The sequence below is a fragment of the Mycolicibacterium fluoranthenivorans genome (genome assembly GCF_011758805.1).
GTDB classification, from domain to species: Bacteria; Actinomycetota; Actinomycetes; order Mycobacteriales; family Mycobacteriaceae; genus Mycobacterium; species Mycobacterium fluoranthenivorans.
This window is the reverse complement of the sequence record NZ_JAANOW010000003.1, coordinates 391,093-448,570: the sequence shown is the minus strand read 5'-3', so window position 1 is coordinate 448,570 and position 57,478 is coordinate 391,093. Positions and strand designations below refer to the sequence as shown.

Genomic DNA, 57,478 nt, shown 5'->3' with positions numbered 1-57,478 from the left:
CCAGTGTCGGCAGGCCCTGCGCGCTGTGCTGGGTGAGGTCGTTGAATAGCTGGCCCCCGGGCACGAAGATCTCGGCCTGCGTGGGCAGGTCCGCCCCGCCCGACTCGACGACGTTGATGATGGGCAGCCGGTTCTCGCGGGCGACTGCCATGCCCCGGAACACTTTTCGGAAGGTGTAGGGGTTCGAGGCTCCGCCGCGCACGGTCGGGTCGTGCGCGATGATCATCGACTCGACGCCTTCGACGATGCCGATGCCGACCACAACGCTGCCGCCCACCGGAAACTTCGTGCCCCACGCCGCGAACGGACAGAGTTCCAGGAAGGCCGTGTCGGGGTCGATGAGCAGCTCGACGCGCTCCCGAGCCAGCATCTTGCCGCGGCTACGGTGCCGGGCGACGTACTTCTCGCCGCCGCCACCGTTGGCCAGCGCCAGCTGTTCGGCGAGCGCATGGAGCTGCGCGATGAGTCCCTCGCGATTCTCGAGGTATACCGGCGCGCGGGTGTCGACCCGGTCGGGCAGGACGTCAATCAACTTTCCTCCAGGTGACATCAACGTCGATCTCCTGACACGCTACGTTATCGGTCATTAACATTCGACGACAATGGGGTCGACGTGGCAATCGTGCCGTCCCCGAGTGATCACAGCAGGAGCAACTCACATGAAACAGCCGGATCAGCGGGAAGCGGAGGCGGCCGCAGCCGACCCGTGGATGACGCCCGAGCGCATCTCGTTGCGCAACCTCGCCATGTCGTTCACCCAGAAGGAGATCGTTCCTCACCTGCAAGACTGGGAGGACGCCGGAGAACTCCCTAGAGAACTCCACCGCCGCGCAGCCGCAGCGGGGTTGCTGGGCATCGGGTTCGCGGAAGAGATCGGTGGCTCCGGCGGTGACCTGCGCGACCTGGTGCTGCTCACCGAGGCCGTGATGGAGGCCGGCGGCTCCTCGGGCTTGCTGGCCAGCCTACTTACGCATCACATCGCAGTGCCCCATATGGCCGCGCAGGGCGATCCCGAGCAGATCCGCAGCTTCGTGGTGCCGACCCTGGCCGGGGAGAAGATCGGCAGCCTCGGCATCACCGAACCCGACACCGGTTCTGACGTCGCCGGCATCCGTACTACCGCACGGCGCGACGGCGACCATTACGTGGTCAACGGTGCGAAGCTGTTCATCACCTCGGGTGTCCGCGCCGATTTCGTGACCACCGCCGTGCGTACCGGCGGCCCGGGCCCGTCGGGGATTTCACTGCTCGTGGTGGAGCGTGGCGCCGCGGGTTTCGCGGTCTCGCGGACACTGAAGAAGATGGGCTGGCTGTGCTCCGACACCGCTGAACTCGGATTCAGCGACGTGCGCGTGCCGGTGGTCAATCTGGTTGGCCCCGAAGGCAGCGGATTCCTGCAGATCATGCAACAGTTCCAAGTCGAACGTGCTTTCATCGCCGTCCAGTGCTACGCCACGGCCCAGCGCTGCCTCGACCTGACGCTGGAGTGGGTCAAGCAGCGCGAAACCTTCGGTCGACCGCTATCCACCCGACAGGTGGTGCGGCACAAGATCGTCGACATGGCCACGGCCGTAGACGTTGCCCGTACCTATACCCGCGCCGCCGTGGACCGCATCATCGCGGGTGACACCGACGTGCGGATGGTCTCGATGGCGAAGAACCAGGCCGTGGAAGCCTGTGCGCTTGCCGTCGACACCGCCGTGCAGCTCTACGGTGGCATGGGCTATCTGCGCGAGACCGAGGTCGAACGGCACTATCGCGATTCGCGCATCCTGGGTATCGGGGGCGGCACCACCGAAATCATGAAGGAGATCATCGCCAAGCAGATTGGCCTCTGAGTGAAGCCGCCATTCGACAGCAGGAGCGTCGGCTTGGCAGGTCGACGAGACGGACCTTCCACCGTTTCTAAGGTAAGTCAACGGTGTGTCACGCCCCCTGCGGCCAATGCAGCCTTCGCCACCGGGAAATTGCATCCCGAGTACCAGCTAGCGAGACGTATCAACCACGTAGCGGCGAGCCAGTGTTTCAGCAAGTCTGCTCGTATGTTCGACGATGTCGACTTGACTTACGTCGACGAGTAGTCCTGCGTGCCAGGCGCTGATCAGTTCGACGAAGCCGCCGACCGCTACAAACGTGTCCATGCGCAAGGCCATTTCGTCTGCGTCAGGCTTCAGATGCGGCTTGCTGGCGGCCATGACGAGCTGGGTGGCTTCCTGCAAGGCCACCGCACGACGATCTTGCAATGTTGAACTGCCGACGTGTTGCGTCAGCAGAATCTGGGCTCGGCCGGCATCTTGCGAAATGCGGAGGACGACGATCGAGATCGCGGCGCGAATGGTCTCGACAGGTGGTTGACCGACGCGTTCGGCAAACGTTGCTGAAACCTCGCCGAGCATCTGGTTTCGGACACCGTCCCACGCTGCTACGAGCAACTCATCGCGGGTCTTGAACTCCTCATAGTAATAGCGGTCGTTCAGCGCGGCTCTGGAGCAGACCCCACGCATGGTAACCGCTGCCCATCCGCTTTCCGTCCAGATATCTGTTGCGGCGGCGACTAGGCGCTGCCTCCGGTCAGCCCGTCGTTCGGCGCCTGTACGCCCGCCCCACCTTGCTGCCTTTGTCCGCACGCATACATCTTGACAAAGACATAGCACCCCCGCCAAACTGGTGGCATGCGACCACAATTGTGTTCACTGCCACCAAGCGGCAGCAGATTGGCTTGGTTCACCGGATCAGCATGCTCCGATCTGCCAAGGACTCGGTACTGATGGATTTCTTGTGGTGGGGCAAGTCGCCTCGCAGAAGTGACCGCGCGAACGCGGTTGTTACAGGGGCTGGCAGTGGAATTGGTCGCGCTTTTGCGGTAGAGCTCGCCCGCAGAGGCGGGCGGGTGGTATGCGCCGACATCGATCCCGTGCGTGCCAAGGAGACGGTCGGTCTCGTCGTCCAAGCGGGCGGTGATGGCCTCGACATCGTGTGCGATGTCTCCGATGAAGAACAGGTCCGCGAACTCGCCCACAGCGCTGAAGAGTGGTTTGGGGAGTCGCCCAGCCTGGTGATCAACAACGCGGGCATCGGAGTCGGTGGCAATGTCATCGGCGCGACGGCTAAACGCGACTGGGAGACGACGCTCTCAATCAACTTGTGGGGAGTGATCTACGGCTGCGAGATCTTCGTACCGCGGCTTCGCGCGAGGGGCAGCGGCGGAATTATCAACGTCGCGTCGGCTGCAAGTTTCGGAGCGGCGCCTCGGATGGCTGCCTACAACGTCAGCAAGGCCGGAGTGCTCTCGCTATCCGAGACTTTGGCGGCCGAGCTGAGTGGTACTGGTGTGGCGGTGACTGTACTGTGCCCGACATTTGTCAAGACCAACATCGTCGATAACCCTGGTATTGAGGAGTCGGCCGCCAAGCTGGCAACGAATTTGATGAAGTGGACCGGCGTGTCGGCGGAATCGGTGGCGCGCAAAACGTTGGACGCGAACGATCGCGGTCAGTTGCACGTCCTACCCCAAGTCGACGCGAAGATTCTCTGGTTATTTAAGCGGGCAGTGCCTGCCACGTATACCCGTGCGCTCGGTTTGGTTGAGCGAATCGCGCGCTAAGTCATTCCAGACAAAGACAAAGGAGACTCCAATGGCATTCAAATACAGCGATATGCTCGAGACGATCAAGAATCGGCAGTGGGCGCTGGCCGACATCGATTGGGATGCGCCGGGCGCCGATAAAATCACTGATGAGCAGCGGCCCGAACTGAAGCAGTTCATGGCTGACGTGGTGTGGATAGAACACGTCGGTGCACGCGCGTTCGCCGCCATGGCGCCGAAAGCGCCGTTCGAGGCTCTAGGTGACATCTACCGGTATTTCCATGCCGAGGAGCAGCGGCACGCCAACGCGGAGCTGGCGCTCATGCAGCGGTGGGGGATGCTCGAGGAAGGGGAAATCCCGGTGCCGAACAAGAATATTCGACTGGTCATCGAGTGGATCGACCGATACGCCGAGGCCCTCCCGCTGACGGTGATCGGAGCGGCGATCCCAGCCTTGGAGACTGCGCTCGACGGAGCATTGCTCAAGTTCCTTCTCGACGAGGTGCAGGATCCGCTCTGCGCCGAGGTCTTCAACAAGGTCAACAACGACGAATCGCGGCACTTGGCAGTGGGATTCCAGGTTCTGAACGACCTCGGCGCCAGCCCCATGCGCATTCATGCGACTCAGACGATGGGGGCGCTCATCGACCCGAGAATCCTTCTCGGCGGCGTCCTCTACGTGCCGTTGCTCACCAGGATGTTGACCAATCTCAACGCCATGGGATTGTCGGAGGAGAAGCTCTACAACGCGGTGATGCGGTACGAGAACGTCGGAGATCGTAGTGAGTTCACGCGCCGCGTTCCGGGCTACCACATCTTGAAGGCTCACATGTCCGCCAGCATCAAGCGTTCTCAGCCATTGCATTTCATTTCGCAGCGGCTGGGTACCGCGATCGACCACTTCCCCACCGAGGTGCTCGGTAAGTCACCGACGTGGACAGAAGAGCTGACCTACGAACCGGTGGCCAGATGAGCGACACCACGACCGTCTTGATCGTCGGTGCGGGTTTCGCCGGCCTGGGAACCGCAATCCGGTTGCTACAACAGGGTATCGACGATTTCGTTGTCCTTGAACGTGCCGACGAGGTGGGTGGTACCTGGCGGGACAACACCTATCCCGGCGCGGCGTGCGACATCCCGTCGCTGCTCTATTCCTACGGGTTCGAGCAAAATCCGGACTGGTCCCGCGCGTATTCGGGCAGCGCCGAGATCCTCGGCTACATCAAGACGATGGTGGACAAGTACTCGCTGTCGCGTTTCATCCGGTTCGGAGTGAACGTCACCGGTCTGGAGTTCGACGAGGAAAGCGCACTGTGGACGGCGCAGACAGCTGACGGCTCGCAGTTCACGGCGCGCACCGCAGTGATGGCCAGTGGGCCGCTGGCGAATGCGAGCCTGCCGGACATCCGCGGACTGGACACCTTCGATGGTCACAAGATCCACAGTGCGCGTTGGGATCACGACTACGACATGAGCGACAAACGTGTCGCCGTGATCGGCACCGGAGCCAGCGCTGTTCAGATCATTCCCGAACTGGTGAAGACTGCGCGGTCGGTGAAGGTCTTCCAACGCACCCCCGGCTGGGTCCTCCCTCGGCCCGACTTCTCCCATCCGCAGTGGGCGCGCACGGCGTTTCGTCGAGCGCCTCTCGTGCAGAAAGCCGCACGGCAGGCGTGGTTCTGGGTGCACGAGCTCATGGCCGTCGGCATGGTCTGGGATACCCCGGTCACCACCGGCATCCAGCTGGTGGCGAAGGCGAATTTACGGAGGCAGGTATCGGATACTTGGCTCAGGCGCCAGCTGACGCCGAACTTCCGCGCCGGCTGCAAACGGATGCTGATGAGCAGCGATTACTACCCCGCTCTTCAACGCGACAACTGCAAGCTCATCTCATGGCCGATCGCGACCCTGTCGCCGAATGGCATACGGACCGCAGATGGCATCGAACACGAAGTGGACTGCATCGTCTTTGCCACCGGCTTCGATGTATGCAAGGCCGGCACGCCTTTTCCCATCTGCGCAGCTGGTCGTGAGCTCTCCGACGAGTGGTCCCAGGGCGCCTATGCGTACCGGAGCGTCACCGTTGCGGGCTATCCCAATCTGTTCTTCACCTTCGGTCCGAATTCAGGGCCCGGCCATAACTCGGCCCTCGTGTACATGGAGGCCGAGATCAACTACATCGTCAAAGCCATCGGCGCGATCATCGCGAATGATCTCAGTACGCTCGAGGTCCGCGAAGATCGGCAAAATAATTACCACGGCGAGGTACAGCAGCGGTTGGGAAGTACGACTTGGAATTCGGGTTGCAAGAGCTGGTACCTCACGAATGACGGATACAACGGCACCATGTACCCCGGTTTCGCCACCCAGTTCGTGCGCGCACTGTCCAAGGTCGACATGGGTGATTATGTAACGACCCCGACAACCGCACGAACTGAGCACCACCCAACCGAACACGCCCAAAACGGCTCGAATGTGGCCAAGGTTGCCCAGGGCCGCAAGGCCAAGGTAACCCAGGGCCGAAAAAGCGCAGGCGCCCTGCCAACGCGGTCTGACGTCAAAGCCGACATCCTGGACGTGGGCGTCGGGAAAGTACCGCCTAAGCGCGCAGCCTCGAGAGTGAGGAAAGACGCTTGAGTGTCCATGTCGCGGGCGACGAGAATGCCCCCACCTCCGGAGCCTCTACGTACGAGGTCCCCACCCACGAGGTCCCCACCCACGAGGTCCCCACCCACGAGGTCCCCACCCACGAGATATTGGTCATCGGAGCTGGATTCTCCGGGATCGGGGTGGGCATCAAGCTGCTGAAGGAAGGTTTCTCAGACTTCCTCATCGTTGATGAGGCCCAAGGGGTGGGTGGAACCTGGTACTGGAATACCTACCCGGGGATTGCAGTAGACATTCCGTCATATAGTTACCAATTCTCCTTTGAGAAACGCCCGTCGTGGTCACGTACCTATGCGCCGGGGATCGAACTGAAGAACTACGCGAAGCATTGCGTGGAAAAATATGGCCTCGCGTCGCGCATCCGCTTCGGAGTCACGGTTGTGAGGGCTGAGTTCGACGAAGAATCGACATTGTGGCGTTTGTTCACCTCGACAGATGAGGAACTGACAGCCAGGTTCGTCATCAATGCCTCCGGGGTTCTCACGCGACCAAAAACGCCGGACATACCGGGGGTCGGGGACTTCGGCGGGGTCACGATGCACACGTCGCGCTGGGACCACCAGCAGACCCTCACCGGAAAGAGGGTCGCCGTCATCGGGACGGGCGCCTCGGCGGTGCAACTGATCCCCTCGATAGCCAAGGACGTGGACACACTCACCGTCTTTCAGCGCACCCCGATATGGTGTCTACCGAAATTCGACTTCGCGGTGCCCCGCCCGCTGAGTGCTCTTCTCCGGCTCGCACCCGGAGCGCAGATCGCCGCGCGGGCAGCCAGCCAGGCGTTTGTCGAACTCACCTTTCCCGTCGCAGCGCACTTCCATACCGCCATACCGCTGGCGTCGGCGATCGAGCGTGCAGCGATCAGCTACATGCGTCGGCAGGTCACAGACCCGGTCGTTCGGGATAAGCTGACACCGCGCTACGCGCTGGGCTGCAAGCGGCCAAGCTTTCACAACGAATATCTCAAGACGTTCAACCGCGGCAACGTCCATCTTGAAACCAACCCCATCACCCGGGTGGATGAAACCGCGGTAATTACGGCCGATGGCGCCAGACACGAGATCGACGTGCTCGTGCTGGCAACGGGATTCAAGGTCATGGAATCGGACAGCATGCCCACCTACTCGCTCAGAGGTGTCGCCGGCCGAGACCAGGCACAGTGGTGGGACGAGAACCGACTCCAGGCATATGAGGGCGTCAGCGTGCCAGGATTCCCGAACCATTTCTCAGTGTTTGGCCCGTACGGATACAACGGCTCGTCCTACTTCGCACTCATCGAGGCACAGGCGGGTCACATTCTCCGTTGCCTCCGGCAGGCCAGGACGGCCGGCTCGAACTACGTCGAGGTACGCGAGGAGGCGAATCAACGCTTCTTCGCGGAGATGCTGGCACGGCGGCATACGCAGGTCTTCTGGCAGGACAGCTGCGCGGGCGCGAACAGCTATTACTTCGACAAGCATGGGGACGTGCCTCTGCGTCCGACGACGACGGTCGAGTCGATCTGGCGCAGTCGACGATTCGACCTGGCCGACTACCGTTTCGAACGACGACCGGCGAAAAAGGCGGACACTGCCCCACAGAAGGTGGTCACCGCCGGATGAGTTCACCTGCCAGGCCGAATCCGAGCATGGCGAGCCACCTGGTCGCGGCAACGGCGCGACGCGTTCTTCGACCTCTCACGCAGGTGATTCCGGCCAACGAGCATGGCTTCGCGGTCATGGACCGCGTGCTACGGGGAACACTCGTGGTGTCGCGGCCAAGGCGCGCAATCAGTGTCGAGAAGGTAGACACGCCCTTCGCCGGTGAACGTGTGCGAGGCGACTGGGTCAAGGCGGCCAACGTGGCCTCGGATGCTCCGCCGATTCTTTATATACACGGCGGCGCATTTTCTATGTGCTCTCCCGAGACCCACCGTGGCCTCATCAGCGAACTGTCCGCGGCCGCCCGCAGGCCGGTATTTGCCGTGCGCTATCGATTGGTCCCGAAATATCCCTTCCCGGCGGCCGCAGATGATGCACTGATCGCTTATCGATGGTTGACAGAGGGAAGCGCGATCACCGCGTCTTCTGGCACGGTGGCGCTCGCCGGAGATTCCGCAGGCGGCCAGCTTGCTGCGGCGACGGCGCTTGGCGCTCGGGAACATCGACTGCCGACGCCGGATGCCATGCTGCTGATGTCGCCGGTGCTGGATTTGACATGTCAACTTGCGATGGACCGTGATCTGCGCAGACGGGACCCCTTTGCGTCCGCCATCTCTGCGTCGAGAACAATGGGTCTGTACGTGGCGGGCGCCGATCCAGCCGACCCGAGGATAAGCGTGCTCGACGCTGATCTCACGGACATGCCACCAACTTTGATTCAGGTCGGCGGACGAGAGATGTTGCTCGACGACTCCAGAGTCTTTGCCAAACGTCTGCAGACTGCAGGGGTCTCCTCGCAGTTGCAAGTTTTCCGCGGCCAGATCCATGTCTTCCAGGCGATGTTTCGCCTATTGCCCGAAGCGCGTGAGGCCCTCAGGCTCGGTGGCGAGTTCTTGGCTACTTCGGCCACCGTCCGTTGACAGCGTCCCTGCGCACGCCTTGACCACGAGGCGCCCCAGCACGAAGGTTGTATGAGCTAACGATGAAACCCGTGAAACGTGAACAAACCCAGGACAATCCCCCTGGTAACCCCTCGATCGTCATCATCGGCGCCGGCTTCGCCGGAATTACCCTGGCACTCCGCCTCACACGCGCGGGGTTCGACAGGGTCCTCATCGTCGAAAAGGGCGATGGTGTCGGGGGAGTCTGGCGGGAGAACACCTACCCGGGGGCTGCCTGTGATGTCCCGTCGCAGCTGTACTCGATCTCCTCGGCGCCGAATCCCACGTGGGGCCGGCGTTACGCGGAACAACGCGACATCCTCGCCTACCTTCGCCGCGTCGTCGACGAAAGTGGATTGCTGCCCCTCCTTCGGACGAAGACCGAAGTCGCCAAGGCAGCCTTCGATGAGCGCTCGAACACATGGCGTCTGACCACGACTTCCAACGAAGAATTGGAGTGTGATGTCGTCATTTCGGCCGTGGGACAGCTGTCGCGCCCTTCGATCCCGAACATTCCTGGAATGTCGGGGTTCGCGGGCCCGTCGTTTCATTCCGCCAATTGGGACCACGATCTGAATCTCAGCGGCAAGCGCATTGCGGTCGTCGGCACTGGCGCAAGTGCGGTGCAATTCGTCCCGGTGGTCGCTGCATGCGCCGCGCACTTGGATGTTTTCCAACGGTCAGCCCCATGGGTGCTGCCCAAATTCGATCGTCAGTACGGTGGGCGGCATCACCAACTGCTGCGCAAGTTACCCATTCTGCGGCTCAGCGAACGTCTGATGATCTGGACGATATTCGAGTTCTTGGCGTTGGCACTCGTCGATGCGAAGCCAGTGGCGCGAGTCCTTGGCGGCGTCGCCCTCAGGCACCTAGGTCGCCAGGTGCACGACGCGCGGCTGCGTTCCCAACTGACACCGGACTATGCGCCCGGATGCAAGAGGATCCTGTTCTCCAGCGACTACTACCCCGCACTCGCCCGTCCCAACGTCGCACTGGTGACCGACGATATTGAGGCAGTAGAACCCGGCGGAATTCGCACGGTGGACGGCGAATTCCATGCCGCCGACGTCATCATCTACGGCACCGGCTTTAGTGCCACCGAGTTTCTTTCCCCGATGGAGGTCCACGGCCGTTCGGACCGAACATTGTCGGACGTGTGGGCAGATGGCGCGCACGCCTACTACGGCCTGTCGGTGCCAGATTTCCCGAATTTCCTCATGATGTACGGGCCGAACACCAACGTGGGATCCGGGTCGATTGTCTACATGCTCGAGTCGCAGGCCCGACACATCGTCAGGTTGATGAAGGTTCTCCGTGCCCATCCGCGAAGTGTCATCGAGGTGCGTGCCGACGTGGAGAAGCGCTTCAACGACCGGTTGGGTCGCCGCCTGGACAAATCCGTGTGGACTATGTGCACGAGCTGGTATCGCTCGGCGCGCGGTTCGATATCCACCAACTGGCCCAGCCCGACCTTCCTGTATCGCCTTCGTGCGCGCAGGCCGAAGCGGCGCGCTTACGTCCTGTCGCGTCCCGCGCCCGCGAACTCGTCGCGCAGGGGGACACCCGAGCCGGCCAACACCCATCTGGCCGACATGCCCTATGCCCCCAGCGGGGCCGATAGCGTCGACTAGTGGCGGCTCTGTTCAGTGACGGGTATCCGAGGACGGCGGGGAGTCGCTGACATTCGAGCGGCAACTGTGATCGCCGTTGACAGGGTGGTCACCGGTGTAAACGATGGGTGAAATCCTTCCGATAATGCGAGAAACAACATCAAGGGGGCACTCGATGACCAAATCGCCGTCCGGTTCGGCAAGCAAGTCCCGTGACCGTCTGTCGTCGGTACTACTGAATCCCCTCCCGCAGCGCGTCGAGCGCGCTATCCAGGAGGTGAGTCGACGATGGCCGGTTCGCGAACTTGCCGCGCCGCCGACAGGTAGCGGATTGAAGCCAGTTATCGGCGATCAGGGATTGCCTCTCGTTGGCCACACACTGGACTACATTCGCTTCGGCTCTGACCTCAGTAGAGAGCGGTACGAGAGATTTGGTTCGGTCTCGTGGATGGGGGCGTTTGGCACCAAGATGGTCGTCATTGCGGGACCGCAGGCAACTCAAGAAGCACTCACCACCAAAGCCAAGGCTTTCTCGCAAGATGGTTGGGGTTTTCTCATCGATGCGTTCTTTCATCGGGGGCTGATGCTGATGAGCTTCGATGAGCATCTGATGCATCGGCGAATCATGCAGGAGGCGTTCACACGTCCGCGACTAACCGGTTATGTCAAGCAGGTCGGGCCATCGGTTCGTTCTAGCGTACCGAAGTGGCCGACCGGTTCGGGTGTCCGCTTGTATCCCCTGTTGAAGGATTTGACGCTCAACGTGGCAACCGATGTGTTCATGGGCGGCCGCGGGAAAGAGGACAGCCGTTCAGTAAATCGAGCCTTTGTAGCAACCGTCCGCGCTGCCAGTGCGATCGTGCGTGCTCCTCTGCCCGGGACGCGGTACCGCGCCGGAGTGCGCGGTCGCCGGTTGCTGGAGGCGTACTTCGCCCGGCACTTACCGGCGGCACGCTCGGGGCAGAATGATGATTTATTCGCCGCGCTATGTGAGGCGCGCGCCGAGGACGGCGAACGCTTCACTGATGCGGACATCATAAATCACATGATCTTTCTGATGATGGCCGCTCATGACACGTCAACGATCACCACTGCCGCTGTGGCGTACTTCTTGGCGAAGAATCCTGAATGGCAGGATCGACTTCGTGCTGAGTCTGACCGTCTAGGCGACGATCTGCCGGACATTGAGGACCTGGAGGGGCTCACGGCGATGGACTTGGTCATCAAGGAGTCGCTCAGACTAGTTGCACCGGTACCGTTGGTTATGCGTAAGACGGTGACCGACACCGCAATTGATGGCTACTACGTCCCCTCCGGAGTGCTTGTCGCCATCACGCCTGCGGTCAACCACTTTGCGCCCACAGTGTGGACCGAGCCGGACCGGTTTGACCCAACGCGATTCGAGCCGCCACGGCGCGAGGATCACGCCCACCGCTTCGCCTGGCTTCCGTTCGGAGGAGGCGCGCACAAGTGCATCGGGATGCACTTCGGCACCTTGGAGGTGAAGGCAATACTGCACGAGATGCTGCGGGAATTCACCTGGAGTCTGGATGACGGCTACCGCGTTCGGTGGGACAATACGTCCCTGCCTGTCCCTGTCGACGGCCTACCTATTACGTTGTGTCGCCGATGATATCTAGGTCATTCCACGAGACTTTTGAGTGCTTGGCCGAGCACATCGCCCTCACAGGGCGCCGGCAGAATCGACGCAGTCCTCCAAGTGGCCTCGGAGATCCTCAACAAACCCCGGCGAACCGTAGTCGGCAAACCTACGCAAACTGCCGGAAAGGATGGTCATGCTAGAACCATCAACAGCCGTCGTCACAGGAGCAGGTCGAGGGATTGGTCTGGAGATCGCGAGACAACTCGCCGCTGCCGGTCACAAGGTTTTGCTCACGGATGTCGATGGCGACGCGGCGGAGCGCGCTGCCACCGAGGTCGGCGGTGGCGCTTGGAGCGCCACGCACGACGTACGAGATCCGTCGGGTCATCGGGAAGTCGCTGCTCAGGCTTTAGCCGCTGGCCCTCTGGCGGTGTGGGTAAACAACGCTGGGATCCTAATCGCGGGTAACAGCTGGAGTCACAGCGATGCCGAGATTGCGTCGATCCTCGATGTAAATGTACGAGGTGTCGTTGCCGGGTCACACGCGGCAGTTGCCGCCATGGGCGCAGGTGGGGGTGCGATCCTCAACATCGCGTCGCTCTCGGCTCTGGCCCCCATCCCTGGACTCGCGATGTACGCAGCCACTAAAGCCGCCGTATTGTCGTTCACCACATCGCTGCAAGGCGATCTTGACCATGCGGGATTGCAAATCCGTGCCCGGGCGCTATGCCCCGACGTGGTGAGTACGAAAATGGTCACCGACCGAGTCGCCGACCCTGGGGCGGCGCTACTGTTCGCCGGACCTCGTCCAATGGATGCGGCGGCCGTGGCCCGCGCAGGACTCGAGTTGCTGGAGAGTCGCCAGATATTCCGGGTAGTTCCTCGGTGGCGCGGCGTAGTTGCGCGCACTAGCGATGCTGCGCCGTCGCTCGGGTTGAGAGCTTTCGCGTTGATGCGCGGCGTTGGTGAGCGGCGCCAACGCAATCATCGTTGATGGCGGTGTCTAAGACGGAGGGTTTAGCGTCCTGAGTTAGGACATTTCGCTTAGTGCCCCGGTTCGGGGATGCCGAGGCTGGCCATGATTTTTCGTTGCGGCGCTGGGACCTCGGGTGGGAATGTCTCGGTGGCGCCGTTGATGACGATGGTCGCCGACCGTAGTGGCCGTAGTTGCTTGATGACGTTGGCGATGGCCAGGCCGGTGCGTTCCTGGATGGCGTGGGAGACGGCCAGGGCGGTGAACACGATGCTCAGGTGGGCTTCGATGGCGTCGCGGGTGCGGTGAAACATCGGGCGGGCGCGAAGGTCGCTCTTGGACATCCGAAATGAGCGTTCGACGTGCCATAGGTCGTGGTACTTGCCGATCACCTCGCTCGCGGCCATCTCCGTGGTGGGGATGTTGGTGACGTAGCCCTTGAGTCCGACCAGTGATTGCGCGCGGGCCAGGCTGGCCTCGTCGAGGATGCGGTCCCCGGCACGGGTCTTGACGAAGCGGGTGGCTTTGGCGACGCGTTCGCCGGCGATGACCGCGCGGGCGCGGGCCTCTTGGGCGTAGAGCGTCTTCTGATCGCGGCGCGCTCGTTTGGCCGAATACGCCCAGATCGCCCGCCACGCCCCGACGTGATCGTCGGGATTCCACACCGGTTCGGCCCGGTGTGCGAGGTCGTTGACAGTGCTCTTGGCGTGCCGAGGGGTGACGGTGTCGATGATCTGCCCATCGGCGAAAACATCACCGTTCCAATGGAAATGGCTGGCGAGGTCGATTGGCGCCTTCACCGCCCGGGAGCCTACGATGAAGCCCAACCCGGCCTCATCGAGTGCGGCCAGGTTCGACGCTGAGAGCATGCCCGCGTCCGCGGCCACCACCATCGGTGTACCGGTCAGGTCGTGACGGTCGGCGAAGGCGGTGATGATCGGCACCAGGGTGGTGGTCTCGGCGGTGTTGCCTTCGAAACAGCCGATCTCCAACGGGAACCCGGTGCGATCAACCAGCACACCGACGACGATCTGCGGGTCAACGCGGCGTTCCTTCGAGTAGCCGACCTTGCGCAGGTCGTCTTCATTCTCGGCCTCGAAATACAGTGTCGTGACGTCGTAGAGCAGCAGACTCAACCCACCCCGGTCCGCGGCATGGGTGAAGCACATCCCGGCGATGGCGTCACGGTACTTTCCGGTGTTGACCTTCACCAGGTGACGTTGAATCGTCCTGTACGACACCGTGTCTGCGCCCAGATCAGTCAGCACCCGCGCCGCGCCAGCTTTGCTGGTGGGCTCGACGATTCGGGCGATCACCAGATCCCGAAACACCGCGTCGTCGACAGCGTCGAAACCAAGCCAGTCATACACCGCGCCGAGCACCTCGTAGAGCAACCTCGAATGCGTCGCGGTGGTACGTCCCGGCCGAACCGGGACACCCCTGGGGACGCCCGGAGACAACGGTAAGATTCCGGTTCGCCAGTCGGCGATCCCATCAACGGATTGAGTCCGCGCCGGGACCTCGATATCGAGAACACCTTGATCCTCGGCAGCGATCTGACGGGCTCGTTCAAGCAGAATCCCGAGCTGGGCATCGGTATGCGCAGACCCGACGTGGGCCAGAATGGTCCGCTTACCTCGATGTTTACGCACAACCTGCACCGCTACCGCACCCGAGGCCGTGCGCACCTTCCGCACGTACGTCACCGCCAGAACCTACCCGTTTAGTGCCCCAAACAGGGCACTAAACCCAGAGGAGCCGCAGGTCAAAGAACTGCCACCACAGAATTCAACCGACCATGTCCTAAGTCAGGTCTAAGACGGAGGGTTTAGCGTGGGGAGGCTCGAGTTGTACCTGATGAGGTTTTCGGTTCGCAGAGAGGTAAGTGGGGATCAAGCTGGAATCCCAGTTCCTGCAGCCTGTCATTGATTATCAACCAGGTTTGCCGTGTCAATCGAATGACGAGTTCGTCACGAGTGGAGTCGCGATGGTCCAGCCACCATAGGACCGAAGCGTCCATCAGGCCCATGATGGCGGCGACATTGCGGTCTGCCGCCTCTGAGTCCTCGCCGTAGCGAGGAAAGTAACGGGCACCCGCGACGGCGAGTTCGGAGGCGAATGCACTGGTGCCGGGCGAGGTTTTCTCGGTGCTGCGCCGATAGTGTCGGTTCACCAAGAACCGATAGAGGTTGGGGTGTTCGTCAGCCCACATGACGTGCTGTGTGACCGGCGCGCGAATCACGTCTAGCGGTGATCCCTGCACATCCAGAGTTAGGCGAATCTTTGCAGTGAGTTCGCGGTGGACGTGGCGGGCGACGGCTAGATCGAGTTCTTCTTTACTTGCGAAGTGGCGGTAAAAGTGCGTGCGGACTAAACCGGCCTTGTCTGCGATCTGGCCGGTGAGTGCGTGGGGTCCGTTCTCTTCGATTGCGCTGAGCGCTGCTTCGATGATCTGTTCACGACGTAGTTCGCGGCCTGGCAACTTACTGGTTGCACGGCGTCCCGCTGTGGTGTCCGCCCATTGCTTTCGCTCCACGATGCTCACCGTAACGCCCCGCGCTCTGGAAAGTTCTGGGTACGTGTTGTACCCAGTGTCCGTTTCGTGGTACACCATGTACCCATAAGCGTGTAGCGAGACCCATTGCGGGATCGGTGCGCAAGTAATAACAGTGAGGACTCTCTAATGGCAGCCAATCGCTCTAGCTGGATGGACGACGACCTCGATGCACTCCGCGATTTGGCGCGCACGTTCTGTGAGAAGGAGATCGCGCCGCACAGTGCCCGCTTCATCGAGCAGCACCACGTGGATCGAGACCTGTGGACCCGGGCGGGTGATCTGGGGTTGCTGTGCATGTCAATCCCCGAACAGTACGGCGGAGGTGGTGGAACATTCGCCCATGAGGCGGTCTTGATCGAGGAACAGGCCCGCATCGGTGATTCAGCATGGGGTGCGGCGCTGCATAGCGGAATCGTCGCCCACTACCTGCTCGAGTATGGCACCGACGAGCAGAAGGAACGTTTTCTGCCCCGACTGGCAACTGGTGAGATGGTTGGCGCGATTGCGATGACGGAGCCAGGCACGGGCTCCGATCTCCAATCTGTTACGACCAAGGCACTGCGCGTTGGAGACGAATACGTTGTCAACGGTTCCAAGACATTCATCACCAATGGCGCTCAGGCCGACTTGATCATCGTCGTCGCCAAGACCGACCCGACTGCCGGAGCGAACGGAATCTCGTTGGTTTTGGTCGAAGGCGATCGACCGGGCTTTCGGCGGGGTCGGGTGTTGGACAAGGTCGGTCAGCGCGGACAGGACACCTCCGAGCTCTATTTCGAAGATGTGCACATTCCGGTTGAGAACCTCCTGGGTACGACTGAAGGCCAGGGGTTCATTCAGTTGATGCAGCAACTTCCCCAAGAGCGATTGATCCTTGCGCTTGGTGCAGTGACAGTACTAGAAACAGCGCTCGAGTTCACTGTGGAATACACCAAAGATCGGCATGCCTTCGGCAAGCCCGTCTTCGCCTTCCAAAACACCAAGTTCAAGCTCGCCGAGGTCGCCACCGACGCCCACATCAGCCGCGTTTTCATCGACGACTGCGTCGCCCGCCATCTGCGCGGTGAACTCGACATCCCCACCGTCGCGATGGCGAAATGGTGGACTACTGAGCGTGCGATGGTCGCCCTTGATGACTGCTTGCAGCTCCACGGCGGCTACGGCTATATGACCGAGTATCCCATCGGCAGGATGTGGGCCGATGCTCGCGTTCAGAAGATCTACGGTGGGACAAACGAGATTATGAAGGAGATCATTGCTCGGTCGCTTTAGATCGAATTCGACCGCTAGATTGGTTACGAGGGGCCGCGATAGCGAGGTGGCGTTCGCTTATCAAGTCGGTGGTGACTGTTCATTAGGCGGTCACTGTTCACTAGGCGGATACCCGGCGAGCTCGCTTCAAACGGGGGCCTTACTCGGCCGGCCTGGGCGCGCCGCGCCCGAGACAGGTTGACCTTGCTGCTGACGCCCTTCAGACGATATGCGCCGGCGGACGACCACCGGAGGCCTGCGTCGTCGACGATCACCCGCGTGGAGTCCCACCAACACTGCGCCTGGCCGCGCCGCCGCGCTCACTCGGCTGGCCAGGTTCACGGGGTTGCCGAACCAGTCGCCCGCGCGCGAGACCGCTGACCCGGACGCCACGCCAATCCTCAAGGAAGGCAGGTCATTTGCTGACGCGCTGTCGATCAGGTCCAGCATCGTCGTCACCAGCGGCGTCGGTCGTGATGAGACCAGCATGACCGCGCCCCGAGGGTTTCACGAATCTCAACCGGTGGGTTGGCAGCCTCGCGCGCAGCAGTCGCGAGTCGATTCGCGAGCCTCTCCAAATCGTCGGGCTGAAGCTTTCAACATGTTCAGCGCGCGAAGCCACGCATCATCTCCGTGGCCTGCCCGATGCCTTCCGTGAGGGCCCGCAATATGGCGACTGTTTCGTCTGGATTCCGGTTTCCGTGCTCAGCTCGCGCAGAGAGACGTACCGTCCCTCATCACCCAGTACGCGGCTTGTAGGAAGAAGGAGAGGGGTTGGGGCCACCAGTCGGCTTTGATCAATCGTGAAGCCCTGGGCATGCAGCCAGGCAATTAGATGAGTCCTTTCCTGGCGGCTGTCGCCCTCAAGACCGTCGTGCAGACATACTGAGCGAGGTCGTCTTCGTGTGTTGCTGACACCCTGGACCTGCTTAGTGCTGCGGCGTACCGGGACGCGGACAGGATGGTTCAGTGTTCACGCCGCGCACCTGGTGACTCGACGCGGGGACGCCGAGCACGGCGTGACCCATCGCAACGAGCAGCGCAGAGGTCTGTTCGGGAGCCAGGCCAGTGCCGCGGTAGTGCAAGATCGATTGAATGGCTCCGATCGCTCCATGAACCATCGCCCGAAGTTCAATCTCATCGACCGCGGGCCGCAATTCTCCGACGAGGTGTACCCACTCTTCTAGATAGAGTCGCTGCTTTCGGCGCAACCGGCTCTGGTGCTGATCCGACAGATTGTGCACTTCGCGGTAATACACCATTGCCAGCTCGCGTTGATCCATTACCAAGGCGACTTGGTCTGACACCAGCAGGGTCAGCGCCTCCGCCTCGTCGCGGGACTGCTCGACGATCGCCGTCGCACGCTTAAGGAGTTTGTCCACCACTCGCTCGAAGAGGGCCGCCAGTAGATCGCTCTTACTGTTGAAATGGCGATAGATGGCCGGCCCGACAACCCCTGATGCAACGCCGATGTCGGCCATGGAGACAGCGTGGTAGCCCCGCTCGGCAATCAACTCGGTGGCAGAGGCGAGAATCCGTTCCCGACGTTCGCCGCCGACCCGGGTACGTCCGGCAACGACCACCTTGTTCACTACTACCTTCCTTCGCTCGCAACCAGGGCTCGCGCAGCACTGCAGCGCCGGGAGCTACACTACGAACGTTAACACCTGCTCACAATCCCAGGTTGAGTTGAAATGTAGACGCCCAGTGGCAGGTGGCTGGCGCCTGCGCGTGTGATCCCCATTCGTGGATGTGCCCGCTCATTGGCCAAGATCGGCAACCGCGTGGGCAGATCGCTGCGCCCTCTTTGGATGTCCAGTTCGGCAAGGAACTGGACAAAGCCATCTCTCCGTCTGCCGGACGCTGTTGGCGTCATCCGATCGTCATCACATCGTTCGGCAACACGGCTTTGGCAAAGGGGCTACGTCAAGCAGCAGGCAGAGGACGGCGACTTGATTGGCGATACGTCGACAGAGTGGCCCGGCTACTCCAAATTCGGGATTTGTCAGGTCGCGCCGACAAGGGATTGCGGTATGTCCACGATGCGGGAGCGCAGGTACTCGCACAAGCCCTTCGCCTGGGCATCCGGCCGGGTCGAGGATGCCACGCCTTCCCCCAGCAGCCCGTGCACCACAACGTTGAGCGCACGCAGGTTGGGCAGCTCGAATCGCTCTATGCGCAGCTGCGCAGCCTCCGGGCCGAGCAGCCCGCGCAGTCGCTCGACGGTTAAGTGCTCGCGCACCCAGGCATAGCCGGCGTCGTCGCGGGCCCAGAGACCAATATTGGCGTTGCCGCCCTTGTCGCCGGACCGCGCGCCCAGAACCGCGCCCAGCGGCGCGCGGCATGTCGGCTCGGTCGGCGGCGCGGCTGCCGCGCTGCCCCGGACCTTCGCGGCCGGCACGCTACCGGTCGGCGGATCGGCGATCCTCCGGCGCTCACCGTTGGGCAGCACCACGACCTGCGTCACGCTCGACCGGGGCACGGTCGCTGGGCGATACACGCCGAACACTGACTCCGACGTGGGTGGCGTGGTGGTGTGGAAGCCGGCATACCCGGCCAGAGCGATCTCCATGATTGCGCTCGAGAACGCCCGGCCGACCTTGCGCGGGTCGGTGTCCTTGACCGTGATCCGCAAGTGCGCGCACGCCTGGTCGTTGGTGGGGGCATCCGGTGTGTCGAAACGCAGAAACCGGACGTCGACCTCGGCGAAGGATCCCCGGCCGCCGAGGATGTCGAACAGCTGCTGCTGCGCGAACGCGGCTTTCGCCTCCAGGTCCAAGCCGGTGAGCACCATCGTCATGGTGTTCCGGTAGCCCCCGACCTCGTTCAGCGCCACCTTGAGCGTCTCCGGTGGCGGGCTGCCGGTGACACCCGTGATCGCCACCCGGTGCTCGGCCTGCTGGGCCAGCGAGATCGTGTCGAAGTGAGTCACCACGTCGGGCCCCAGATAGGCCGGCTCGGCGATCTCGTAGAGCAGCTGGGCGGTGACCGTACCGACCGACACCAGCCCCCCGGTGTCGGCGTGCTTGGTGATCACCGACGAGCCGTCGGCCGCCACCTCCGCGATCGGGAAGCCCGGGTAGCGACGGTCGGTGATCTCGTCGAGGAAGGCGTAGTTGCCGCCCGTGGCCTGTGGTCCGCATTCGATGACGTGGCCGGCCACGACGGCACCGGCGAGCCGGTCCCAGTCGGTGCGCTCCCACCCGTGCCACCAGGCGGCCGGGCCGACGACCAGCGAGGCGTCTGTCACCCGTCCGGTGACGACGACGTCGGCGCCCGCACCCAGCGCTTCGGCGATACCCCAACCCCCGAGGTAGGCGTTGGCCGAGACCGGCTTGACCTCACCGACCGCAGGGGTGATCGCGGAGAGGTTCCCGCGCAAGTCGTCACCTTCGATGTGGGCGATCCGGACGGTGATACCGAGCCGGTCCGCAAGCTCGCGCAATCTGACGGCCAGCCCGGCCGGGTTGAGCCCACCGGCGTTGGCCACGATCTTGATACCGCGGTCGGAACAGGTGCCCAACACCTGCTCCATCTGGGTCAGGAACGTGCGCGCGTAACCGCCCGCCGGATCCTTCGCCTGGGCCTTCGCCAGGATGAGCATCGTCAGTTCAGCGAGGTAGTCCCCGCACAGCACGTCGATGCTCTGCTCGCCCGTCCCGCCCTCGACCATCTCCCGCGCCGCGGCGATCCGGTCGCCGTAGAAGCCCGAGCAATTTCCGATGCGTACCGGGTCCCTCACGACACACCTCCGTCGAACTGTCCTGCGGTGCGCCCGCCACCGGGAGGTCCGGCGAAGGCCTGCGCGATGGAGAGCCACTGGTCGGCGAGCGGACCGGTGACGTGCAGTGCGGTGTCGTCGCGATGCCTGCGCTGGGTGACGAGCAGGCAGAAGTCGTGCGCAGTGCCGGTGACCCGGTTGGGCACGCCGTCGGGGCCCCAGGTCCACAGCGTGCCCCCCGGTGCGGTGAGCTCGACACGGACGGGTTCCTCGGGCACCTCCAGGCCGTTGGCCATGTAGCTGAACGCCCGCGCTCCCACGCCGATGTGGGCGACGTGGCGCAACCGGGCCGAGGGCACACGGGTCACTCCCAGCGCGTCGGCGATGTCCTGACCGTGCGCCCAGGTCTCCATGATCCGCGCGGTCAGCGAGGAAGCCGCGCTCATAGGGAGGCCGAACCACGGCACCCGCATCGAGGGGTCGATCGCTGCGAAGGCAGCGACGAGGGCGCGGCGCGCGCCGTCGAACCAGGACAGCAGCTCCGCTGTCGGCATCGGCCGGTAGCGCTCGGCGATGGTGTCCGGGGAGATCCGGCCGTCGGCGAGCATGGGCAGCACCTCGGCCGTGAACCCTTCGGGGTCGGTGGCTGAGCGCACCGCGGCGTCGTCGAAGAACGCAAGATGGCTGATCTGATCGCGGACCGCCCAGCCTGCCGCGGGGGTGGGCGCGTCCCACCCGGCTTGCCCCTCGGGCAGCTCGGCGATCAGTGACCACAGCTCGGCCGTTTCCGCCCCGATGTCGGTGATCAAGGACTCCATCGGCACGGCCACGTCTAACGTCCCTTCCAAACCGGTGTGCGCTTCTCGCGGAACGCGGCGGGACCCTCTAGCGCGTCGGCGCTGAGGTACACCGGCTCCCATATCTGGTCGGCGTGGGCGTAGGCCTCCGTCAGGTGGTGCGCTGCGGAGAGGTATACGGTCTTTTTTGCCGCGAGTACGGACAGCGGTGCGTTGGAAGCGATCCGCAGGGCGATCTCCTGAACTCGTACCCGCAGCTCCGCTGCGGGCACGACCTCGTTCACCATGCCTACCTCGCGGGCGCGCTCGGCAGTGATCGGGTCGCCGGTCATCAAAATCTGCAGCGCAATCCGCGGCGGCAGCAGCCACGACAGCGGGACAGCCCATGGCGAGCCGCGGCCTACCTTGACCTCGCTGACCGCGAACCTGGCGTGCTCGGCTGCGATGACGAGGTCGCACTGCTGGGCCAGTAGGAATCCGCCGGCGAAGGCGACGCCGTTCACCGCGGCGATGGTCGGCTTGGCGACCTGGATGTTGCGCCCGAATTGCGGCGCGAAGTCTGGCGGCGGAACCGTGAGCGCCGTCTCCGCCATCTCTTTAAGGTCCCCTCCGGCGCAGAACGCCTTATCGCCTGCCCCGGTCAGCACCAGAACCTTGGCGGAGTCGTCGGCGTTGAAGCGGTGAACGCTGTGGAACAGTCCCTGCCGGACCGCCCCGTTGAGCGCGTTCCGTGCCTCGGGGCGATTGATCGTCAACCAGGCCACCCCGTCGACGACCTCGTAGGTGATCGCTTCCTCGCTCATCAATCCCCGTCCTGATCGGCACCCGCCCTCCCGATGTGAGGGCTCGTTCACTCGCAGTACGTTACCCGGCAGAATGTCGCGAGGACCAGTTGGTGAGCGAACGCGTTGCGTCCGGCGGCGCAACCCGACCGGCGTGGCCAGCTCCGTAAATGTTGGGTTCGCCACCTCGTCGGCCGCATTCGGTTCGAGCGATTGACGAGATCGGATCCCAAGGCCGCAACACGGGGTTGCATTCGTACGTCAAGTCCTCGGCAAGAATGTGGCCCTCTTCGGCCTTTTGGGATTGGCACGCCGGAGGTGCTCCTTGCCACCGTTTCACCCTTGGCTCCCAGAAACAATCGGTGCCAAATGCTGTGAACGCATGCGTCGCCGCGGGGAACCGCTCGTCAGCGTCCGAGGACTTGAAAACCTTCCCATGCTTTCCGGCGGTCGGCGTGGGGGTCGTTGTCCACTCGCGAAGCGCGATCGAAGACGAGGACCGGACGGGCGTCGCTGGTGTAGCGCGGCCAGCCGTCTCCTGGAACTCCGGTGCGTGCGAAAGCATCCCAGCGCCCTTGCATGTCGTCGCTCACGCGTAGGGCCGAGCGGCGATCGGCTCCGGCGCTGAGTAGCCGACCGAGCGGCGTGCGGTAGGCGTCGAACACCGCAAGAAGCTCCGTCGCATGGGTGGCACCCAGCCCGGCCCATTGCAGAGTTCGCGGGGCGAAGTCATAGCGGTACAGATATGTGGGGGCGTGCCGACTGTGGGAATCCGCGAGCTGCCACAGTGTCGATCCGAATGTGAAGTCGGCCCCCAGTCGGATACAGGCATCGGGGGCCGGATATTCGGGATAGGCAGCAGTAATTCGCTCGCGACAGGTGGGTTCCGCTCCCGCTAGTAACGCTTCGATCTTGGCTTCGTTCGTCGGGAGGAGTTTGAGGAAGCGAGTGAACAACCGGCCCTCGTCGGCGTTCGTACCGACGATCAGCGGCACACGGTACGCCTTGCCGTCGCGCATCGCTTGAATGGGCTCGGACGGTAGATAGTCGGTTCCGAATGTGCATCCCACCGGGTAACCGCCAGCAAGGTCCGATGCACTCGTGGTGAGCAAGCGATCGAATGCATTCACCAGTTGAGCCGGACGCGCCGCCAACAGGAGGCGGGCGGGCTCCCGCTCGTCGGCGCAGAGAATGGATGCGAACTTGGCGGCGAACTCCGCGGCCAGCTCCTGGGAGCGGGATAGCGCGCCGGCCGGACTTTGTGAGATAGCCTGTGCGAAAAGCCCTTTAGCCGCTGGCACGGCCAGCAAAGTGGTAACGGCGTGCGCGCCCGCGCTCTCTCCGAAGATCGTCACGTTATCGGGATCGCCGCCGAATGCCGCGATGTTCTCGCGTACCCACCTGAGCGCCGACACGAGGTCACGCAAGTAGAGGTTGTCGTCAATATGGATGTCTGCGGTGGACAGCGACGACAGGTCGACAGCCCCTAGCGCGCCGAGGCGGTAGTTTGTCGATACGTACACGCAACCGCTGCGGGCAAGCGACGCGCCATCATAGATCGGTGTCGCGGAACTGCCCAGGAAGTACGCCCCGCCGTGAATGAAGAACATCACGGGCAGAGGTCGGTCCGAGCCGCCGTCGGGTGCAACGACATTGAGGGTGAGGCAGTCCTCGCTCATGGGCTGGAACTTGCCCGGACCGACGATGGTGTATCGGCGGGGCTGTGGAGCGCAGTAGCGGAATCGGTGGCAGGGTCGGACGCCGTCCCACGCTTCGACCGGCTGGGGAGCCTTGAACCGCAGCGCGCCGACTGGTGGCTTGGCGTAGGGAATGGAACGCCAGCGATTGACGCCGTCCCGCGTGAATCCTTCGATGGCGCCCGAGGTGAGTTCGGTGCGGACTGTCTTCGCTGGCATGTATCGACAATAGCGAATGACTATTCACACCAGCGCCCGGCTCTGCCGTTCAGTCGCCGTGTCGGGCACGGTTTGGCCTGCTACTGATGACTCACTCGACTTCGGTCAGCGGCCTCCACGGCCGTTCGGTGACGTCGTGGCTGATTCTTAAGCACCGGTTACATCTTTTCAGAAGAAGAAGCTACCCATGACCGGCTATCTCCGGGCGTGCGGGGACATCCTCAGCGTTGTGAGCGTCGGTACTCGCTCGGAGAGCGGCCGGTCCATCGCTTGAAGGCGTGTGAGAAGTTAGCAAGATCGCCGTATCCGAGCTCGGTCGCGATCTGGCTTGCCGACATTGATCGGGTGATTAACAGCATCATCGCGCTCTCCCGCAGACACGACTGGCGCAACTCGCGAAAGGTGGTGCCCTCTTCGGCGAGCCGGCGTTTGAGTGTGCTGGTGGATACCGAGAGTTCGTCTGCGACCCGCTGGCAACTTCGCTGTCCGGGATCCTCGTCCAACAACCGTCTCACCTTCTTGGAGAAGGACGTGGCTCCGCTCTGCTCGTCGAGGGTCCGCCTCAGCTCGGCGACGGCGAGTCGATACGCAAGGGGATCGGAGAACCGGCACACTTCATTGAGCGCGTTGACGGGAACATGAAGGTAGGACATCGGTGCGTCAAAGAACAGGCGCCCGGCTAGTACCATCTCTGCCGCGAGTTTGTTCAGGGAGACCGGCGCTGACCAACTCAAGTGGAGCGTGACGGTCAGCGCGTCACTGACGAGCATGTCCAGCAGTCGTAACAACGCCGAGCCGGTATATGTGACTGCTAAGCAGTCCAGGGCCCGATCGCCTGTGTGCCCCCAGAGCCCGACGGTGAGACCTTGGTCGTTTGGACGGAATTGTGCATTGATCGCCGTGGTGATCAACGGTAGATAGGTGAGCAGCTCGACGATCTCGGCTACCGAGCCTGCGCTGACCAGCGGGACGCTCAACGGGCCGAAAGATGTCAACTGTGCCTGTCCTGCAAACGAGAAGCCGAGCAGGGTTGCCCGGTCGACGTCTAGATCGGGGTACAGATCGCGAAACCACCGCAGTGGCGCCTGGACATCGTGCTGCATCAGCGTCGCCTCGTCGGTTCCCTCGCGCGCCATGATGGTGCGAAGCCGCGCGACGGCGTCCGGGTCGAGTGCCTGGCTCTCCAGCATTTGCACGAACGCGACCGGAGGCACACCGGCGTTGCTGAACTTCACCGATCGTGCCCCCTGAGCCCAATCCACAAGTTCCTGATCCGCGCAAACATAGCGGAAGCGCTCGGATTGGACAATCCTGTTAACAAGTATTCACATTCAGGGCAACTTAAGAGGAGTCGGTAATGGCCGTTGTCACTTTTGTCTCCCACGACGGCGACAAGCACCAGGTGCCTCTCGATGAAGGCCAGTCACTGATGCAGGTCGCGACCAACAATGCGGTACCCGGCATCGACGGCGACTGCGGAGGCGAAGCCGCGTGCGGCACCTGCCATGTGATCGTCGATCCGCAATGGACCGACAAGGTCGGCCTCTCCGGCCCCGCTGAAGAAGAGATGCTCGCGATGAACCCGGAGCGTCACCCGACCTCCCGGCTGTCCTGTCAGATGCCGGTCTCCGAGGAGTGGGACGGCTTGATCGTCCAACTGCCCGAGTTCCAGATGTAATGACGAGCGAAAAGGAATAAGACGTAATGAAGGTTTCTGAAGCAATCACCGAGAAAGTTCAGGCGACCATCCCGATCGACCTGCAGATTCAAGGTGCACACCTGTATGACAAGACCCGGCGTTTGGTGACCGGAACGAACGGCAAGAAGATCTTCGTCGAGAGCCCCCTCCCGCCGGTCGAGGACGTCGAACTCGCCGACATCGACCTCAGCAACCCTTTCCTCTATCGTCAGGGGCTCTGGCAGTCGTACTACGAGCGCCTGCGCAACGAAGCTCCGGTCCACTACCAGCCCAACAGTCCGTTCGGTCCGTTCTGGTCGGTCACGCGGCATGCCGACATCGTGACCGTCGAGAAGAACCATGAGGTCTTCTCCTCCGAGCCGTTCATCGTCATCGGGTCCCCCCCTCGTTTCCTGGATGTCGCGATGTTCATCGCGATGGATCCGCCACGCCACGACAGGCAGCGGGCCGCCGTCCAAGGGGTGGTCGCGCCCAAGAACCTGCGTGAGATGGAGGGGCTGATCCGCTCGCGCGTCCAGGAGGTGCTGGACGATCTGCCCCTGGATCAGCCGTTCGACTGGGTGCAGAATGTCTCGATCGAGCTGACCGCTCGGATGCTTGCGACCCTCCTGGACTTCCCGTACGAGCAGCGTCGCAAGCTCGTCGAGTGGTCAGATCTGGCAACCTCGATGGAGCAGGCCAATGGCGGTCCCTCGGACCTTGACGAGACGTTCGCAGGCATGCGCGATATGGCGCGGGGTCTCAGCGAGCACTGGCACGACAAGGCGGCCCGGACCGCTGCCGGGGAGGAACCCGGCTTCGATCTGATCACCATGTTGCAGAGCAACGAGAGCACCAAGGATCTGATCAAACGACCGATGGAGTTCTTGGGCAACCTCGTGCTGCTGATCGTCGGAGGCAACGACACCACCCGGAACTCGATGAGCGGCGGTGTTCTCGCGTTGAACCGGTACCCGGACCAGTTCGAGAAGCTGAAGGCCAACCCCGACCTGATCCCCAACATGAACTCGGAGATCATTCGGTGGCAGACGCCGCTGGCCTATATGCGCCGGATCGCCACGGCCGACACCATGCTCAACGGGCAGTTCATTCGCAAGGGCGACAAGGTGGTGATGTGGTACGCCTCGGGCAACCGCGACGAGCGCGTATTCGATCAGCCCGACGACTTCATCATCGACCGGGCCAACGCCCGCAACCACATCTCCTTCGGCTTCGGTGTCCACCGTTGCATGGGCAACCGGCTGGCCGAGCTGCAGCTGCGGATTCTCTGGGAGGAGCTGCTTCCTCGCTTCGAGAACATCGAGGTCGTCGGCGAACCCGAGTACGTGCAGTCCAACTTCGTGAGGGGTATCAGCAAGCTGATGGTCCGCCTCACCCCGAAATCCGACGCATGACATTGGAGCGGGCGCTCATCGTCGGGGCCAGCCATGCCGGGGCCCAACTCTCGGCCAGTCTGCGCCAGGAAGGGTGGACCGGTGAGATCGTCCTCGTCGGCGACGAGTCGGCGCTGCCCTACCAACGCCCTCCGCTGTCGAAGGCATACCTGGCCGGCAAGTGCACCCTCGAGGAGCTCGCGATCCGCAGCGCCGAGTTCTACACCAAGCAGCGAATCCAACTCCTGGATGCGACGGTGGAGGCGGTCGACCGTGCGGCGGGCCACCTCTCGCTGAGCACCGGCGAGTCGCTGCCCTACGACAGGCTCGCGCTGTGCACGGGCGCCCGCCCTCGTCGGCTCCCCACCCCGGGAGCCGACCTGGCCGGAGTCTTCTACCTACGCACCGCGGCGGACGTCGAGAAGATCCGAGACGCCACCAGACCGGGGCGTCGAGCCGTGATCGTCGGCGGCGGCTACATCGGACTGGAGACGGCCGCCTCGTTGCGTGCGTTGGGCCTGGAGGTCACCGTGCTCGAGGCGACCGAGCGTGTCCTCGAACGGGTCACCGCCCCGGAGGTATCGGCGTTCTTCGACCGGATCCACCGGGAGGAGGGCGTCAACATCCGGACGGGTGCGCTGGTCGAGGCTCTGTCCGGCGACGGCAGGGTCCGCGAAGTAGTCCTGGCCGGTGGTGAATCGATTCCCGCCGACCTCGTCATCGTCGGCATCGGCGTCGAGCCGAACACTGAGCTCGCCGCCGCCGCGGGCTTGGTCGTCGACAACGGCGTCGTGATCGACGACCAGGCCCGGACCAGCGACCCCGCGATCGTGGCCGCCGGGGACTGCGTCAGCCACGACATGGCCCGTTACGGGCGCCGCATACGCCTGGAGTCCGTGCCCAGCGCGGCCGAGCAGGCCAAAGTCGCCGCGGCGACCATCTGCGGGAAGTCCAAGACGATAGCGGCGCTGCCCTGGTTCTGGTCAGATCAATACGACCTCAAGCTCCAGATCGCCGGTCTTAACACCGGCTACGACGAGGTCGTCCTCAGCGGCGACCCGACCCGGGACCGCGACTTCACCTGCTTCTACCTGCGCGCCGGCGAGCTCATCGCCGCCGACTGCGTCAACCGCCCCCGCGACTTCATGTTCAGCAAGCGGGTCATCACGCAGCAGGTCCCCGTCGACCGGGCCGAACTGGTGCTCGCCGGCTCGGCCTGAGGCGAAGACCCCGCCGCTGCGCGGCCGCCCCGCCTCGTGCGGACCCCGGTCGTACGCCCGCGTTCTGGGCGGCGTCCGGCATGAGGACCGAGTGGGGTTTGCGAAGCGGTGTGACGGTTTACTATCCAGTGAGGGCATCGTGATGGAGTCGATGCTCGCGATATTTTAATGCTGACAACGAGATTGGTGGAGGTTGACGATGGCGGTTTTCAAGGATGAGGACGAGGTCTATACCTTTCTGGCTGGAATCTTTCGGCGGGGCCTGGAGAAGGAAGGGCTGGCCGATAAGCTCGTGAGTTCGGGTGTGGTGTTGCGGGTGCACTACACCGATCCGGACGCAGTGGTGACAGTGGACATGGCGAACAAGGTGGTGGAGACGGGTGCGGACAGCACCGCGGTGCCCAATGTCGAGCTGTTCATGTCGGCAGACACCGGGAACAAGTTCTGGTTGGGCAAGGTGAACCTGACGATGGCGATGGCCAGGGGAACGGTGCGCGCAAAGGGCCCGGCGGCGAAGCTGATCAAAATGATCCCGCAGGCCAAGAACCTGTTCCCGGAGTACCGGTTGCTGTTGCAGAACGAGAATCGGCAGGACCTCATCGATGCGTGAACGACGCTTCACCGCGGGCTGCAGGACGGGCGTGCGATGAAGAGCACCATGCAGGATGTTCCGTTGACGGTGGCCGGGATCGTGCGCCACGCCTCGACGATCCACGGCGATCGCGATGTGCTGACGGCGCGAGGGCCCGGACAGATCTCTCGGGTGTCCTACCGCGAGGTGGGGGAGCGCGCGGCACGGCTGGCGAATGCGTTGCGCGAGATCGGCATTCGTGGAGACGAGCGTGTCGCGACGCTGCAGTGGAGCAACCAGGAGCATCTGGATGCCTACGCGGCGGTGCCGTCGATGGGCGCGGTGCTGCACACGTTGAACCTGCGGCTGCCGCCGGACCAGCTGACGTGGATCGCCAATCACGCCGATGATCGGGTGATCATCGTCGACGGTACGGTGCTGGGCCTGTTGGCGACGGCGTTGCCGTCGATGACCTCGGTCCGCACGGTGCTGGTGACCGGCACGGGTGACCTCGCCGCGGTCCAGGGGTGCGGCAAGGACGTCCTTCGGTACGACGACGTGGTGGCCGACCAGCCGAGCACGTTCGACTGGCCCGACGTCGACGAGCAGTCGGCCGCCGCGATGTGCTACACCAGCGGTACCACCGGGCACCCGAAGGGCGTTGTCTACAGTCATCGTTCGACGTGGTTGCACTCTCAGGCGGCGTGCACCACGAATGCCTTGGGCATCGGTCCTGACGACACGGTGTTGGCGATCGTTCCGATGTTCCACGCCAACGCGTGGGGGCTCCCGTACGCGGCGATGATGGCGGGCGCGCAGCTTCTGCTGCCCGACCGTTTCCTGCAGGCGGCGCCCTTGGTGGAGATGATCGAGGCCGCGCGCCCGACGATGGCGGGCGCTGTGCCGACGATCTGGACCGACGTTCTGCACTATCTTCGCGACAATCCCGGCCACGACGTGAGTTCGCTGAAGATGGTGGCCTGCGGTGGTTCGGCGGTTCCGCGGTCGTTGATGACCGCCTATGACGAGCTGGGCGTCCGCATTGTGCAGGCCTGGGGGATGACCGAGACGTCCCCGCTGGCCGCGGTCGCATTGCCGCGGAACAGCGACACCCCGGAGAGGTCCCTTTACCTGCGCGGAACCCAGGGCCGAGTGGTGGCCGGTGTGCAAGCCCGCATCGTCGACGACGCCGGCGCCGAGCAGCCCTGGGACGGAAAGTCGGTGGGGGAGATTCAGATCCGCGGCCCGTGGATCACCGGGTCGTATTACGAGCATGACACTTCGGCGGTGTCGCCGGACGGGTGGTTGCGCACCGGAGACGTCGGGACGATCAGCCCGGATGCGTTCATCACGCTGACCGACCGTTCCAAGGACGTCATCAAGTCCGGGGGCGAATGGATCTCCTCGGTGGAGCTGGAGAACGATTTGGCCGCTCACCCTGCGGTGCGCACCGCCACCGTGATCGGGGTTCCCGATGACAAGTGGCAGGAACGACCGCTGGCGGTGGTCGTCCTGGCTGCCGACCGCACCGCCACCGCCGCGGAATTGACCGAGTTCCTCCGTCCGCGGGTGGCCAAGTGGTGGCTACCGGAACGGTGGGCGTTCGTCACCGACATTCCGCTGACCTCGACCGGCAAGTTCGACAAGAAGAAGCTGCGCCGCCAGTACGCCGACGGTGATCTCACCGTCGAGACACTGGCGTGAATCATCAATCCACTGCGACCGAAACATCGATGTTAAGGAGACACATATGAAGACACGCGCTGCAGTGCTCTGGGGCCTGGGAGAGAAGTGGGAGGTCGAGGAGGTCGAGTTGGATCCGCCCGGCCCCGATGAGGTGCTGGTCCGGTTGACCGCGACCGGGTTGTGCCATTCAGATGAGCACCTCGTGACCGGTGACCTGCCCATTCCGCTGCCCGTCGTCGGTGGCCACGAGGGTGCCGGCACCGTGGTCGAAGTGGGTGCGGGTGTCGAGAACGTCGCCGAGGGCGATTCGGTGATCCTGACGTTCCTGCCGTCGTGTGGGCACTGTTCCTATTGCGCGCGGGGGATGGGCAACATGTGCGACTTGGGTGCGGCGCTCATGATGGGACCCCAGATCGACGGGACGTACCGTTTCCATGCCCGCGGTGAGGACGTCGGCCAGATGTGCCTGCTGGGCACGTTCTCGGAATACACCGTGGTCCCCAAGGCGTCTCTGGTCAAAATCGACCAGGGGACACCGCTGGACAAGGCGGCGTTGATCGGGTGTGGTGTGACGACCGGGTACGGGTCGGCGGTGCGCACCGGTGAGGTGCGTGCCGGGGACACCGTGGTGGTGATCGGAGCCGGTGGCATCGGTATGAATGCGATTCAGGGTGCCCGCATCGCGGGCGCGTTGAACATCGTGGCTGTCGATCCGGTGGCGTTCAAGCGTGAACAAGCCGGTGGTTTCGGTGCGACGCATGCCGTTGGCACGGTCGACGAGGCCTGGTCACTGATCAGTGACATCACCCGCGGCAAACTCGCCGATGTCTGCGTGTTGACCACCGATGTCGCCGAAGGGTCCTACATCGGTGAGGCGCTGTCCTTGGTCGGTAAACGCGGTCGTGTGGTCGTTACCGCGATCGGGCACCCCGAAGACACATCGATGTCGGGTTCACTGCTGGAATTAACGCTGTATGAAAAGCAGATCCGCGGCGCCCTCTACGGCTCGTCCAACGCCGCCCACGACATCCCGCGGCTCGTCGAACTCTACAACTCCGGACACCTCAAACTCGACGAGCTGATCACCCGTGAGTACACCCTCGATCAGATCAACGAGGGCTACGACGACATGCGGTCAGGCCGCAACATCCGAGGACTCATCCGATTCTGACAGAGCACCCAAAGCAGGGAAGCGCAAAACGGCACCAAGCGAGCTCAGTACAACGATGGCGATGCTGCGGGTCAGGGGCTCTCACCGTTGACGCTTCGATGCGGGATAGCGATCGAAAGCAATGTTTCCCATAGTCATAGGCGCTCGAGCTGCGCGGGTGAGATTGGCTGCGGTCGAACAGTTCTGGCACCTACCGCCAGCCGGGACGCCTTGATGGTATGTAGCTTTCGATGAGTGTTAACAGTGCTATTGGATAAGAGAGGAAGCGGCGATGGCGAGGATTGAAATTCCCTATCTCCATAGGAGAGGAGGGCACTGTGGTTCCGGTGCGCTGCGTGACCTTACTGAATGGGCACAACTAGGATGGGGGACAGAAACACTCAGTGAAGGATTGGTCTTCACCCTCGGCGGAGCCTTGGACTTCTCGTACGTCCGCTCTACGCAATTGTTTCCCCAGATCTACCTGGTAGGACGAGGAAGCGACCTGGAAAAAGACTACCTCTCCCGAGTTGGTGCAAACTGCGTCGTGCGATCGACCGATGACGCAGACGTGGGATGGTCATTTGTTACCGACGAAGTCGACAAGGGCCGACCCGTCATGGTCTGGGCTGACATCGGCGAACTTCCTTACCTGCGCGTCCGATTGCACATGAGCCGTCACGACATCGTCATCACCGGATATGATGACGAACAAGGGGTTGCCTATGTGGTCGATAATGACCGCGAGACCACCCAAACGGTGGCTTATGATGACCTGCGCCGGGCGCGGTCCTCGGTAGGGTTCCCTACACCGACCCGGCACACCACATATCACGTCGACTGGCCGGAGCGAGTGCCCGACCTTGGGCCGATTGCCGCCACTGCATTAGCCGCGAGCGCAGCTTTCATGCGCGGCGGTGCCGTAGGTGCGCCGCTACTGCGCATCGAGGCAGCTGAAGTCGAGGCTTCCGGTTTGAAGGGTGTGCAGGAGTTCGCCGATGACGTACGGCATTGGCCAACGGTGTTTGATGACGACGCCCTGACCGCGGCATTGTTCGGGCTCGGGGCGTTCATCGAGAAAGCCGGAACCGGTGGCGGGCTCTTTCGTATGCTGCAAGCACAAGGTTGCCAGAATATCGCCGATCTCCTCGGGGACGCCGCCGCAGCCGAAGCGGCGGCCGCGGCCCGACACGCTTCCCAAGCGTGGTCTGAGCTTGCGGCCGCAGCCACCGATGCCGGCACATCGCTACGGAGTCGTAGTCTCGCTGCGGCCAAAATCGCCGCGACGATCCCGGACTCCGAAACACGCCTCGTCGAAGCCCTCGAAACGGCCAGTCGATCCGTTGGCACTGTCGATACCGGCCTCGAGGCTTATCTGAAAGGCTATCTGTGAGCGACACTTCAAACGAATCGAGTTTCCTGGAGACAACTGGGTTCCTCGATTGGCAGCACGACGATGTACAGCGCTTCACCGAGGACGCGGTCGGTGACGTTCGTGACCCTGTGCAGAAGGCGAGGTTGATCTTCACCGCTGTGCGGGACAGGATTTGGTACGATCCCTATAGCACCGACGACGATCCCGAGCATTATCGGGCGAGCTATGTAGCGACAGCGTCGAGGGCGTATTGCATACCGAAGGCGGTGCTGCTGACCGCGGCAGCTCGTGCGGCGGGCATTCCGGCCCGGCTCGGATTCGCGGACGTGCGCAACCATCTGCAGACCACCACATTGCGTGCCCGGATGGGAGGTACCGACGTGTTCGTCTACCACGGATATAGCGAATTACAACTCAACAACCGCTGGGTGAAGGCCACTCCGGCGTTCAATGCCGAGCTCTGCGCGCGATTCGGTGTACCTCCGATCGACTTCGACGGCCACACCGATGCGCTCCTCCATGCCTACGACGGTGGGGGAAGCCAACACATGGAGTACCTCAACGACCGCGGTTGGTACCACGATCTCCCCTTCACCGACATCGTTACAGAGTTGCATCACCGGTACGGCCCGCTCATGGCTGGCGCTGGAGCCCAGCGTGACGCCTTCTCCCAGGAGTTGTGAGGCGCTGCGGACTGTGTGCCAGTTCATTGTGACGCGATCTGGCCGGCTATGAATACACTGCAGTCCAAGGGATTACGGGCAGGACCAGATAGCCGACAGTGTCCTAATCGGAAGGTGTGTCGCAGCGATGATCTCGGCGGGCTAACGAGTCCTACATACATATCTACCGGCGATCAGCCCAGTCGACGCCGGCGCAATTCTTCAGTCGTGTGGTGAACCACGCGCTACGAGGGTCTATTTAGGAGGGTTTCGTCATCGAAGAGCAAGCGGAAGAAGATTCGGCCATCGCATGGTGGCATAGCTTTCAGAATCGTGCTGTCGCCGCCGACGGCGACTACCTTGATGCGCACCACCCGTGGTGCCTTGGTTGCGGCACAGACAATCCGCACGGTCATCGCCTGCGAGCGCGTCGGCATGGCGACGGGGTGGGTGCCAGGCATATCTTCGACGGCAGACATCGCGGCGCACCCGGTATCGCACATGGCGGCGCAGTCATGACCGTACTCGACGACATGGTGGGCATGTTGCTGTACGTCGTCGGTGAGATGGCCGTCACCCGCAAGTTCGATACCGAGTTCTACGCGCCGGTGTTGCTGGGGGTCCCCTACGAGGTCAGCGCCGAGCTGGTGTCCAAGACCGGCCGGAAACTCGAAGTCCGGACAGAATTGCGCGAGGAGACTACCGGTCAGCTAGTCGCGTCCGCCTCAGGGTTATTCGTCGTCGTCACGATGGCGCACTTCACTAGTTCCATACAGAAGGCTACTTCGACACCCTGCATTGTGCGGTCACCCAGGGAGGGAAGATGCTGAGCACCAGCCTTGGAGGTGGCGCACGGCTGGCCGCGCGCGTTCCACGTCTCTTACCCCGCTCGACGCAAACACCATCAACGCACTCATGTACCTGGTCGCCGAGGATCACCTCCACCAGACGGCGGCCACGGGTCAGCACCGTCATATTCGACGGGCCGCGCCCGCGCACAGGAGACCGGTCATGAGCACCTACGGCCTGTCGGTTCTCGGCGCGGATTTGAAGTCACTGGCCCAGACCGCACAGGCCGCCGACGCGGCCGGGTTCGACGCCGTATGGGCCTCGGAGTTCTACTCCCGGTCGGGATCAATCTCCATGGCCGCGATGGCCAACCGCACACAGAACTGCCGGATCGGTTCCTCCATTCTCTATGGCGTCGGCCGAAGTCCCCTGGTGCTGGCCACCGAGGCGCGCGACCTCGACGAACTCTCCAACGGACGACTGGTGCTGGGCATCGGCAACGGCACCAAACGGATGATGAGCGACTGGCACGGCGTGCCCGACACCTCCGCACCCGCACTGCGGATGGAAGAACTCGTGATGCTGCTGCGCCGGATATGGAACCTGCATCAAGGCCCGATCCATCACGAGGGCCGTTTCTACAGAATGAATCTCACCCCGACCGGCGACGTGGGACCCTCCAGCCGGGCGATCCCGATCGTCACTGCCGGTGTTCGGCCCCGGATGTGCGAGGCGGCCGGGCGGGTGGCCGACGGCCTGGCCGGACATCCCCTGTTCACGACCACCTACGTAGAGGAGATCGTCCGGCCCGCTATCGCCCGGGGTGCCGCGCACACGGGCCGCGACCCCAATGACGTGGAAATCATTTCCATGGTGATGTGCGCCATTCACGACGACGCCGAGGTTGCGAGGCGCGAACTGGCGCAGCAGATTGCGTTCTACTCCTCGGTCAAATCGTACGAGACGGTACTCGATGTAAACGGCTTCGCCAGCGAAGGCCGAACCATCCGGGAAGCATTCGCCCAGCGCGATTTCCCGGCGATGTTCGCCGCGGTGTCGGAGGAGATGATCGACACCATGGGTGTCGCCGGGACGGCAGACGAGGTCCGTGAACAACTGAGCCGCTACGACGGCGTCCTGGACCACATCATGCTGTATTCACCATCGGTTGGCATCGCTCCCGAGCGCGTGCAGCAAAACCTCGACAGCATCATTCGGGAATGCTCGCCCGCCTCGATGTCGCCAGGGCAGTCCGGTCCACGTTCAATCTGATCCACGCATTGCCGCCGAAGTTGACCCGTCCCCGTCCGCGGTCGCATTTAGTGCGTCTGTCGCGCCGACCCCGCCGACAGTTGTGCGGCGTTGTTGACGATGTTGGCGTCGTCGCTGTCGGGGAGGTCGTGGCGAACCACGCGTACCCGCCCCCGGGGTAGGCATGCCATGTAGCCGTGGCGCTTGCCGTACAACTCCCATGCCGTTTCCTCGGAATCGGGGTCGACGTCGATGCTGTGTCCACGCGAGAACCTCAGGTGTAGCCCTCCATCGTCGCCGGACCAGGCTTGAGTGCACACCGCGCCGGCGAGGTTCAACAACGGGCGTTCGTCTGTCGCGATCTTGAGTGGATCGATGCGCACCGCTTCTACGGGATACCGGTCGAACGCAGGCAGTGTCAGCAGCAAGGGACACGAGATGACAATCTCGTTGTAGTCGTCCAGGTCCAGGACCAGGCCGTCGCGCACGGAGACGCGTTGCACGACACAATTTTCGATCCATTGGGTATACATGGCACTCTCCTTCGCCGCGTCATCGAGCCTCGCCCTAAGGGTACTTTAGGTAGCGCTGCGATACTACTAGTATCGTTATGCGGTTTCCGCGGGTCGTGCGCGGCTGGTCACCACGCGCCGAGTGGCCAGGTCGATGCGTTCGCGGGTAGCGGCGGCCGACGCTCGGTGGCCACTGAAGGCCACGAGGTTGGCCAGCCACACGTCGGAGATGATCGCGGCGATGTGTAAATCGGCGGGAGTCGGTTCGCCGCCCCTGAGCGTGCGGGCCAGCAGGTTCTGAATCTCGGCGGCGGCGCTGTCTAGTTCTGCGGCTGCCCGGGTGTCTGCAACGGCGAAGGCTCGTGTCATGGCTGATGTCAGCCAGGGGTCGCGCTGCCAGCGGTCATGTAGGTGTGTGGTGAGACGTTCGAGCCGTTCCAGTGGCGTGCCGTCACCGCTAGCCCAGTCGTCAGCCGAGTTGAGTCGGCGAAACTCGCGCGTCAGCGCCGCCACCAACAAGTTGGTTTTCGCCGGGAAGTGGCGGTAGAGCGTGCCGACGGCGATACCGGCCCGCTCGGCGACCGACCGCATCTGAACCGCCTCATAGCCACCTGACGTGGCCACGAGCAGGGCCGCGTCCAGAATCGCTTCCCGGCGCTGGGTGGATGAATGCGAGGCGGGCGCTACAGCGGTCCGCGTCCGGCCGCCGGCTGAATTTGCCTCCAGCGGTCGGGTTTTGCCATGGCTGCGAGAAAGGGGGAGCGTCATGATCGCCCGTCGTCGAGGCCGCCGTGGCGTGAGAACTGTTCGAGAAGGCCGCCAAAAGCACTGACGTCGCCGTGCGCAGCGAAGTGATCCGTGCTGACCGCGACAAATACCGCAGTGGCGGTGAAGCGGTTGGCCCCATCGGAATCAGTGCCCGTCGCCATGACGTGCAGAGCCCGTCCTTCGCGGGACCGGATGTGGGCGGTGATCCTGTGGGGTTGATGCAGAGGTACCGGCCGCAGATACTCCACTGTCAGGCTGCGAGTCACCGCTGGTGTGCCGGCGATCCACAATGTGAATCCCAAGACGTCATCGCACGCCGCCGCAACTGCTCCGCCATGGGCCAGCCCAGGAGCCCCAATGTGGCGCTCGTCGAAAATCACGTCGGAGTACACCGCGTCGCCGCTGCGGTGCACCACCAACTGCAGTCCGTGGGGATTGTCCGGGCCGCAACCCATGCACGTTGTCGTGTGCGAAGGTAACCGCTTCGGCAGCGACGCGCTTTCCGGCACAATCACGCTCCAATACTATCGGTTTCGCTTCGATACCGTTAGTACCACAATGCTAGACTGACAGGACAGCATCGCGTGAAATCGACCGCCGAGGTGAATTGAGTGAGCGACAGTCAGCCAGCGCCGGTCCCTGACGATGACGTGGACCCGCGGCGAATCCGGTCCCGAAATCGACTGCTGGATGCAGCCGCGACCCTTCTGAGCACTGGCGGCGTGGAAGCCGTCACGATCGATGCCGTCACCAAAGCGTCCAAAGTGGCCAGAACCACGCTTTACCGCCATTTCCAAAGTTCGTCCCATCTGCTCGCAGCCACGTTCGAGCGACTGCTTCCACAGGTGGCAACTCCAACACCGACCAGCGGCCCTCTGCGTAACCAGCTGATCGAATTGCTAAGCCGCCAAGCCGCTCTTTTCAACGACGCGCCACTGCATGTCACGACCCTGGCATGGCTGTCCCTTGGTCCCACCGGCCCGACGAACGAAGCCGATGATCGACACACATCCGGCGCGTTGCGGGCCCGAGTCGTCGACCAGTACCGGCAACCGTTCGACGCCATACTCTCTAGCCCGAAGGCACAAGCCGAGTTGGAGAACTTCGACCGAGAACTGGCGCTGTGCCAACTGGTCGGCCCACTCGCCTTCGCCCGGATGACCGGGATCCGCACCATCACTCACGACGACTGCGTGAACCTCGTCGACGACTTTCTCGCCGCCCACTGCAAGAGCGACGATGGCGAGACCAAGCGCGTGAAGGCCGCCAGTCTGCATGCAGGGCGACCGCTCGCATAGCCCTCTAGCACAACGAGTTTCACTGCGCCCAGTCTGGCTGGTCTTCGAACTTTCCTCTGCACTCCAGTCACGTCGGCGATGGCACCGGCGAAATGTTCGCCGTCACTCGCTAGGGGCCGTGCACGCAGATCGCAGGCATGCCCACGACGACTATGTCGGGCCAGGCGACGTGAACCGCCTCAGCGTTCGCAGTGCGGTTGCTCGCGTTGAGACCCCGTAGCACTTTCGTCAATGGCATTGCGGATGGATGCGTGTTTATCGTCCGACGAAAAGTGATCGTGCTGGCCCCAGAGTGCAAGAGGTGTGTCGGAATTGGAGGAACTGGCTGGCAGGGATGGCTTGGTGGCAAGCGGGGCGGGTTACTCGGCAGTGACGACAGCGGCCGGGGCGCGCCATCGGAAGTGACGCTGAGCGACGCGCGGAACTGAGACGAATGTGGCTGTGGTCGTGGACCAAACCTCGTGTTGCTTCGTAGGTTGTCGACATGACTGCTGTGTCGAAACTGGAGGCGCGTCGTCGCGCCGTCGAGGCGCAACGCCGAGCGAACGAAGTGCGAGCGCAGCAGGACCGTGCCAACGCCGATGACGCGACCGCCGTTCGGGCGTTGATCGGACGCCTGCAGGATGTGGACGAATGGCAGGCCCGTCGCGTCGCGCAGTCTCGCCAGCAAGCGGAGGCGGAGGCGCAGCGCAGGCGCAGCCGCTATTACGCGGAAGCCTGTGCATCGATCAAGGACATGCGGGAACGTGGCGCGACGTTGGCGGCTATCGCCGAGCTGGTCGGTGTTGATGTCAGAGAGATACGCGCGCTGCTGCGCAGCAAGGCGGCGAAAACCGTTAAGAAGCAACCGGCTGCGCGCGCTGATGCATGGCGCGACGCTCGTGTGGACACGGAGTGGCCGCGGTGCGTGCGATGCGATGTGTTGATGATGGATCCTGAAGACAGGCCACGTCGCGGACGCCGCCGGCTCTACTGCTCGGACACGTGTCGGCGCGACTCATCTGCTGCACGCATGGCTGCCGAGCGCCACGGAACGCCGATCCGCGTCGTCGAGGTGCCGAGGGCCGGTTCCGCGACCGACCTCGCCCTGACGCCTGAAGATTCACCGGCTCCTGTCCCTGTCAGCGCGCTCGACGCCGCAGACATTGCCTCCCGGGACGAGCGGGCGCTGTGCACGCTGCTAGCGAGGCTCACGGAACGGGCACGGCACAAGGACCTCGACCGAGCGACTCTGACGGCGGCGCGTGATCTCGCCAAAGCTGTTTATCCGTATCGCGCCTGAACGGCTCAGCAACCGTATCGATCATCTGGTCGTCAACGCCCGTTGTGCCCGCGTGATGCGCGCTGCGTAACCTGGGTCACGTGGCAGATAACCCGCCAGGCAATCGATGTGCGTCCTGCGCAACATCGGCATCGGCGTTGCCGAGCGCCCTAGGGCGGATCCGTCGCCAGTGAGCGCAGTCGCTCGTAACCTGCCTTCTGACTCCGCGATCCGGCCGGGAGCGGACCGCGGCGTGCTTCGATAGGTACGTGGGGCCACCCTGTCCGAAATCAGCTGTGCGATTGGTGAGGCGGACACCCCGAGTGGGTCTATGCAAACCGTCCGCGCTCGAGAGTCGGCGCTTCGATGGGTACCGACGCGCGATAGAGTCGCACGGGGCATTTGTCGACCGTGAGGAAATGGATTGGTTCCCAAGTAATCCCGGCGGCGTTCAATGACTTCCGATGGGACTTCCATTCGTCGCGAAGCGGTTTCTTCTCCGACGGTCCGAAGCGGACGTCTGTCAGCACGAGTAGTCGCACACGCTTCGGATACAGTGTGGTCCCCTCGACGATCTCCAAACGAAGCTGTTCGACGTCATCGCACCAGTCCTGCGACTTCTTCGCCTTCGAAATGAGTTTGCGCAGAGCTTCGAATACCGGACCGGCAAGCGCATCGTGCACAGCAGGCCGGCCAAGTTTGCTGGCAAGGCGCTGTCCGAGAATGAGCTCGTCCTCAATCGAGGCGAACCCCACGACCGGTTCCTGCGCAGCGAGCAAACCCTTGCTGACCGGAACGATCGCGCGCAGGTCCACGGCCCAAACCGCTCCAGGAACCGGAGGCTCACTTAGCCAGACGTAGTCGGAGAGCTGATGGTCTTTGATCTGCTGGACCTTCTCCGTCGAAAAGACTGAGATGTCGCGTACCGGGCATGCCTGCACCAGCGGATGCCGCATCCCGGGACCGCCCGCAATGTCGCAGGTCTGTGACACCACCGCGGCATACCCGCTGTCGCTCAATGGTGCTGACCGAGCACGCACCTCACCCAACGCTCCATCGGCAGCGGGTTCTCCGGTTACAGGGTCATCTACCCACGCTGGGACGATCCATGCGCCGCGATCCATCGGGAGAAGATGCCCTTGCCGCCACCGCTCCAGAGCGAGAAGCGTGTGCGGGGGCCATCGCTCCGGCAGGAGTCGATCAATAGTCACCGGGCGAATCCGTCCTCGACGTTCTCGGTCACCACCGGACCACCGGTTCGAATGATCGGTGTCTCGACGTGTTCGGCGATCCCCTCGTATACCGAAGTGCCGATCTCTCGCCGAGGGAACGGCGTCCGATCCACAGCCAGGTCAACGAGGTCGTCGAACCGGCCGTCGAGTAGTGCGGAGGCTCGCTTCTTGTCGGCACGCAGCCACCTGTTCATCGGCTGGTCCAGTGTGCTGCGGAGGTCGTCGACGGCGTCCGCCAACTCCCACAGTCCACCCAAGCTGGCTACACGGGGCCGGCTGGCGGGGGGCTTTGCCGCCCACGAGTGGAACGTGCGCTTGTTGATGCCGGTGGCCTTGAACATCTCCTTCTGCGTTAGGCCCAGTTCGGCTCGGATTCGTTCGAAGGCATCAAGAACGTCGACCGTCTCGTCGACCTGTTGCTCGTCGGACAGCACCGTATCGATGAATGTATACGGCATCGTCAACCACAGCGCCGAGCCCGGAAGGTTCATCTGCCCGTCGAGACTCTTGAAAACTTCGACGCGAACCTGATCCCATCCGCACGGGTCGAGGGCTCCAGAGAAATGCGCGACGACATCCCGCAACCCCGGCGATGAACTCATCTCCACGAACGTGCTGGACCAGAGTCCGTCCTCGCAAGGGGCCGGGTACAGGCCCTTTTGTGCTCGGGCCCAGGAAGGTGACCGGAGCACGCGGGAGCCGGTCGGCTGCTGCTCCATGATCGTCATTTCGCGCTCCCTTCTCGAAGCTCTTTCAGGTAGGTATCGGTAACCGACGCCTGAAAAAGTGACAACGAAGTGCGGTTCAGCCGCTCCGCTGAGATGACGACCTCTCGCACGTCGAACGTGAATGAGGAGTGGCGGAACACGTCCGTATCGAGTAGATACTGCACGCACTTGCCCGAATCATCGCGAACTGGTCCATGCCGCAGCAACGCGCCGTGATGATCATCAAGCCGGATCTCCACCTGCTGTTGAGCACCTCGAACACTGCCGCCGAACACTGGGTTAAGCACAGGGCCCAGAAGGGTGTCGTCGATCCGGCCACGCCAAGCCTCTGCAGAGTTGAACCCACTGTCATGGAAGCGGTCGACGTACCGCAGACCGATGCGGTGCACCAACGATGGCTTGACTAACCGTCCGAGAGATTCGACCAGAACGGTTAGCGGAGCCTTCATGCTGGTACGCCACCGCTCGTAGCGGTTGACCTGCATGATCAGGATGTCGGGCATGAGCGTGACGTGTGCTCCGTCCGCGGAAGCAATTTGCCACCCACTGGACTCCGCTGCCACCTGGGCAACGCCGTTGGCCCCGAAGTCGATCCTCATCTGCTGTTGAACGGTGGGTTGAATGCTCGGGAAGTCCACCCCCGTGTTCTCCACAAGGTCGTCCCGGAAAGCAGCGGCGACCTCCGGTGTGATCTCGTCGGTACGGGCGGTATACCGGATCTCGATCACTGCGACTTCGAGGGGAGCGTTTCCGAGCAGGGTCGGATCGGCCGAGGGCAGCCCCCCCAATGGAACGTCCTCAGCTGGGCGAAGTGTGTGTGGATCGATGGTCATACTGTCCTGTCCATAGAGATGCACCTTAGATGCACCTACCGACAAGTGTAGGCGCTATCGTCAGAGATGAGGAGCAGGAGAGGCAGCGCCCCCGGTCCGGAAATAGCGAACGCGGCTTCAAGGGATCTATGCGCCGCTCGATCGCATCTCGTCTGTCGACACGGGAGTGCGAAAGGCCATTTCGAAGCGGATGGTGCCGCCGCAAAACGGAACCTACCTAAGAACGGCTTAGGCGCAGTGTGCTGCTCTGCCGCCGTTGGGCCGGCCCGCACGCCGTCAGAGAGCCATTTGCCCTTCCAACACCGTGGGCTGTCAACGCGGCGATCTCGGCAGGTAGGTCAGCCGCGAACCGGAGCTCCAGCTCGTCGAGCACGTCCCGACGCGCCGCTGTAAGTAACAGAGCTGAATCGTCACGATGGGGGAGAACTCCGTGATCGCGCACATAGCAATCTGTGACGGTATCGATGAGGTCGTCCAGTGAGCTGGTGAGAAGGAGCGCGTCGTCGCCGGCGTGGCTCTCTGCGAACTCCTCGCAACGGTCGCTGGACCATGTTGCCGGATAAGTAAGTTCTGACAGATACAGCTGCTTGATGGCCGCCTCCAATCGGCCGGACCACCCGTAGTCAGGCCAGTCGTGGATGACCGCCTGGGCGATCGCCTCGAATTGCGCGCTCACGGACACCAACTCCTCACGTAGAGGGACGTGGTGCTGATTGTGCCCGAAAGGTCCGGCGCAGCCGTGACGACGAGCGCGGTCATGAGGCCTCGACGTCGAGATTGTCGCCCGAATGCTTGTTCGGGATGGTCTGGCGGGGCGCCGGCAGATCTTGAACAAAGGACGACAGCTCACGCGGAGCCGAAATGCGCGAGGGACGCGAGGATTGCGAGGGTTGTTTGGCCGACACATCTTTGTAGGGCGGATAGATGGTCCACAGCAGCACGTTCCGATGATTTCGAGCGCCATCGTCTTCGATCGCCCAACCCAGACTCCGGAGCGCAGGTGCGTGCCGTCGCAGGACGGCTGTGACATCCCGGCCGTTCCGAGGCCACTCCTTTGGTCTGCGCCAGGTGTCGCCGGTCGGCGTGACTGTCGCCAGCAGGTCGCCGCCGGACTTTCCGATGAGTGGTTCCCGGATGTGCAGCCTTAGCTGTTCGATGAACGGGTCGGCGGACAGGCTGTCCTCGGAGAGTTGACTGGCGCGTGACAAGTAACGCCGGAAGCCATGGGTCGACAGAATCTCGTCAACGGCCGCCAGCGTGCGACTGAAGTCCGCCATCCGTGGCGACACGTCGACCGAAATGGTTTCCAGCCGTTGATGAACCACGGCGGCCAGATCAAGAAGCCCGCCCAAAATGCCTGGTAGAGCCGTGCGCCACTGTTGTCGCATCGTGGCTTCCGGTTGTCGCATGTGGCGATCAATGCGTCGCAGGTCGACTGTCGCCAGTCGCTCCGCGAGGTCGGGTCGCACTGCGCCGACGTCGATGCCGTTGATGATGACGCACCGCCGGAATTTGATCACCGCGAGATCGGAGTCCGTGTACAACGCCCGTTTGACGTTGCCGTCGCCTGTGGCGGCACGGCACAGGGAATCCGACAACCAGGGCGGAATCGTCGACAGATTGTCCAAGGCAACAACCCACGACCCGGACGCCGCAGTGACCCACGAATCGGAATCACGCGGTGCCTGCCGTAGGGGAACCGGTGACGGGTCGATGAGATCGACCAGCATGCGTGTGGTTGTGCTCTTGGCGCTGCCCTGCTCGGCGAACAGCGCCAAGATCGGGTGTGGGACGTCGGTCTGGACAAGAGCGGCAATGAGGGCAGCGAGGAGGACCGGTCGGTCTTCGAAGTCGACGTTGACGAAATCCCAGAGCTTCTCGATATCCCCGCCCTGAGCCGGCAGCGGCATCGCTCCGGTCAACTTGGTGCGTAGAAAGCGCACAGGTGCCCGCTCGGTCAGCGTCCACCGGCCCTGTCGGATACGAATCACCTGGCCGTTGGGTAGTCCGGTATCGATGTAGATCGTGCCGTCATCGTCAGCGACGCGGAGGTTCAGGCGTTCGGGCGGCTTCGTGGCAGCCAATCCTTCAAGGATCAGCGTGGCGTCAGTCAGGGCCTGGCCGCCGGCGACCGCGCCGGTCTCGGCGAAGTACCGTGCGGCTAGGTCGGCGCGTAGACCGGCCTTGCCGGCGCGGAGGAGCATGACCAAGTGCGGGCGATCGCGGTCAGCTCCGAACGGCTCACCCTCATCGGAGAGTCCGAGCAGGTAGCGTTCCTGTGCCATGCCGACCAAGCGCGCGGCCACCGACTTCTTGTCCGTCTCGGTGTTGTCGCTCATAGGATTTCCTGCACACCGTGCTTATGCAGGCTGCGTTGACGAGCTATTCTCATGTGGAACTTCCGTGTCGGATGATCAGGTGGTTCGAACAAAGACCTCGGCTAGGCCCCGGGGTCTTTTTCGTGGGCGCGGTTCACGCGGCGTCTCCGCCTCCCCGCCGGGTCGCGGTTTCTTGTTCCGCGATCCATCGCAGTACCTCGTCGCGCCGGTACACGACCCGGCGGCCCAAGGTGAAACTGGCCGGCCCGATATCGCAGTGGCGCCAGTAGCGGAGAGTTCCAACGGGGACGCCGATGATGTCCGAAACCTGTTTGGCGCTCAGTAGATCCATGTAGCTGCTCCTCAATGGTGGGTTCTGTCAACGAATCCAACGGTGGTGGTGGCGCCCTGCATTTGTCCACCAGTACCCTCAACTTCGCCTACAAATTGACTTCAGCCGAACGCTTTCGTCGGCTGTCGGTGGTCGGTGTGAAACTGGCGGTAGAGGAGGTGGTCGACTTGCAGCGACGAAACCGTCGGGCTGGTGTCGAGGACCGGTGGCGTCGATCAGACGGGAGCCCCACCGCACGTAGCGGTATGGGCCGCCGCTGGTTGGCCCGTTACGTCGACGATCAAGGCGGGGAGAACACGCGTTCGTTCGACCGCAAGGTGGACGCTCAGGCCTTTCTCAATGAGATCACGGCCGCTCAGACGATCGGCACCTATGTCGCGCCGAAAGCCGGGCGCATCACCGTCCGTGAGCTGCATGGGAAATGGCTTGGCACACAGGGTCATTTGAAGGAGACGACGGTTGCGACACGCGCATTCGCCTGGTCGGGCTACGTCGAAGGCCGGTGGGCCGCGGTCGCTGTAGCCGACGTGCAATCGTCGGATATCAGGGCGTGGGTGCAGCAATTGGCGGCGGGCGGAGCCAAACCGGCCACCATCGAGAACGCGCTCAGCGTCCTGAGGCAGATCTTGGAGATGGCCGTCGACGATCGACGGATCCCCCGCAATCCGTGCACAGGAGTGAAGTCGCCGCGACGACAGCACCGAGCGCGGGGCTACCTGACACACCAGCAGGTGGAGCTTCTGGCCCGCGAGGTCGGCGAGTACGCCGTTGTTGTTCGATTCCTGGCCTACACCGGGCTGCGCTGGGGCGAGATGGCAGCGCTACGGGTGGAGTCCTTCGACATGCTCCGCCGGAGGGTAAATATCCGTGAGGCGGTCGCCGAGGTCAAGGGACGTGTGGTGTGGTCGTCACCCAAATCCCACGAGCGTCGCTCGGTGCCCTTCCCTGCGTTCCTTGCTGATCCGCTGGCCGCGATCATGATCGGCAAGCGACGAGACGATTTGGTGTTCACGTCACCCGGCGGAGCATTGTTGCGAGTGTCGACGTGGCGGCCGCGGGTGTTCAACATGGCTGTCCAACGGCTTCAGGAAGCAGACCCGGCGTATCCCACCGTCACGCCTCACGACCTTCGTCATACGGCAGCGTCCTTGTCGATCAGCGCCGGGGCCAACGTCAAGGCTGTTCAGACGATGCTGGGACACGCTTCTGCGGTCTTGACCCTGGATACGTATGCCGACCTGTTCCCCGACGACCTGGAGCAAGTTTCAGTTGCACTAGATGCCGCGCGAATGCGGTCTCTGGCAGCCACTGCGGACCAGCTGCGGACTGGGAAGTAAGAAGGCCCCGACCGGAATTCCCGGTCAGGGCCTCTACCTGCGATCACACGAGTCGGGGTGGCGGGATTCGAACCCACGACCTCTTCGTCCCGAACGAAGCACGCTACCAAGCTGCGCCACACCCCGCGTGAAGCCACGACAGCGTATCGCACCGGGGTACCGCGAAGCCAAACGCCTGCTCAAGACGGGTTTCTTGGTGCCCCCGGCGTGGCGATGGTCAGCACTTTCCAGATTAGGAAAGAATTAGAGCGTCGCCGGCGTTACACGAACCAGGGCACCGCGCTCACACGACACATGGGAGGCAGAGATGACCGGACTGGGAGCATTGGTCTACGTCGGGTTCTTCGCTCTCGCGGCGTTGTGGCTGTTCGTGACAGGCCGGGCCGAGGGTCAGAGCCAACACCCGGAGCGTTCGAACTCGTCGAGCACCGCCGCCGGCTCCGAAGGGTCCAGCCCGTGGCTGGTCACCCATTCGTTGTCGAAGTAGGTGTCCATGTAGCGGTCGCCGCTGTCGGCGAGCAACGTCACGACGGATCCACTGCGCTGCTGCGCGATCATCTCGGCCAGTAGGCCGAACGCACCCCACACGTTGGTGCCCGTCGACGGTCCCACCCGCCGGCCCAGTACCCGGCTGACATGGCGCGCCGCGGCGACCGACGCCGGGTCGGGCACCGTCACCATCCGATCCACCACGCCGGGCAGGAACGACGGCTCCACCCGGGGACGCCCGATCCCCTCGATCCGCGACGATGCGCCCGTCACGATATCGTCGCGGCCCTGCGCATACGCCGGGTAGAAGGCCGAGTTCTCCGGGTCGACGACGCACAACCCGGTCGGGTAGCGGCGGTAGCGCAGGTACCGGCCGATGGTCGCGCTGGTTCCGCCGGTTCCCGCGCCGACCACGATCCAGTCCGGCACCGGATGCGCCTCGTCGCGCATCTGATCGAAGATCGATTCGGCGATGTTGTTGTTGCCGCGCCAGTCGGTGGCCCGTTCGGCGTTGGTGAACTGGTCCAGGTAGTGCCCGCCCGTTTCGGCCGCCAGCCGTTCGGCCTCGGCGTACACCTGCGCCGACTTCGCCACGAAATGGCAACGGCCACCTTGTGATTCGATCAGTTTGATCTTGCTGGCGCTGGTGGAGGACGGCATCACCGCGATGAAGGGCAACCCGAGCAGCGCCGCGAAGTACGCTTCGGAGACCGCCGTGGAACCCGACGAGGCCTCGATCACGGTGGTGTGTTCACCGATCCATCCGTTGCACAGCGCATACAGGAACAGCGAACGGGCCAGCCGGTGCTTGAGGCTGCCCGTGATATGCGTCGTCTCGTCCTTGAGGTACAACTGCACGTCGACCCTGCCGGCCCAGGCACTCGGCAGCGGGTAGCGAAGCAGGTGGGTGTCCGCGCTGCGGCGCGCGTCGGCCTCGATCAGCCGGACGGCGTTGTCCACCCACGCGCGTGGCCGGCTGCGGGTGACGGTCTGGCCTTCGCTCGATGTCCGGGGGTTCACCGCGCCGTGACGGTCGGGTGCGCCTGTCCGGCCCGGGCGCCGAGCACCGCGCCGCCCGTGGGCGCGGCGACCAAGGTCAGCAGGGTGGCTTCCGGCCGGCAGCAGAACCGCAGCGGCGCGTAGGGGGACGTGCCGATGCCGGCCGACACGTGCAGCTTCATATCGGCCCCCCACTGTGAGGGGCCCTTCACGCGGGACCGGTCCAGCTCGCAGTTGGTCACCAGGGCGCCGTAGAACGGCACGCACAGCTGCCCACCGTGCGTATGCCCGGCCATCACCAACTGGTAGCCGTCGGCGGCGAAGCGGTCCAGCACCCGGGGCTCCGGCGAGTGGGTGATGCCCAGGCGGAGATTGGCGGTCGGGCTGGCCGGCCCGGCGATGGCGTCGTAACGGTCGCGCCGCAGGTGCGGGTCGTCCACACCGGCCGCCGCGATACGCAGCCCCGCCACGTCGAACTCTCGGCGGGTGTGGGTCATGTCCAGCCAGCCGCGCTCGGTGAACGCGGCCCGCAGGTCCTGCCACGGCAGGGGCGCGCCGTGGATCCGCTTGTGTTTCTTGACCAGGTAGTTCGCCGGGTTCTTCGGCTTCGGGGCGAAATAGTCGTTGCTGCCGAACACGAAGACCCCGGGTACCGACAGCAGATCGCCGAGTGCCTGCACGACGGCCGGGACCGCGCGCTGATGCGACAGGTTGTCCCCGGTGTTGACGACGAAGTCCGGTTCCAGCGCCGCCAGCTCACGCAGCCACGCCTGCTTGCGCCGCTGCCGCGGCAGCATGTGCAAGTCGCTCAAGTGCAGCACCCGCAGCGGGGTGGACCCCGGTGAGAGCACCGGCATGGTCAGCTCGCGCAGTGCGAACGCGTTGCGCTCGATGAGGGACGCATAACCGATGCCGGCGGCCAGGGTGCCTGCGGCGATGGCAGCGGTGTTCTTGACGTACGGCATGACAGCAGACTACTGCCCGTGACGTACGACGACCTGCCTTACACCTGTGATCACGGTGGCGGCGGTGCCGGTGGCGGCGGACCGAGCACCGGCACGGTGATCGGCGGCAGTCCCGGGATCTCGATGACCGTGGAACCCACCTGCGGCGGTGGGGCGAGCGGATCCAGGCCCGGAATGCCCGCCGGCGGTGGCGGCGGTGGCGGCGGGATGCCGTTGCTGATCTGGATGGTGATGATCGAACCCGGGATGGTCTGCCCGGACGGCGAAGTCCCCACCACGGTGCCCGCCGAAGACACGCTGTTCACCGGGCTGGCCTGGTCGGCGACCTGGAAGCCGGCGTCCTTGAGGAGCTGGCGCGCGGTGTCCTGGCTCATCCCCGCGACGCTGGGCACCTTCGAGCCCGGTCCGCCGTCGACGTACCGCGGATCCGTCGGTGGCAACTGCACGCTGTCCGGGGTGATCGGCTTCATGGCGGTGAACCAGGTGCGGGCCGGCTCGTTACCGCCGAACAGGTTGCCGGATCCGCACTGGCGCAGCGGGAACGAGCACAGGTCACCGGGAGTGCTGGAGTCGTCGTAGATGTAGTTCGCCGCGGCGAAGGCGCTCGTGAAGCCCAGGAACGCGGACGACCGGTGGGCCTCGGTGGTGCCGGTCTTGCCCGACATCGGCAGGTTCCAGCCCGCGGCCCCGGCCGAACCGGCGGCGGTGCCGTTGCCCTGGTCGTCATGGCTCATCGCGTTGGCCAGGGTGTTGGCCAGTCCTTCGGGCACGACCTGTTCGCAGGTCTCGGTGGTGACCGAGACCTCCTGTCCGGTGCGGTCGAAGACCTTGTCGACCGGGCTGGGCGGGCACCAGGTGCCCGAGGAAGCCAGCGTCGCAGCGACATTCGACAGCTCCAGCGCGTTCACCTCGACCGGACCCAGGGTGAAGGAGCCCAGGTTCTGCCGCTTGATGAAATCGGCGAGGCTTTCGTTGCTCTCCGGGTCGTAGTCGCGTGCGGTGCCGGGCAGCGCGTAGGACCGCAGCCCCAGCTTGACCGCCATGTCCACCGTGCGCTGGACTCCGACCTGGCTGATCAGCTTGGCGAACGCGGTGTTCGGCGAGGTGGCCAGCGCGTCGGTGACGCTCATCTGCCCGCGGTAGTTGCCCGCGTTCTGTACACACCAGGTGGCGGCCGGGCAGCCCTTGGCGCCACCGCTGCCCAGACCCTTGGCCTCGAAGCGCGCGGGCGCGTCGAGGGTGGCGCTGATACCCATGCCCATATCGAGGGCGGCGGCGGTGGTGAACACCTTGAAGATCGAGCCCGCACCGTCGCCGACGAGCGAGAAGGGTTGGGGCTGCATGGTTTCGCCGGCCTCGGTGTTCAAACCGTAGGTGCGGTTACTGACCATCGCCAGCACCGGGTGGGCGGTCTTGCCCGGCCTGATCACGCTCATCACGCTGGCGACACCGGTGAGATCGGGTGCTGCGATACCGTCGACCGCCGATTTCACGTTGGCCTGCACGTCGGGATCCAGCGTGGTGCGGATCAGATAGCCGCCCTTGGCCACCTGCTCCTTACTGATACCGGCTCGTGCCAGATAGTCCAGGACGTAATCGCAGAAGAACGCGCGGTCCCCGGCGGCGATACACCCGCGCGGCAGCTCGTTGGGCTGCGCCAAGATGCCCAACGGCTGCTGCTTGGCCGCCCGCAGCGCCTCGGCCTCCTGGGGGATGTTGTCGATCATGGTGTCCAGCACGAGATTTCGCCGGGCCAGCGCGCCGTCGGGGTTGGTGTACGGGTTCAGTGCGCTGGTCGACTGGACCATGCCGGCCAGCAGGGCGGCCTGCTGCCAGTTCAGCTCCGAGGCGTTGATGCCGAAATAGGTCTGGGCCGCATCCTGGATTCCGAAGGCGCCGTTACCGAATGACACCAGGTTGAGATAGCGGGTCAGGATCTCCGGTTTGGTGAACGTCTTGTCCAAGGTCAACGCCATCCGGATCTCGCGCAGCTTGCGCGCCGGCGTGGTCTCGATCGCGGCGCGCTTCTCGGCGTCGGTCTGGGCGATCACCAGAAGCTGGTAGTTCTTCACGTACTGCTGTTCGAGCGTGGAGCCGCCGCGGGTGTCCATATCGCCGGAGGCGTACCCGGCAAGCCCGGTGAGCGTGCCTTTCCAGTCCACACCGTTGTGTTCGGCGAACCGTTTGTCCTCGATGGAGACGATCGCCAGCTTCATGGTGTTGGCGATCTGCTCGCTGGGCACCTCGAACCGGCGCTGGCTGTACAGCCACGCGATGGGGTTGCCGCGGGCGTCGGTCATCGTCGACACCGCGGGGACCTCGCCCTCGACCAGCTGTGCCGATCCGTTGGCGACGACGTCGGACGCGCGGTTGGACATCAGGCCGAAGCCGCCCACCACGGGAAACATCAAACCGGCGACGATCACGCTGGCCAACAAGCAGCACCACGCGAGCTTGATGAGCGTCACCGCAACGGGTGGGCGCGCCGGGTGCTGCTCTGCCATGGGTAACAGACTAACCAGACGTTTCTGAGGTGGCCTGCGAGCGGTGCGTTTGTACGTGGGACGGCCCGACTGCACGCCCGTCCCAAAAAATCGTGATCTGACTGTTGCGTAAAACCCCTCTGACCACCTAGCTTGGACACACAATGCGATTCAGGTAACACTATTGGACGCAATGTGGCGTAGATCGCACCCGCGGTCTGGTCCGTCGAAGCGAAAGGGTTGCTGGTGTCAGTTTCGTCGACTGCAATACGCAAATCAGGCACGGGCCAGCAACCCGACGTTGCCGCGCCCTGCGCAGAGGCCGAAGCACGCATCGCGTGGGTCTCCCAGGCCCGCTGCCGGCAGGCCGATCCGGATGAACTGTTCGTCCGCGGAGCGGCCCAACGCAAGGCCGCCGTGATCTGCAGGCACTGCCCCGTCATCGCCGAATGTGGCGCGGACGCCCTGGACAACCGCGTCGAGTTCGGGGTGTGGGGCGGGATGACCGAGCGTCAGCGCCGCGCCTTGCTCAAACAGCACCCCGAGGTGGTGTCCTGGGCCGAGTTCTTCGCCGCCCAGCGCAAGCACCGCAGCGCCGTCTAGACCTTCTGTTCCAGCAAGCACCGTGTACCCCACGATTCGTGGGGTACACGCCTTTTCTCAGGCGGTTTCGGCGACACCCGTGAGCTGATCGCCTATCGCCCGCAGTGCCTCCAGGTCGGACACGTCGAACGGCAGCGAGGGCACCCCCACGATGGCGACATGCGGGTTGGCGCCGGTGAACCGGCCCAGTAGCCGCACCTCGCGCTTGGCGGTCGCCGCGCGGGCCGCGTGAATCCTCAGCACCGCCGAGGTCAATCCACCGGGCTCCTGCGCGTCCAACTTGTCGGCGGCGGCAGCAGCCTGCTCCCCGGCCAGGTTGCTCAAGGTCGGATGGGTCCGGTTCAGGATCAGGCCGGCCAGCGGCATGCGTTCCTGGGAGAGCCGGTCGACGAAGAACGAGGCCTCACGCAGCGCGTCCGGTTCGGCCGCCGACACTACGACGAATTGGGTGCCCCTGCGCTTGAGCAGTTCGTAGGTCTTGTCGGCCTTCTGCCGGAACCCGTCGAAGGTGGCGTCCAGGGCCTGGACGAAACTGGCCGCATCGGCGAGCATCTGAGAGCCGAGCACGGTGGACAGCGCCTTCATCGCCAGGCCGACGGCGCCGGTGACGAGCTTGCCGATACCGCGGCCCGGGGCCAGCAGCAGCCGCCAGAGCCGGCTGTCCATGAAGCTGCCGAGTCGTTTGGGGGCGTCCAGGAAGTCCAGGGCGTTCCGCGACGGCGGGGTGTCGACCACGATGAGGTCCCACTTGTCTTCGGCCAGCAGCTGGCCGAGTTTCTCCATGGCCATGTACTCCTGCGTGCCGGCCAGTGATGTCGCGACGGTTTGGTAGAACTGGTTCTCCAGGATCGCCTCCGCGCGGGTGGCGTCGGAGGAGTACTGCAGCACCATCTCGTCGAAGGTGCGGCGCATATCGAGCATCATGGCGTGCAGCTCACCGGTGACCTCGGGCGCCAGCGGCACCCGCTGCGGGGTGTTGCCCAGGCTCTCGATGCCGAGTGCCTGCGCCAGGCGCTTGGCCGGGTCGATGGTCAGCACGACGACGGTGCGGCCGTATTCGGCGGCGCGCAGCGCCATCGCCGCGGCGGTGGTCGTCTTGCCGACACCGCCTGCGCCACAACACACGACGACGCGATTGGACTTGTCGGTCAGGATCGCGCCCAGATCGAGCGCGGGAGGCGTGGTGCTCATGGGTGCTATCTCACTCCCTGCTGGGCGAGCGCCTCGGCCAGCTCGTACAGACTGCCCAAGTCGACGCCGTCGGCGATGGCGGGCAGGTCCAGGCGGGCCACGTCGAGTTCCTCCAGTTGCTCGGCGCTTTCCGCGCGGGCGGCGATCCGGGTGGCATGCTGGATGGATTCGGTGAGTAGACCCGCGAAGTCATTGTCCGACAAGGTGATTCCAACCTTGGCGAGGCCGGCACGGACCGCGTCGGCGTCGATGTCGCCCTCGGCGGCCTTGCCCAGCGCGTCGGCGGGCAGATAGGTCGGGATGTTGCGGTTGACGATCACGCTGCCGATCGGCAGGTCCAGGGCCCGCAGCTCGTCGATCGCCTCCAGGGTTTCCTGGATGGGCAGCGCCTCCAGGAGCGTCACCAGATGGATGGCGGTCAGCTGCGAGTGCAGGATCTTCACCACGCCGTCGGCCTGTGAGTGCACCGGCCCGCCCTTGGCGAGCTCCGAGACCGCCTTGGTGACATCCAGGAACCGGGCGATCCGACCGGTCGGCGGCGCGTCGACGACGATCGCGTCGTAGCTGTCCGACTTCCCTTTTTCGTTGCGCACCACGAGCTCTTTGATCTTGCCGGTGAGCAGCACATCGCGAAGCCCGGGCGCGATGGTGGTGGCGAACTCGACGGCGCCGATCCGGCGCATCGCCCGGCCCGCGATGCCCAGGTTGTAGAACATGTCGAGGTATTCCAGGAACGCGGCCTCGGTGTCGATGGCCAGCGCGTTGACCTGGCCGCCCCCGTCGGCGGTCGCGATCTTCACCTCTTTGTAGGGCAGCGGTGGCACATCGAAGAGCTGGGCGATGCCCTGGCGTCCCTCGACCTCCACCAGCAGCACCTTGCGTCCACCCGTCGCCAAGGCCAAGGCGAGCGCGGCAGCGATCGTCGACTTACCGGTACCGCCTTTGCCCGATACGAAATGCAGGCGGGCCTCGGTCAGGCGCGTCGGCCAGCCGACCGGGTTGGGTGCAGGGTCCACCAGTGCATGCTAGCTGTGAACATCCGTGCTCCGGATAAGCTCTCCAGCATGAGCGAACCGACCCGGTGGGAGTACGCCACCGTCCCGTTGCTGACACACGCCACCAAGCAGATCCTCGATCAGTGGGGCGCCGACGGGTGGGAACTGGTGTCGGTGCTACCCGGTCCCACCGGTGAACAGCACGTCGCCTACCTCAAGCGGCCCAAGTGAGCCATCTGCAGAGGCTGACCGAACTGGGCATCGAGCTGCCGCCGGTGGTCGCCCCGCTGGCGGCCTACGTGCCCGCAACCCGCACCGGGAACCTGGTCTATACCGCCGGGCAGCTGCCGATCGCTGACGGTGAACTACTCGCCACCGGCAAGGTCGGCGCCGAGGTCACCCCGGAGCAGGCCAAGGAGCTGGCCCGGATCAGCGGCCTCAACGCCTTGGCCGCGGTGCACGCACTCGTCGGTATCGACGCGGTGGTGAAAGTGGTCAAGGTGGTCGGATTCGTGGCTTCCGCACCAGGTTTCGCGGGCCAGCCGGGCGTCATCAACGGGGCCTCGGAACTGTTCGGCGAGGTGTTCGGCGACGCCGGCGTGCACGCCCGCTCCGCGGTCGGGGTGTCCGAGCTGCCGCGCAATGCACCGGTCGAGGTGGAGATTATCGTCGAGGTATCGAGCCAGGCGTGACGCATCCGGCGTACGGCGTGCTGCGGCCGGTGACCGAACTGGCCTCGGTACTGCTGTGCGACAACCCGGGCATCATGACGCTCGACGGCACCAACACCTGGGTGCTGCGCGGCCCGGGCAGTGCCGAGATGGTGATCGTCGACCCCGGCCCCGACGATGCGGAGCACATCGGCCGGCTGGCCGACCTCGGCCCGATCCCGTTGGTACTGATCAGTCACAAACATGAGGACCACACCGGGGGTATCGACGCCATCGTCGAGCGCACCGGTGCCGTGGTGCGCTCCGTCGGCAGCGGTTTCCAGCGCGGCCTGGGCGGCCCACTCACCGACGGTGAGGAGATCGACGCCGCCGGGGTCCGGATCAAGGTGATGGCGACGCCGGGGCACACCGCGGACTCGTTGTCGTTCCTCGTCGGTACGCGGGGCGAGCACAGCGACGGGGGATTCGAAGCCGTGCTGACCGCCGACACGGTGTTGGGCCGCGGCACCACCGTCATCGACACCGAAGACGGCAGCCTCGCCGACTATCTGGAATCGCTGCGCCGGCTACACGGCCTGGGCCGGCGCCGGGTGCTGCCCGGCCACGGTCCCGAGCTCGATGATCTCGAGGCGGTCAGTGCGGCGTACCTCGCGCACCGCGAGGAGCGGCTGAACCAGGTGCGCGGGGCATTGCGGATTCTCGGTGAGGACGCCTCCGCACGTCAGATCGTCGAACACGTCTACACCGATGTCGACCAGAAGCTGTGGGACGCAGCCGAGAAATCAACCCAGGCGCAGCTGGACTACCTGCGAGGCTGACGCTCGCCGGCCCGAGTGCGCGCTACCGTGCTCGGCGCGCCAGCCGTTCGGAGTCGCTGATCAGCACGCTCTTGCCCTCCAGGCGGATCCAGCCGCGATGGGCGAAATCGGCGAGCGCCTTGTTGACCGTCTCGCGGGAGGCGCCGACCAGCTGGGCGATCTCCTCCTGGGTCAGGTCGTGGGTGACGCGCAGCGCGCCACCCTCCTGGGTGCCGAAACGCTGGGCCAGCTGCAACAGCTGCTTGGCGACCCGGCCAGGCACGTCGGTGAAGATCAGGTCGGCGAGGTTGTTGTTCGTGCGACGCAGACGACGGGCCAGCACACGCAGCAGCTGCTCGGCGATCTCGGGGCGGTCGGCGATCCACGCGCGCAGGGCCTCGCGGTCCATGGACACTGCGCGCACCTCGGTGATGGTGGTGGCGCTGGAGGTACGCGGACCGGGGTCGAAGATCGAGAGCTCACCGAACATGTCCGACGGACCCATGATGGTCAGCAGGTTCTCGCGACCGTCGGGAGAACGGCGGCCGATCTTCACCTTGCCGGACGTGATGATGTACAGGCGGTCGCCGGGCTCACCCTCGGCGAACACGGTGTGTCCCCGCGGGAAGTCGACCGGCTGCAGCTGCTTGGTCAGCGCCGCCACCGCGGTGGGTTCGACTCCTTGGAAGATTCCGGCCCTGGCCAGGATCTCGTCCACGTTGCCCCTCTTAAGCTAATTGTTGATATGACACGCGCAGACCAACCGCTGGCTGGTGAGCGAATTCAGTCTAGATGCTGGCCAGTTCGCGACGTGCCAACGCTACACACGATTGGGCTGGCGAGTCGCCGGAAATTGCGGATTCAGTCCGGCCGATGCGTGGATCCGGGTCGGCAGCACCGCCGTGTGCTGCATCGCCGGTCTCGGGGTGGGCGCCCGGTCCAGCAAATTGTCTGCGGCCGCGGCGGGTTCAGTGTCGACGCGCAACCCGGCTTCCAACCGGTCCAGACCGAAGGTTGCCAGCATCAGCAACCCCGGCACGAACGCCACCAGCAACCACGACACGAATGATGAGTAAACACGGCCAAGGTCTCAGCCAGATCACGGTTTGCCACCGGTAGACACAGCACTACACGACTACAGGCCCTTGTTCCCGTCGCTCCGCTCGCCCTGGGCTGTTCTCCCGTCGCTCCGCTCGCCCTGGGCTGTTCTCCCGTCGCTCCGCTCGCCCTGGGCTCGCACGTCAGTACGCTGATTCGGGTGACAGTTCGCACCGGCCGGAGTAAATCGGCCACCGAATGGGATGCCGAGACCCACCTCGGCCTGGTTCGCCGGGCCCGCCGGATGAACCGCACCCTGGCGACGGCGTTCCCTCATGTCTACTGCGAACTGGATTTCACCAATCCGCTCGAACTGACGGTCGCCACCATCCTGTCGGCCCAGTGCACCGACAAACGGGTCAACCTGACCACCCCGGCGCTGTTCGCCAAGTACCGCACAGCGCTGGACTATGCCCAGGCCGACCGTACCGAGCTGGAGGAGCTGATCCGGCCCACCGGCTTCTACCGCAACAAGGCCAACGCGCTGATCAGCCTCGGCCAGGAGCTGGAGGCCCGGTTCGACGGCGAGGTGCCCGGCAATCTGGCAGACCTGGTCACCCTGCCCGGGGTGGGTCGCAAGACCGCCAACGTGGTGCTGGGCAACGCCTTCGACATCCCCGGGATCACCGTCGACACCCACTTCGGGAGACTGGTCCGCCGCTGGCGCTGGACCGCCGAGGAGGACCCGGTCAAGGTGGAGCACATCGTCGGCGAGCTCATCGAACGCC

The 57,478-nt window shown here is 63.9% G+C and carries 56 protein-coding genes and 1 tRNA gene (2 of these 57 running past the window's edge); 28 read left to right on the top strand and 29 right to left on the bottom strand.

All coding sequences use genetic code 11. The annotated features are described in order from the left end of the window. Positions 1-532: the start of an acyl-CoA carboxylase subunit beta gene (locus tag FHU31_RS25590; RefSeq protein WP_043985027.1), read on the bottom strand. The gene continues 1,070 nt to the left of window position 1, outside the view; the window shows 532 of its 1,602 coding nt (coding positions 1-532); the start codon lies at positions 530-532; the stop codon falls past the left edge of the window. Between the two features lie 106 nt (positions 533-638). Here FHU31_RS25590 and FHU31_RS25585 point away from each other — a divergent pair, with 106 nt between their 5' ends. Continuing rightward, a complete protein-coding gene (locus FHU31_RS25585) occupies positions 639-1,838 on the top strand; it encodes an acyl-CoA dehydrogenase family protein (protein ID WP_372508921.1) in 1,200 nt (399 codons plus the stop codon). A gap of 147 nt (positions 1,839-1,985) precedes the next feature. Here the strand turns inward: FHU31_RS25585 and FHU31_RS25580 are convergent, their stop codons facing one another. Then, entirely contained in the window at positions 1,986-2,627 is a 642-nt protein-coding gene (locus tag FHU31_RS25580) for a TetR/AcrR family transcriptional regulator (protein ID WP_074243573.1), read from the bottom strand. A gap of 140 nt (positions 2,628-2,767) precedes the next feature. Here FHU31_RS25580 and FHU31_RS25575 point away from each other — a divergent pair, with 140 nt between their 5' ends. The 8 genes from FHU31_RS25575 (at position 2,768) to FHU31_RS25540 (ending at position 13,041) form a co-directional block, all read left to right on the top strand. After that, complete coding sequence (locus FHU31_RS25575) at positions 2,768-3,604, top strand: SDR family NAD(P)-dependent oxidoreductase (protein ID WP_043985120.1); 837 nt, start codon at positions 2,768-2,770, stop codon at positions 3,602-3,604. 31 nt (positions 3,605-3,635) lie between these two features. Then, on the top strand, positions 3,636-4,559 hold the full coding sequence (locus FHU31_RS25570; RefSeq protein ID WP_011895451.1) for a hypothetical protein: 924 nt from the start codon (positions 3,636-3,638) through the stop codon (positions 4,557-4,559). Beyond that, positions 4,556-6,223 carry a flavin-containing monooxygenase gene (locus tag FHU31_RS25565; protein ID WP_043985031.1) on the top strand — a complete coding sequence of 556 codons (1,668 nt, stop codon included), beginning with the start codon at positions 4,556-4,558 and terminating at the stop codon, positions 6,221-6,223. The genes FHU31_RS25570 and FHU31_RS25565 overlap by 4 nt, the downstream gene beginning before the upstream one ends. Before the next feature lie 116 nt (positions 6,224-6,339). Further along, entirely contained in the window at positions 6,340-7,854 is a 1,515-nt protein-coding gene (locus FHU31_RS25560; protein ID WP_043985121.1) for a flavin-containing monooxygenase, read from the top strand. Beyond that, the gene (locus FHU31_RS25555; protein ID WP_043985032.1) at positions 7,851-8,813 is read left to right on the top strand and encodes an alpha/beta hydrolase; all 963 of its coding nucleotides are present in this window, start codon (positions 7,851-7,853) and stop codon (positions 8,811-8,813) included. Before FHU31_RS25560 ends, FHU31_RS25555 begins: the two co-directional genes overlap by 4 nt. Positions 8,814-8,875: 62 nt before the next feature. Next, positions 8,876-10,465 carry a flavin-containing monooxygenase gene (locus FHU31_RS25550; RefSeq protein ID WP_052537341.1) on the top strand — a complete coding sequence of 530 codons (1,590 nt, stop codon included), beginning with the start codon at positions 8,876-8,878 and terminating at the stop codon, positions 10,463-10,465. 154 nt (positions 10,466-10,619) lie between these two features. Beyond that, the gene (locus FHU31_RS25545; RefSeq protein WP_043985034.1) at positions 10,620-12,077 is read left to right on the top strand and encodes a cytochrome P450; all 1,458 of its coding nucleotides are present in this window, start codon (positions 10,620-10,622) and stop codon (positions 12,075-12,077) included. Positions 12,078-12,234: 157 nt separating this feature from the next. Next, positions 12,235-13,041 carry an SDR family NAD(P)-dependent oxidoreductase gene (locus FHU31_RS25540; RefSeq protein ID WP_052537343.1) on the top strand — a complete coding sequence of 269 codons (807 nt, stop codon included), beginning with the start codon at positions 12,235-12,237 and terminating at the stop codon, positions 13,039-13,041. Positions 13,042-13,091: 50 nt separating this feature from the next. Here FHU31_RS25540 and FHU31_RS25535 read toward each other — a convergent pair whose 3' ends face one another. Both FHU31_RS25535 and FHU31_RS25530 read right to left on the bottom strand, forming a co-directional pair. Continuing rightward, positions 13,092-14,726 carry an IS1634 family transposase gene (locus FHU31_RS25535; protein WP_167163472.1) on the bottom strand — a complete coding sequence of 545 codons (1,635 nt, stop codon included), beginning with the start codon at positions 14,724-14,726 and terminating at the stop codon, positions 13,092-13,094. 122 nt (positions 14,727-14,848) lie between these two features. Continuing rightward, positions 14,849-15,565 carry a TetR/AcrR family transcriptional regulator gene (locus FHU31_RS25530; RefSeq protein WP_263988016.1) on the bottom strand — a complete coding sequence of 239 codons (717 nt, stop codon included), beginning with the start codon at positions 15,563-15,565 and terminating at the stop codon, positions 14,849-14,851. A 138-nt stretch (positions 15,566-15,703) separates the two neighbouring features. Here FHU31_RS25530 and FHU31_RS25525 point away from each other — a divergent pair, with 138 nt between their 5' ends. After that, complete coding sequence (locus FHU31_RS25525; protein ID WP_052537345.1) at positions 15,704-16,849, top strand: acyl-CoA dehydrogenase family protein; 1,146 nt, start codon at positions 15,704-15,706, stop codon at positions 16,847-16,849. Between the two features lie 604 nt (positions 16,850-17,453). Here FHU31_RS25525 and FHU31_RS31695 read toward each other — a convergent pair. From FHU31_RS31695 to FHU31_RS25490, 7 genes are all read right to left on the bottom strand, one after another. Then, the gene (locus FHU31_RS31695; protein ID WP_231963591.1) at positions 17,454-17,651 is read right to left on the bottom strand and encodes an adenylate cyclase regulatory domain-containing protein; all 198 of its coding nucleotides are present in this window, start codon (positions 17,649-17,651) and stop codon (positions 17,454-17,456) included. Between the two features lie 106 nt (positions 17,652-17,757). Then, positions 17,758-18,420, bottom strand: coding sequence for a TetR/AcrR family transcriptional regulator (locus FHU31_RS25515; RefSeq protein WP_011895441.1), 663 nt, complete (start codon positions 18,418-18,420; stop codon positions 17,758-17,760). 413 nt (positions 18,421-18,833) lie between these two features. After that, positions 18,834-20,570, bottom strand: a complete 1,737-nt coding sequence (locus FHU31_RS25510) for an acyclic terpene utilization AtuA family protein (protein WP_011895440.1) — start codon at positions 20,568-20,570, stop codon at positions 18,834-18,836. Beyond that, the gene (locus tag FHU31_RS25505) at positions 20,567-21,379 is read right to left on the bottom strand and encodes a TIGR03084 family metal-binding protein (protein WP_011895439.1); all 813 of its coding nucleotides are present in this window, start codon (positions 21,377-21,379) and stop codon (positions 20,567-20,569) included. The genes FHU31_RS25510 and FHU31_RS25505 overlap by 4 nt, the downstream gene beginning before the upstream one ends. A gap of 2 nt (positions 21,380-21,381) precedes the next feature. Further along, positions 21,382-22,149, bottom strand: a complete 768-nt coding sequence (locus FHU31_RS25500; protein ID WP_011895438.1) for an enoyl-CoA hydratase/isomerase family protein — start codon at positions 22,147-22,149, stop codon at positions 21,382-21,384. Between the two features lie 386 nt (positions 22,150-22,535). Then, a complete protein-coding gene (locus tag FHU31_RS25495; protein WP_043985041.1) occupies positions 22,536-24,044 on the bottom strand; it encodes a carboxylesterase/lipase family protein in 1,509 nt (502 codons plus the stop codon). 221 nt (positions 24,045-24,265) lie between these two features. Beyond that, on the bottom strand, positions 24,266-25,279 hold the full coding sequence (locus FHU31_RS25490) for a helix-turn-helix domain-containing protein (RefSeq protein ID WP_041800299.1): 1,014 nt from the start codon (positions 25,277-25,279) through the stop codon (positions 24,266-24,268). 122 nt (positions 25,280-25,401) lie between these two features. Here FHU31_RS25490 and FHU31_RS25485 point away from each other — a divergent pair, with 122 nt between their 5' ends. The 8 genes from FHU31_RS25485 to FHU31_RS25450 all read left to right on the top strand — a co-directional run bounded on the left by FHU31_RS25485 (position 25,402) and on the right by FHU31_RS25450 (position 33,801). After that, positions 25,402-25,722 (top strand): 2Fe-2S iron-sulfur cluster-binding protein, encoded by a 321-nt coding sequence (locus tag FHU31_RS25485; RefSeq protein ID WP_043985043.1) that lies wholly within the window; start codon positions 25,402-25,404, stop codon positions 25,720-25,722. Between the two features lie 26 nt (positions 25,723-25,748). Continuing rightward, positions 25,749-27,137, top strand: coding sequence for a cytochrome P450 (locus FHU31_RS25480; RefSeq protein WP_062655120.1), 1,389 nt, complete (start codon positions 25,749-25,751; stop codon positions 27,135-27,137). Beyond that, complete coding sequence (locus FHU31_RS25475) at positions 27,134-28,336, top strand: NAD(P)/FAD-dependent oxidoreductase (RefSeq protein ID WP_043985045.1); 1,203 nt, start codon at positions 27,134-27,136, stop codon at positions 28,334-28,336. Before FHU31_RS25480 ends, FHU31_RS25475 begins: the two co-directional genes overlap by 4 nt. A gap of 199 nt (positions 28,337-28,535) precedes the next feature. After that, positions 28,536-28,946 (top strand): SCP2 sterol-binding domain-containing protein, encoded by a 411-nt coding sequence (locus FHU31_RS25470; RefSeq protein ID WP_043985046.1) that lies wholly within the window; start codon positions 28,536-28,538, stop codon positions 28,944-28,946. A 36-nt stretch (positions 28,947-28,982) separates the two neighbouring features. Next, on the top strand, positions 28,983-30,611 hold the full coding sequence (locus FHU31_RS25465; RefSeq protein WP_043985047.1) for a fatty acid--CoA ligase: 1,629 nt from the start codon (positions 28,983-28,985) through the stop codon (positions 30,609-30,611). Positions 30,612-30,657: 46 nt separating this feature from the next. Then, on the top strand, positions 30,658-31,764 hold the full coding sequence (locus FHU31_RS25460) for an NDMA-dependent alcohol dehydrogenase (protein ID WP_043985048.1): 1,107 nt from the start codon (positions 30,658-30,660) through the stop codon (positions 31,762-31,764). 271 nt (positions 31,765-32,035) lie between these two features. Then, positions 32,036-33,136, top strand: a complete 1,101-nt coding sequence (locus FHU31_RS25455; RefSeq protein ID WP_043985049.1) for a BtrH N-terminal domain-containing protein — start codon at positions 32,036-32,038, stop codon at positions 33,134-33,136. Next, the gene (locus tag FHU31_RS25450; RefSeq protein ID WP_043985051.1) at positions 33,133-33,801 is read left to right on the top strand and encodes a transglutaminase-like domain-containing protein; all 669 of its coding nucleotides are present in this window, start codon (positions 33,133-33,135) and stop codon (positions 33,799-33,801) included. Before FHU31_RS25455 ends, FHU31_RS25450 begins: the two co-directional genes overlap by 4 nt. 224 nt (positions 33,802-34,025) lie before the next feature. Here FHU31_RS25450 and FHU31_RS25445 read toward each other — a convergent pair whose 3' ends face one another. After that, a complete protein-coding gene (locus FHU31_RS25445) occupies positions 34,026-34,259 on the bottom strand; it encodes a hypothetical protein (protein WP_162291742.1) in 234 nt (77 codons plus the stop codon). On the opposite strand from FHU31_RS25445, the gene FHU31_RS25440 reads away from it, so the two are divergent. Together FHU31_RS25440 and FHU31_RS25435 are read left to right on the top strand one after the other, a co-directional pair. Next, positions 34,227-34,610 carry a PaaI family thioesterase gene (locus FHU31_RS25440; RefSeq protein WP_167163471.1) on the top strand — a complete coding sequence of 128 codons (384 nt, stop codon included), beginning with the start codon at positions 34,227-34,229 and terminating at the stop codon, positions 34,608-34,610. The genes FHU31_RS25445 and FHU31_RS25440 overlap by 33 nt on opposite strands. A 181-nt stretch (positions 34,611-34,791) precedes the next feature. Next, entirely contained in the window at positions 34,792-35,841 is a 1,050-nt protein-coding gene (locus tag FHU31_RS25435; RefSeq protein ID WP_167163470.1) for an LLM class flavin-dependent oxidoreductase, read from the top strand. 47 nt (positions 35,842-35,888) lie between these two features. On the opposite strand, the gene FHU31_RS25430 is transcribed toward FHU31_RS25435, so the two are convergent. The 3 genes from FHU31_RS25430 to FHU31_RS25420 all read right to left on the bottom strand — a co-directional run bounded on the left by FHU31_RS25430 (position 35,889) and on the right by FHU31_RS25420 (position 37,555). Next, on the bottom strand, positions 35,889-36,353 hold the full coding sequence (locus FHU31_RS25430; protein ID WP_043985055.1) for a DUF6188 family protein: 465 nt from the start codon (positions 36,351-36,353) through the stop codon (positions 35,889-35,891). 75 nt (positions 36,354-36,428) lie between these two features. Further along, the gene (locus FHU31_RS25425; RefSeq protein ID WP_043985056.1) at positions 36,429-37,100 is read right to left on the bottom strand and encodes a TetR/AcrR family transcriptional regulator; all 672 of its coding nucleotides are present in this window, start codon (positions 37,098-37,100) and stop codon (positions 36,429-36,431) included. Further along, a complete protein-coding gene (locus FHU31_RS25420; RefSeq protein WP_208411447.1) occupies positions 37,097-37,555 on the bottom strand; it encodes a PaaI family thioesterase in 459 nt (152 codons plus the stop codon). Before FHU31_RS25420 ends, FHU31_RS25425 begins: the two co-directional genes overlap by 4 nt. A 156-nt stretch (positions 37,556-37,711) precedes the next feature. Here FHU31_RS25420 and FHU31_RS25415 point away from each other — a divergent pair, with 156 nt between their 5' ends. Together FHU31_RS25415 and FHU31_RS25410 are read left to right on the top strand one after the other, a co-directional pair. After that, positions 37,712-38,398, top strand: a complete 687-nt coding sequence (locus FHU31_RS25415; RefSeq protein WP_263988017.1) for a TetR/AcrR family transcriptional regulator — start codon at positions 37,712-37,714, stop codon at positions 38,396-38,398. A 484-nt stretch (positions 38,399-38,882) separates the two neighbouring features. Then, entirely contained in the window at positions 38,883-39,680 is a 798-nt protein-coding gene (locus tag FHU31_RS25410; RefSeq protein WP_043985058.1) for a hypothetical protein, read from the top strand. Positions 39,681-39,988: 308 nt separating this feature from the next. Here FHU31_RS25410 and FHU31_RS25405 read toward each other — a convergent pair whose 3' ends face one another. From FHU31_RS25405 to FHU31_RS25380, 6 genes are all read right to left on the bottom strand, one after another. Beyond that, positions 39,989-40,783, bottom strand: coding sequence for a hypothetical protein (locus FHU31_RS25405; RefSeq protein WP_070953155.1), 795 nt, complete (start codon positions 40,781-40,783; stop codon positions 39,989-39,991). A gap of 83 nt (positions 40,784-40,866) precedes the next feature. Next, entirely contained in the window at positions 40,867-41,493 is a 627-nt protein-coding gene (locus FHU31_RS25400; protein WP_133052440.1) for a helix-turn-helix domain-containing protein, read from the bottom strand. Positions 41,494-41,615: 122 nt separating this feature from the next. Next, entirely contained in the window at positions 41,616-42,452 is an 837-nt protein-coding gene (locus FHU31_RS25395; protein WP_131630695.1) for a TIGR04255 family protein, read from the bottom strand. 217 nt (positions 42,453-42,669) lie between these two features. Next, on the bottom strand, positions 42,670-43,128 hold the full coding sequence (locus FHU31_RS25390; protein ID WP_083000306.1) for a hypothetical protein: 459 nt from the start codon (positions 43,126-43,128) through the stop codon (positions 42,670-42,672). Positions 43,129-43,207: 79 nt separating this feature from the next. Next, positions 43,208-44,791, bottom strand: coding sequence for an AICE element replication initiation protein (locus tag FHU31_RS25385; protein WP_043985063.1), 1,584 nt, complete (start codon positions 44,789-44,791; stop codon positions 43,208-43,210). A 133-nt stretch (positions 44,792-44,924) separates the two neighbouring features. Next, positions 44,925-45,122, bottom strand: a complete 198-nt coding sequence (locus tag FHU31_RS25380) for a helix-turn-helix transcriptional regulator (protein ID WP_043985064.1) — start codon at positions 45,120-45,122, stop codon at positions 44,925-44,927. A gap of 14 nt (positions 45,123-45,136) precedes the next feature. On the opposite strand from FHU31_RS25380, the gene FHU31_RS25375 reads away from it, so the two are divergent. Further along, entirely contained in the window at positions 45,137-46,459 is a 1,323-nt protein-coding gene (locus FHU31_RS25375) for a tyrosine-type recombinase/integrase (RefSeq protein WP_109749372.1), read from the top strand. A gap of 52 nt (positions 46,460-46,511) precedes the next feature. Here FHU31_RS25375 and FHU31_RS25370 read toward each other — a convergent pair. From FHU31_RS25370 to ponA2, 4 genes are all read right to left on the bottom strand, one after another. Beyond that, positions 46,512-46,585, bottom strand: a tRNA-Pro gene (locus tag FHU31_RS25370). A 264-nt stretch (positions 46,586-46,849) separates the two neighbouring features. Next, positions 46,850-47,968 carry an L-cysteine desulfhydrase Cds1 gene (cds1, locus tag FHU31_RS25365; RefSeq protein ID WP_263988018.1) on the bottom strand — a complete coding sequence of 373 codons (1,119 nt, stop codon included), beginning with the start codon at positions 47,966-47,968 and terminating at the stop codon, positions 46,850-46,852. Next, positions 47,965-48,912 carry a metallophosphoesterase gene (locus FHU31_RS25360; protein WP_167163469.1) on the bottom strand — a complete coding sequence of 316 codons (948 nt, stop codon included), beginning with the start codon at positions 48,910-48,912 and terminating at the stop codon, positions 47,965-47,967. The genes cds1 and FHU31_RS25360 overlap by 4 nt, the downstream gene beginning before the upstream one ends. A 50-nt stretch (positions 48,913-48,962) precedes the next feature. Then, complete coding sequence (gene ponA2, locus FHU31_RS25355) at positions 48,963-51,416, bottom strand: transglycosylase/D,D-transpeptidase PonA2 (RefSeq protein ID WP_167163468.1); 2,454 nt, start codon at positions 51,414-51,416, stop codon at positions 48,963-48,965. A 246-nt stretch (positions 51,417-51,662) separates the two neighbouring features. Between ponA2 and FHU31_RS25350 the strand changes: the two genes are divergently transcribed. Next, entirely contained in the window at positions 51,663-51,998 is a 336-nt protein-coding gene (locus FHU31_RS25350) for a WhiB family transcriptional regulator (RefSeq protein WP_308206737.1), read from the top strand. A gap of 57 nt (positions 51,999-52,055) precedes the next feature. Here FHU31_RS25350 and bagB read toward each other — a convergent pair whose 3' ends face one another. After that, positions 52,056-53,189, bottom strand: coding sequence for an ArsA family ATPase (gene bagB / locus FHU31_RS25345; protein ID WP_167163467.1), 1,134 nt, complete (start codon positions 53,187-53,189; stop codon positions 52,056-52,058). 5 nt (positions 53,190-53,194) lie between these two features. Continuing rightward, entirely contained in the window at positions 53,195-54,205 is a 1,011-nt protein-coding gene (bagA, locus tag FHU31_RS25340; protein ID WP_263988019.1) for an ATPase BagA, read from the bottom strand. A gap of 48 nt (positions 54,206-54,253) precedes the next feature. Here bagA and FHU31_RS25335 point away from each other — a divergent pair, with 48 nt between their 5' ends. The 3 genes from FHU31_RS25335 to FHU31_RS25325 are packed head-to-tail and all read left to right on the top strand — an operon-like array spanning position 54,254 to position 55,673. Then, the gene (locus FHU31_RS25335) at positions 54,254-54,415 is read left to right on the top strand and encodes a Sp36 family protein (RefSeq protein ID WP_109762369.1); all 162 of its coding nucleotides are present in this window, start codon (positions 54,254-54,256) and stop codon (positions 54,413-54,415) included. Beyond that, entirely contained in the window at positions 54,412-54,876 is a 465-nt protein-coding gene (locus tag FHU31_RS25330) for a RidA family protein (protein ID WP_167163466.1), read from the top strand. The genes FHU31_RS25335 and FHU31_RS25330 overlap by 4 nt, the downstream gene beginning before the upstream one ends. Beyond that, on the top strand, positions 54,873-55,673 hold the full coding sequence (locus FHU31_RS25325) for an MBL fold metallo-hydrolase (RefSeq protein WP_167163465.1): 801 nt from the start codon (positions 54,873-54,875) through the stop codon (positions 55,671-55,673). Before FHU31_RS25330 ends, FHU31_RS25325 begins: the two co-directional genes overlap by 4 nt. Positions 55,674-55,695: 22 nt before the next feature. Here FHU31_RS25325 and crp read toward each other — a convergent pair whose 3' ends face one another. Together crp and FHU31_RS25315 are read right to left on the bottom strand one after the other, a co-directional pair. Continuing rightward, positions 55,696-56,370: a cAMP-activated global transcriptional regulator CRP gene (gene crp / locus FHU31_RS25320; RefSeq protein WP_019510750.1), complete on the bottom strand. Its 675-nt coding sequence runs from the start codon at positions 56,368-56,370 to the stop codon at positions 55,696-55,698. 102 nt (positions 56,371-56,472) lie between these two features. After that, positions 56,473-56,715, bottom strand: coding sequence for a hypothetical protein (locus tag FHU31_RS25315; protein ID WP_167163464.1), 243 nt, complete (start codon positions 56,713-56,715; stop codon positions 56,473-56,475). 195 nt (positions 56,716-56,910) lie between these two features. Here FHU31_RS25315 and nth point away from each other — a divergent pair, with 195 nt between their 5' ends. Then, on the top strand, positions 56,911-57,478 hold the 5' portion of the coding sequence (gene nth, locus FHU31_RS25310; RefSeq protein ID WP_263988020.1) for an endonuclease III. The gene runs 197 nt beyond the window's last position; only the first 568 of its 765 coding nucleotides appear in the window; it begins with the start codon at positions 56,911-56,913; its stop codon lies off the right edge, out of view.

Coding starts and splice junctions, on each gene's coding strand:
- FHU31_RS25575 (WP_043985120.1), top strand. CDS start 2,768: ATGGATTTCTTGTGGTGGGGCAAGTCGCCTCGCAGAAGTGACCGCGCG.
- FHU31_RS25570 (WP_011895451.1), top strand. CDS start 3,636: ATGGCATTCAAATACAGCGATATGCTCGAGACGATCAAGAATCGGCAG.
- FHU31_RS25565 (WP_043985031.1), top strand. CDS start 4,556: ATGAGCGACACCACGACCGTCTTGATCGTCGGTGCGGGTTTCGCCGGC.
- FHU31_RS25555 (WP_043985032.1), top strand. CDS start 7,851: ATGAGTTCACCTGCCAGGCCGAATCCGAGCATGGCGAGCCACCTGGTC.
- FHU31_RS25550 (WP_052537341.1), top strand. CDS start 8,876: ATGAAACCCGTGAAACGTGAACAAACCCAGGACAATCCCCCTGGTAAC.
- FHU31_RS25545 (WP_043985034.1), top strand. CDS start 10,620: ATGACCAAATCGCCGTCCGGTTCGGCAAGCAAGTCCCGTGACCGTCTG.
- FHU31_RS25540 (WP_052537343.1), top strand. CDS start 12,235: ATGGTCATGCTAGAACCATCAACAGCCGTCGTCACAGGAGCAGGTCGA.
- FHU31_RS25525 (WP_052537345.1), top strand. CDS start 15,704: ATGGCAGCCAATCGCTCTAGCTGGATGGACGACGACCTCGATGCACTC.
- FHU31_RS25500 (WP_011895438.1), bottom strand. CDS start 22,149: ATGAGCGAGGAAGCGATCACCTACGAGGTCGTCGACGGGGTGGCCTGG.
- FHU31_RS25495 (WP_043985041.1), bottom strand. CDS start 24,044: ATGCCAGCGAAGACAGTCCGCACCGAACTCACCTCGGGCGCCATCGAA.
- FHU31_RS25485 (WP_043985043.1), top strand. CDS start 25,402: ATGGCCGTTGTCACTTTTGTCTCCCACGACGGCGACAAGCACCAGGTG.
- FHU31_RS25480 (WP_062655120.1), top strand. CDS start 25,749: ATGAAGGTTTCTGAAGCAATCACCGAGAAAGTTCAGGCGACCATCCCG.
- FHU31_RS25475 (WP_043985045.1), top strand. CDS start 27,134: ATGACATTGGAGCGGGCGCTCATCGTCGGGGCCAGCCATGCCGGGGCC.
- FHU31_RS25470 (WP_043985046.1), top strand. CDS start 28,536: ATGGCGGTTTTCAAGGATGAGGACGAGGTCTATACCTTTCTGGCTGGA.
- FHU31_RS25465 (WP_043985047.1), top strand. CDS start 28,983: ATGAAGAGCACCATGCAGGATGTTCCGTTGACGGTGGCCGGGATCGTG.
- FHU31_RS25460 (WP_043985048.1), top strand. CDS start 30,658: ATGAAGACACGCGCTGCAGTGCTCTGGGGCCTGGGAGAGAAGTGGGAG.
- FHU31_RS25455 (WP_043985049.1), top strand. CDS start 32,036: ATGGCGAGGATTGAAATTCCCTATCTCCATAGGAGAGGAGGGCACTGT.
- FHU31_RS25445 (WP_162291742.1), bottom strand. CDS start 34,259: ATGTCTGCCGTCGAAGATATGCCTGGCACCCACCCCGTCGCCATGCCG.
- FHU31_RS25435 (WP_167163470.1), top strand. CDS start 34,792: ATGAGCACCTACGGCCTGTCGGTTCTCGGCGCGGATTTGAAGTCACTG.
- FHU31_RS25430 (WP_043985055.1), bottom strand. CDS start 36,353: ATGTATACCCAATGGATCGAAAATTGTGTCGTGCAACGCGTCTCCGTG.
- FHU31_RS25425 (WP_043985056.1), bottom strand. CDS start 37,100: ATGACGCTCCCCCTTTCTCGCAGCCATGGCAAAACCCGACCGCTGGAG.
- FHU31_RS25420 (WP_208411447.1), bottom strand. CDS start 37,555: ATGGGTTGCGGCCCGGACAATCCCCACGGACTGCAGTTGGTGGTGCAC.
- FHU31_RS25410 (WP_043985058.1), top strand. CDS start 38,883: ATGACTGCTGTGTCGAAACTGGAGGCGCGTCGTCGCGCCGTCGAGGCG.
- FHU31_RS25405 (WP_070953155.1), bottom strand. CDS start 40,783: ATGGATCGCGGCGCATGGATCGTCCCAGCGTGGGTAGATGACCCTGTA.
- FHU31_RS25400 (WP_133052440.1), bottom strand. CDS start 41,493: ATGAGTTCATCGCCGGGGTTGCGGGATGTCGTCGCGCATTTCTCTGGA.
- FHU31_RS25395 (WP_131630695.1), bottom strand. CDS start 42,452: ATGACCATCGATCCACACACACTTCGCCCAGCTGAGGACGTTCCATTG.
- FHU31_RS25385 (WP_043985063.1), bottom strand. CDS start 44,791: ATGAGCGACAACACCGAGACGGACAAGAAGTCGGTGGCCGCGCGCTTG.
- FHU31_RS25380 (WP_043985064.1), bottom strand. CDS start 45,122: ATGGATCTACTGAGCGCCAAACAGGTTTCGGACATCATCGGCGTCCCC.
- FHU31_RS25375 (WP_109749372.1), top strand. CDS start 45,137: ATGGTGGGTTCTGTCAACGAATCCAACGGTGGTGGTGGCGCCCTGCAT.
- FHU31_RS25360 (WP_167163469.1), bottom strand. CDS start 48,912: ATGCCGTACGTCAAGAACACCGCTGCCATCGCCGCAGGCACCCTGGCC.
- ponA2 (WP_167163468.1), bottom strand. CDS start 51,416: ATGGCAGAGCAGCACCCGGCGCGCCCACCCGTTGCGGTGACGCTCATC.
- bagB (WP_167163467.1), bottom strand. CDS start 53,189: ATGAGCACCACGCCTCCCGCGCTCGATCTGGGCGCGATCCTGACCGAC.
- FHU31_RS25335 (WP_109762369.1), top strand. CDS start 54,254: ATGAGCGAACCGACCCGGTGGGAGTACGCCACCGTCCCGTTGCTGACA.